General features: G+C 70.4%; 53 protein-coding genes and 1 pseudogene (1 of these 54 cut by a window edge). 20 read left to right on the forward strand and 34 right to left on the reverse strand.

Annotated features, from left to right (window positions below):
• The 3 genes from aroC to FKO37_RS36375 all read right to left on the reverse strand — a co-directional run.
• Positions 1-60: the 5' portion of a chorismate synthase gene (aroC, locus tag FKO37_RS36365; RefSeq protein WP_037818955.1), read on the reverse strand. Its footprint begins 1,128 nt before the window's first position; the window shows 60 of its 1,188 coding nt (coding positions 1-60); the start codon lies at positions 58-60; its stop codon lies beyond the left edge, outside the window.
• A gap of 49 nt (positions 61-109) precedes the next feature.
• Entirely contained in the window at positions 110-1,300 is a 1,191-nt protein-coding gene (locus FKO37_RS36370; protein WP_308196565.1) for a prepilin peptidase, read from the reverse strand.
• A 247-nt stretch (positions 1,301-1,547) separates the two neighbouring features.
• Positions 1,548-2,492 carry an AraC family transcriptional regulator gene (locus FKO37_RS36375; protein ID WP_238607449.1) on the reverse strand — a complete coding sequence of 315 codons (945 nt, stop codon included), beginning with the start codon at positions 2,490-2,492 and terminating at the stop codon, positions 1,548-1,550.
• 82 nt (positions 2,493-2,574) lie between these two features.
• Here FKO37_RS36375 and FKO37_RS36380 point away from each other — a divergent pair, with 82 nt between their 5' ends.
• Positions 2,575-2,991, forward strand: coding sequence for a pyridoxamine 5'-phosphate oxidase family protein (locus tag FKO37_RS36380; protein WP_238607450.1), 417 nt, complete (start codon positions 2,575-2,577; stop codon positions 2,989-2,991).
• On the opposite strand, the gene FKO37_RS36385 is transcribed toward FKO37_RS36380, so the two are convergent.
• Positions 2,954-3,358 (reverse strand): hypothetical protein, encoded by a 405-nt coding sequence (locus FKO37_RS36385; protein ID WP_238607451.1) that lies wholly within the window; start codon positions 3,356-3,358, stop codon positions 2,954-2,956. The genes FKO37_RS36380 and FKO37_RS36385 overlap by 38 nt on opposite strands.
• 101 nt (positions 3,359-3,459) lie before the next feature.
• On the opposite strand from FKO37_RS36385, the gene FKO37_RS36390 reads away from it, so the two are divergent.
• Complete coding sequence (locus tag FKO37_RS36390; RefSeq protein ID WP_238607452.1) at positions 3,460-3,879, forward strand: Rieske (2Fe-2S) protein; 420 nt, start codon at positions 3,460-3,462, stop codon at positions 3,877-3,879.
• Positions 3,880-3,927: 48 nt separating this feature from the next.
• On the opposite strand, the gene FKO37_RS36395 is transcribed toward FKO37_RS36390, so the two are convergent.
• Together FKO37_RS36395 and FKO37_RS36400 are read right to left on the reverse strand one after the other, a co-directional pair.
• Positions 3,928-4,383 (reverse strand): PTS glucose transporter subunit IIA, encoded by a 456-nt coding sequence (locus FKO37_RS36395; RefSeq protein ID WP_037818962.1) that lies wholly within the window; start codon positions 4,381-4,383, stop codon positions 3,928-3,930.
• A complete protein-coding gene (locus FKO37_RS36400) occupies positions 4,380-4,616 on the reverse strand; it encodes a glucose PTS transporter subunit EIIB (protein ID WP_037818963.1) in 237 nt (78 codons plus the stop codon). The genes FKO37_RS36395 and FKO37_RS36400 overlap by 4 nt, the downstream gene beginning before the upstream one ends.
• 245 nt (positions 4,617-4,861) lie before the next feature.
• Here FKO37_RS36400 and FKO37_RS36405 point away from each other — a divergent pair, with 245 nt between their 5' ends.
• The 5 genes from FKO37_RS36405 to FKO37_RS36425 all read left to right on the forward strand — a co-directional run bounded on the left by FKO37_RS36405 (position 4,862) and on the right by FKO37_RS36425 (position 9,626).
• The gene (locus FKO37_RS36405) at positions 4,862-5,659 is read left to right on the forward strand and encodes a GntR family transcriptional regulator (RefSeq protein WP_037818964.1); all 798 of its coding nucleotides are present in this window, start codon (positions 4,862-4,864) and stop codon (positions 5,657-5,659) included.
• Positions 5,656-6,894, forward strand: a complete 1,239-nt coding sequence (locus tag FKO37_RS36410) for a PTS transporter subunit EIIC (protein WP_238607453.1) — start codon at positions 5,656-5,658, stop codon at positions 6,892-6,894. Before FKO37_RS36405 ends, FKO37_RS36410 begins: the two co-directional genes overlap by 4 nt.
• Before the next feature lie 28 nt (positions 6,895-6,922).
• A complete protein-coding gene (locus FKO37_RS36415) occupies positions 6,923-7,192 on the forward strand; it encodes an HPr family phosphocarrier protein (protein WP_037818967.1) in 270 nt (89 codons plus the stop codon).
• Positions 7,193-7,317: 125 nt separating this feature from the next.
• Complete coding sequence (locus FKO37_RS36420) at positions 7,318-8,133, forward strand: serine hydrolase (RefSeq protein WP_238607454.1); 816 nt, start codon at positions 7,318-7,320, stop codon at positions 8,131-8,133.
• Complete coding sequence (locus FKO37_RS36425) at positions 8,130-9,626, forward strand: alpha/beta hydrolase (RefSeq protein ID WP_238607455.1); 1,497 nt, start codon at positions 8,130-8,132, stop codon at positions 9,624-9,626. The genes FKO37_RS36420 and FKO37_RS36425 overlap by 4 nt, the downstream gene beginning before the upstream one ends.
• Here the strand turns inward: FKO37_RS36425 and FKO37_RS36430 are convergent.
• The 8 genes and pseudogenes from FKO37_RS36430 to FKO37_RS36465 all read right to left on the reverse strand — a co-directional run bounded on the left by FKO37_RS36430 (position 9,623) and on the right by FKO37_RS36465 (position 18,323).
• Positions 9,623-10,567, reverse strand: coding sequence for a D-2-hydroxyacid dehydrogenase family protein (locus FKO37_RS36430; RefSeq protein ID WP_238607456.1), 945 nt, complete (start codon positions 10,565-10,567; stop codon positions 9,623-9,625). The two genes, FKO37_RS36425 and FKO37_RS36430, sit on opposite strands and share 4 nt — an antisense overlap.
• 25 nt (positions 10,568-10,592) lie before the next feature.
• A pseudogene (locus tag FKO37_RS36435) lies at positions 10,593-11,156 on the reverse strand (GrpB family protein); the annotation flags it as partial.
• Positions 11,157-11,200: 44 nt separating this feature from the next.
• The gene (locus FKO37_RS36440; RefSeq protein WP_308196566.1) at positions 11,201-12,067 is read right to left on the reverse strand and encodes a shikimate dehydrogenase; all 867 of its coding nucleotides are present in this window, start codon (positions 12,065-12,067) and stop codon (positions 11,201-11,203) included.
• Positions 12,051-14,399: an endolytic transglycosylase MltG gene (gene mltG, locus FKO37_RS36445; protein WP_304512211.1), complete on the reverse strand. Its 2,349-nt coding sequence runs from the start codon at positions 14,397-14,399 to the stop codon at positions 12,051-12,053. Before mltG ends, FKO37_RS36440 begins: the two co-directional genes overlap by 17 nt.
• Positions 14,396-14,896, reverse strand: a complete 501-nt coding sequence (ruvX, locus tag FKO37_RS36450) for a Holliday junction resolvase RuvX (RefSeq protein WP_037818975.1) — start codon at positions 14,894-14,896, stop codon at positions 14,396-14,398. The genes mltG and ruvX overlap by 4 nt, the downstream gene beginning before the upstream one ends.
• A complete protein-coding gene (alaS, locus tag FKO37_RS36455) occupies positions 14,886-17,549 on the reverse strand; it encodes an alanine--tRNA ligase (RefSeq protein ID WP_238607458.1) in 2,664 nt (887 codons plus the stop codon). Before alaS ends, ruvX begins: the two co-directional genes overlap by 11 nt.
• A gap of 79 nt (positions 17,550-17,628) precedes the next feature.
• On the reverse strand, positions 17,629-17,922 hold the full coding sequence (locus FKO37_RS36460) for a hypothetical protein (protein ID WP_037818978.1): 294 nt from the start codon (positions 17,920-17,922) through the stop codon (positions 17,629-17,631).
• The gene (locus tag FKO37_RS36465) at positions 17,919-18,323 is read right to left on the reverse strand and encodes a DUF948 domain-containing protein (RefSeq protein ID WP_037818980.1); all 405 of its coding nucleotides are present in this window, start codon (positions 18,321-18,323) and stop codon (positions 17,919-17,921) included. Before FKO37_RS36465 ends, FKO37_RS36460 begins: the two co-directional genes overlap by 4 nt.
• A 155-nt stretch (positions 18,324-18,478) precedes the next feature.
• Here FKO37_RS36465 and FKO37_RS36470 point away from each other — a divergent pair, with 155 nt between their 5' ends.
• On the forward strand, positions 18,479-19,384 hold the full coding sequence (locus tag FKO37_RS36470) for a hypothetical protein (RefSeq protein ID WP_238607459.1): 906 nt from the start codon (positions 18,479-18,481) through the stop codon (positions 19,382-19,384).
• Here the strand turns inward: FKO37_RS36470 and FKO37_RS36475 are convergent.
• Both FKO37_RS36475 and FKO37_RS36485 read right to left on the reverse strand, forming a co-directional pair.
• On the reverse strand, positions 19,374-20,225 hold the full coding sequence (locus FKO37_RS36475; RefSeq protein ID WP_238607460.1) for an NAD(P)-dependent oxidoreductase: 852 nt from the start codon (positions 20,223-20,225) through the stop codon (positions 19,374-19,376). The genes FKO37_RS36470 and FKO37_RS36475 overlap by 11 nt on opposite strands.
• Before the next feature lie 1,256 nt (positions 20,226-21,481).
• Complete coding sequence (locus tag FKO37_RS36485) at positions 21,482-22,864, reverse strand: replication-associated recombination protein A (protein ID WP_037818985.1); 1,383 nt, start codon at positions 22,862-22,864, stop codon at positions 21,482-21,484.
• A 78-nt stretch (positions 22,865-22,942) separates the two neighbouring features.
• Here FKO37_RS36485 and FKO37_RS36490 point away from each other — a divergent pair, with 78 nt between their 5' ends.
• Positions 22,943-23,698 (forward strand): metallophosphoesterase, encoded by a 756-nt coding sequence (locus tag FKO37_RS36490; RefSeq protein WP_037818986.1) that lies wholly within the window; start codon positions 22,943-22,945, stop codon positions 23,696-23,698.
• On the opposite strand, the gene FKO37_RS36495 is transcribed toward FKO37_RS36490, so the two are convergent.
• From FKO37_RS36495 to aspS, 4 genes are all read right to left on the reverse strand, one after another.
• A complete protein-coding gene (locus tag FKO37_RS36495) occupies positions 23,664-24,515 on the reverse strand; it encodes an SGNH/GDSL hydrolase family protein (protein WP_043838274.1) in 852 nt (283 codons plus the stop codon). The genes FKO37_RS36490 and FKO37_RS36495 overlap by 35 nt on opposite strands.
• A gap of 791 nt (positions 24,516-25,306) precedes the next feature.
• Complete coding sequence (locus tag FKO37_RS36500) at positions 25,307-26,494, reverse strand: phosphotransferase (RefSeq protein ID WP_238607462.1); 1,188 nt, start codon at positions 26,492-26,494, stop codon at positions 25,307-25,309.
• A gap of 69 nt (positions 26,495-26,563) precedes the next feature.
• Positions 26,564-27,505: a DUF389 domain-containing protein gene (locus FKO37_RS36505; RefSeq protein ID WP_037818991.1), complete on the reverse strand. Its 942-nt coding sequence runs from the start codon at positions 27,503-27,505 to the stop codon at positions 26,564-26,566.
• 52 nt (positions 27,506-27,557) lie between these two features.
• On the reverse strand, positions 27,558-29,354 hold the full coding sequence (gene aspS, locus FKO37_RS36510; RefSeq protein ID WP_238607463.1) for an aspartate--tRNA ligase: 1,797 nt from the start codon (positions 29,352-29,354) through the stop codon (positions 27,558-27,560).
• A 243-nt stretch (positions 29,355-29,597) separates the two neighbouring features.
• Here aspS and FKO37_RS36515 point away from each other — a divergent pair, with 243 nt between their 5' ends.
• Positions 29,598-29,771, forward strand: coding sequence for a hypothetical protein (locus FKO37_RS36515; RefSeq protein WP_238607464.1), 174 nt, complete (start codon positions 29,598-29,600; stop codon positions 29,769-29,771).
• 289 nt (positions 29,772-30,060) lie between these two features.
• Here the strand turns inward: FKO37_RS36515 and FKO37_RS36520 are convergent, their stop codons facing one another.
• The 8 genes from FKO37_RS36520 to FKO37_RS36555 all read right to left on the reverse strand — a co-directional run bounded on the left by FKO37_RS36520 (position 30,061) and on the right by FKO37_RS36555 (position 42,621).
• The gene (locus FKO37_RS36520; RefSeq protein ID WP_238607465.1) at positions 30,061-31,986 is read right to left on the reverse strand and encodes an intein-containing Rv2578c family radical SAM protein; all 1,926 of its coding nucleotides are present in this window, start codon (positions 31,984-31,986) and stop codon (positions 30,061-30,063) included.
• A gap of 76 nt (positions 31,987-32,062) precedes the next feature.
• Positions 32,063-33,493: a Si-specific NAD(P)(+) transhydrogenase gene (gene sthA / locus FKO37_RS36525; RefSeq protein WP_167754279.1), complete on the reverse strand. Its 1,431-nt coding sequence runs from the start codon at positions 33,491-33,493 to the stop codon at positions 32,063-32,065.
• 22 nt (positions 33,494-33,515) lie between these two features.
• Positions 33,516-34,829: a glutamine synthetase gene (locus tag FKO37_RS36530; RefSeq protein WP_238607466.1), complete on the reverse strand. Its 1,314-nt coding sequence runs from the start codon at positions 34,827-34,829 to the stop codon at positions 33,516-33,518.
• Entirely contained in the window at positions 34,826-36,619 is a 1,794-nt protein-coding gene (locus FKO37_RS36535) for an IucA/IucC family siderophore biosynthesis protein (protein ID WP_238607467.1), read from the reverse strand. The genes FKO37_RS36530 and FKO37_RS36535 overlap by 4 nt, the downstream gene beginning before the upstream one ends.
• Positions 36,616-37,908 carry a lysine N(6)-hydroxylase/L-ornithine N(5)-oxygenase family protein gene (locus tag FKO37_RS36540; RefSeq protein ID WP_238607468.1) on the reverse strand — a complete coding sequence of 431 codons (1,293 nt, stop codon included), beginning with the start codon at positions 37,906-37,908 and terminating at the stop codon, positions 36,616-36,618. The genes FKO37_RS36535 and FKO37_RS36540 overlap by 4 nt, the downstream gene beginning before the upstream one ends.
• Positions 37,905-39,389 (reverse strand): aminotransferase class I/II-fold pyridoxal phosphate-dependent enzyme, encoded by a 1,485-nt coding sequence (locus FKO37_RS36545; RefSeq protein WP_238607469.1) that lies wholly within the window; start codon positions 39,387-39,389, stop codon positions 37,905-37,907. Before FKO37_RS36545 ends, FKO37_RS36540 begins: the two co-directional genes overlap by 4 nt.
• Positions 39,390-39,642: 253 nt before the next feature.
• Complete coding sequence (locus FKO37_RS36550) at positions 39,643-41,745, reverse strand: S9 family peptidase (RefSeq protein ID WP_238607470.1); 2,103 nt, start codon at positions 41,743-41,745, stop codon at positions 39,643-39,645.
• Positions 41,746-41,766: 21 nt separating this feature from the next.
• Positions 41,767-42,621, reverse strand: a complete 855-nt coding sequence (locus FKO37_RS36555; protein ID WP_238607471.1) for a PPK2 family polyphosphate kinase — start codon at positions 42,619-42,621, stop codon at positions 41,767-41,769.
• A 174-nt stretch (positions 42,622-42,795) separates the two neighbouring features.
• On the opposite strand from FKO37_RS36555, the gene rocD reads away from it, so the two are divergent.
• Positions 42,796-44,034, forward strand: coding sequence for an ornithine--oxo-acid transaminase (rocD, locus tag FKO37_RS36560; protein WP_037819004.1), 1,239 nt, complete (start codon positions 42,796-42,798; stop codon positions 44,032-44,034).
• A 33-nt stretch (positions 44,035-44,067) separates the two neighbouring features.
• Here the strand turns inward: rocD and FKO37_RS36565 are convergent, their stop codons facing one another.
• The 3 genes from FKO37_RS36565 to FKO37_RS36575 form a co-directional block, all read right to left on the reverse strand.
• The gene (locus FKO37_RS36565) at positions 44,068-45,546 is read right to left on the reverse strand and encodes a hypothetical protein (protein WP_238607472.1); all 1,479 of its coding nucleotides are present in this window, start codon (positions 45,544-45,546) and stop codon (positions 44,068-44,070) included.
• A 62-nt stretch (positions 45,547-45,608) separates the two neighbouring features.
• Positions 45,609-45,959 (reverse strand): hypothetical protein, encoded by a 351-nt coding sequence (locus FKO37_RS36570; RefSeq protein WP_037819008.1) that lies wholly within the window; start codon positions 45,957-45,959, stop codon positions 45,609-45,611.
• A gap of 35 nt (positions 45,960-45,994) precedes the next feature.
• Positions 45,995-47,128, reverse strand: coding sequence for a serine hydrolase domain-containing protein (locus FKO37_RS36575; RefSeq protein WP_238607473.1), 1,134 nt, complete (start codon positions 47,126-47,128; stop codon positions 45,995-45,997).
• A 66-nt stretch (positions 47,129-47,194) separates the two neighbouring features.
• On the opposite strand from FKO37_RS36575, the gene FKO37_RS36580 reads away from it, so the two are divergent.
• Positions 47,195-47,776, forward strand: coding sequence for a phosphatase PAP2 family protein (locus FKO37_RS36580; RefSeq protein ID WP_238607474.1), 582 nt, complete (start codon positions 47,195-47,197; stop codon positions 47,774-47,776).
• Here the strand turns inward: FKO37_RS36580 and zapE are convergent.
• Entirely contained in the window at positions 47,718-48,761 is a 1,044-nt protein-coding gene (gene zapE / locus FKO37_RS36585; RefSeq protein WP_134666375.1) for a cell division protein ZapE, read from the reverse strand. The genes FKO37_RS36580 and zapE overlap by 59 nt on opposite strands.
• A 971-nt stretch (positions 48,762-49,732) precedes the next feature.
• Here zapE and FKO37_RS36590 point away from each other — a divergent pair.
• From FKO37_RS36590 to FKO37_RS36620, 7 genes are all read left to right on the forward strand, one after another.
• Positions 49,733-50,188 carry an Asp23/Gls24 family envelope stress response protein gene (locus FKO37_RS36590; protein WP_037819023.1) on the forward strand — a complete coding sequence of 152 codons (456 nt, stop codon included), beginning with the start codon at positions 49,733-49,735 and terminating at the stop codon, positions 50,186-50,188.
• Between the two features lie 175 nt (positions 50,189-50,363).
• Complete coding sequence (locus tag FKO37_RS36595; RefSeq protein WP_009075692.1) at positions 50,364-50,540, forward strand: hypothetical protein; 177 nt, start codon at positions 50,364-50,366, stop codon at positions 50,538-50,540.
• A complete protein-coding gene (locus tag FKO37_RS36600) occupies positions 50,537-50,923 on the forward strand; it encodes an Asp23/Gls24 family envelope stress response protein (protein ID WP_037819025.1) in 387 nt (128 codons plus the stop codon). The genes FKO37_RS36595 and FKO37_RS36600 overlap by 4 nt, the downstream gene beginning before the upstream one ends.
• A complete protein-coding gene (locus tag FKO37_RS36605) occupies positions 50,923-51,456 on the forward strand; it encodes a DUF6286 domain-containing protein (RefSeq protein WP_238607475.1) in 534 nt (177 codons plus the stop codon). The genes FKO37_RS36600 and FKO37_RS36605 overlap by 1 nt, the downstream gene beginning before the upstream one ends.
• Positions 51,456-52,055: a hypothetical protein gene (locus FKO37_RS36610; protein ID WP_037819027.1), complete on the forward strand. Its 600-nt coding sequence runs from the start codon at positions 51,456-51,458 to the stop codon at positions 52,053-52,055. Before FKO37_RS36605 ends, FKO37_RS36610 begins: the two co-directional genes overlap by 1 nt.
• A gap of 26 nt (positions 52,056-52,081) precedes the next feature.
• Entirely contained in the window at positions 52,082-53,155 is a 1,074-nt protein-coding gene (locus FKO37_RS36615) for an ATP-dependent DNA ligase (protein WP_238607476.1), read from the forward strand.
• 162 nt (positions 53,156-53,317) lie between these two features.
• Complete coding sequence (locus tag FKO37_RS36620) at positions 53,318-54,817, forward strand: alpha/beta hydrolase (RefSeq protein ID WP_051173058.1); 1,500 nt, start codon at positions 53,318-53,320, stop codon at positions 54,815-54,817.
• 450 nt (positions 54,818-55,267) lie between these two features.
• On the opposite strand, the gene FKO37_RS36625 is transcribed toward FKO37_RS36620, so the two are convergent.
• Together FKO37_RS36625 and FKO37_RS36630 are read right to left on the reverse strand one after the other, a co-directional pair.
• Complete coding sequence (locus FKO37_RS36625) at positions 55,268-55,855, reverse strand: TetR/AcrR family transcriptional regulator (protein WP_134666385.1); 588 nt, start codon at positions 55,853-55,855, stop codon at positions 55,268-55,270.
• Between the two features lie 65 nt (positions 55,856-55,920).
• A complete protein-coding gene (locus FKO37_RS36630) occupies positions 55,921-56,160 on the reverse strand; it encodes a DUF2630 family protein (RefSeq protein WP_037819206.1) in 240 nt (79 codons plus the stop codon).
• A gap of 87 nt (positions 56,161-56,247) precedes the next feature.
• On the opposite strand from FKO37_RS36630, the gene trxA reads away from it, so the two are divergent.
• Positions 56,248-56,619, forward strand: coding sequence for a thioredoxin (trxA, locus tag FKO37_RS36635; protein ID WP_134666387.1), 372 nt, complete (start codon positions 56,248-56,250; stop codon positions 56,617-56,619).
• Positions 56,620-56,667: the final 48 nt, after the last annotated feature.

Consider the following 56,667-nt stretch of genomic DNA (forward strand, 5'->3'; position numbering starts at 1 on the left):
TTCGAGCACAGCGGCGAGGGCGGGTCCGTGCGATTCTCCAGCGGTGATCCAGCGCAGCACCGGCCAATCCTGTCACGGCGCGTCCGGCGGCCTGGCAGAGCCCCTGGCCTCAGGCGATGCCCGTTCCAGCGGCTGGGAAGACCGCGCACGCCCAGGTGGCCAGAACCAAGCCCGGGCCGTAGGGGACGCGGAGGGGGCCGGCGCGGATCCGGGAGGGGGCGGGGTCGGGCGGCGGTGCGGATTGGGCGGGACTCGGCGGGAGGGCAGTGCCGGTTGACGTGGGGGCTGGAGCAGGCGGCGCGGTAGTGGGAGCGGGCGGCGCGGAAGCGAGGCCGGTCGGCGATGCGGACGAGGCGGGCCTCGGCGGGACGGCGACGCCGGTTGACGTGGGGGCTGGAGCAGACGGCGCGGTAGCGGGGCCGGTCGACGATGCGGACGAGGCAGGCCTCGGCGGGAGGGCGGCGCCGGTTGGCGTCGCGGCCGGACCAGACGGCGCAGCGGGAGCGAGCGGCACGGGAGCGACGTCGGTCGGCAAGGGGGCAACGGCCGTCGGCGACGGAGCTGAGTCGGCTGACGCGAGGGGGACGTCGGTCGCCGACGGTGGGTGAGCGACGCGGCGGGTGGGGCTAGTCGCTGACGGCGCGGAAGCGACCTGGGTTAGGGCGGGTTCCTGGAGTCCTCCTGTGGTCGCGGTCGAACTGATGGCGGACAAGGGCGGAGCGAAAGCTGGCGGTCGAGCAGACCCGCGCAGTTGACGGATCCGGCGCGTCAGCCACATCGGCACGAAAGCCGCCAGGCTCACCAGCGCTGCCAGGACCGCCGCCACCGCGGGGGCCATTCCGCCGACTGCGCCTAGGACAGCGCCGAAGGACCCGGCCAGTTTCACGTCCCCTGGGCCGAGGCCGCCCGCCGACAGTCGGTGGACGATCAGGTGTGTTCCGCCGAACAGCAGGCAGCCCAGGAGGGCGCCAGCGGCCAAGCGCCAGCCTCCGCCGCTCAGGGCGGCGAGGGTGAGGGTCAGGGCGACGGCGGGGTATGCGGGCAGCGTCAGGACGTCCGGGAGACGGCGGTGCCGGGCGTCAGCCAGCGCTAGGGGTACGCCGAGCACCGAGACCAGCCACGCCACGGGGAGCCACCAAGCCGGGAGTGCGCCCGCGTCGGCGCGGGACGCGGCCACGGCGGCTGCCGCCACGGCGGTGGTCATGCCCAGCACCGCGGAGACCGGGGCACCGGCTTTCTTCGTCATCACCAGCAGCACGGGGACCACCGCCCCGGCTGCGAGCACTGCTGTCAAAACCATGCGACCAGCCTGTCGCCAACGCCTGGACCAGGGCAAACAAACCACTGCGCGAGGGGACCCCTCGTGCGCGACACGCCGGAAGGTTCACTCGACAGAGGCAGAATCGACTGGGGGGAAGAAGCCAGAGCCTCGGCGAGGAAAGCGGTGGAAAAAAGCATCAGCCGGAGGGGAGAAGCCACAGCCCCGCCGGGATCAGCCCATGGGCAAAAGCATCAGCCGGGGGGACGAAACAACAGCCCCACCGAGATCAGCCGCGGGAAGAGACCAACTCCCCGGCCAGGAAAGCCCGCCGGTATCCCGACGGATTGACGCCCCGCAAGCGTTTGAAGGCCGCGCTGAAGCCGAACGCGTCCGAGTAGCCCACCGCGCAGGCCACCTCCGCGATCGGCATTGACGGCTGTTCCGTCAGGAGGTCCGCGGCCAGGGTCATCCGCCATCGGGTCAGGTACGTTATCGGCGGCTCCCCCACCAGGTCCGCGAAGCGTTTGGCCAGGGTGGACCGCGAAACTCCGGCGCGGGCGGCCAGTGTGACGACCGTCCACGGGGCTGCCGGGTCCGCATGCAGCAGGCGCAGCGCAGCGCCCACCACCGGGTCTCGCTGGGCCGCCCACCACGGTGGCGGGGTGCCGCCTGGGCGGTCGAACCAGTCGCGCAGCAGGCAGACCAGCATCCAGTCCAGGAGCCGGTCCAGGACGACTTGCTGACCGGGTGCGTCGACGGCCAGTTCGGCGGCCAGGTGGTCCAGCACCGGGTCTTCCGCGTCCGAGGAAGGCGGCCGGACCACTACCGGCAATGCGTCCAGCAGCGCGGCCATGCGGCTGCGGCTGTGTCCGGGGTACGCGCCGACGATCAGATTGGTTTCGCCGTAGAACGGGTCGTTCCAGCCCAGGTGGTGCTGGGTGCCGCCCTGGTCGGGGGTGGCGCAGAACTCGCCGCATTCGACGGGGGCGGCGGGGGTGTCCAGGCGGTCCACGAAGGAGAACGGGCCGCGGACGAGGATGGTCTCGCGGGCGCGCAGCAGCTCGGGCGGATGGTCTTCCGGCACGATCCAGCCCTCGCCGCTCAACAGCGTGCACAGGGTCAGCGGAGGGCCGTCCACGAAGCGCAGCGACCACGGCGCGGACAGGGCCGTGCAGCCGAACAACGAACCGTGCGCCCGGACCCCGCGGATCAAATCGCTGAAGGCATCCACCTGCCCGAGGTTAGACGAATGGACAGGCAATCCGGCGTATCGCCTATGGGATCGTCCGAGAAAGCCCGGTTAAATCCCAGCCATGAGCACGCTGACCGACCATGATCTCGAGTTCCTCCGCCGTCCCCTGCACGGCTTCCTGACCGTCGCCGCCGGACCGCGGCCGCCGCAGCCCCGGCCGGTGTGGTTCGAGGCCGCCGACGACGGGACGATCCAGCTGTTCACCGCGCCGGACTCGGCGAAGATCCGCCAGCTGCGCGAGGATCCGCGCGCATCGATCGTCGTCGCGGCTCCGGTCGGGGAACCGGAGCGCTGGGTGTCCGTCGCCGGGCGCGTCACGATCGAGGCCGACGGCGGGCACGACCTCGCCCGCAGGCTCGCCGCCCGGTACTGGGACCTCAGCACCGACGAGGGCACGGCCGGGCTCAAGATCCTCGAAGAGCTGCCGCAGGTCCGGATCGTCATTCACCCGGAGAAAGTGCACCGCTACGCGTTCTGACCCGTCCGCGGACCTCCCGCACCAGCAGCACCAGACCGCAGACCACGCACACCGCTTCGGTGATCACGCCCCAGTACTCGTACTGGCTGTTGAACTGGTCGCGCACGCCGTAGAAGCCGACCGTCACCGACAGCAGGTACGCCAGCAGTGTCACGCCGCCGAAGCCCAGCGTGAAGAACGCTGGCAGCCAATGCCGCCAGGCGAGCAGCGCGATCGCGATCACCACGCCAGCGACGCCGTTCACCAGGAAAAGCGGCCCCACCACCGGGATGTCCGCGTAGCCGCTGCCCCAATACAGATAGAAGTGGATCGCCGCCGAGCCCGCCAGGCCAGCCGCGCCGAGTGCGCGCGTCCAGGTCGTCAGCATGGGCGTCTCCTTCCGTGCGGAAAGCCGGATACGGACTACACGCACGGAAGGCCGCGGCGGTTCACGGGCAACTCGGACCGCCGCGGTTCGTTGCACTGGGCATGACTGCCGAACTGCACTCCCGCCGCGCCGCCCTCGCCTGCGGGGCGACCGTCGCGGGCACCGTCACCCTCGCCGCGTGCGGGGCCGGGGGCCAAGAGCCCAAGTCGGCCCCGCCGAAGCCGGGCGGGAAGGTGATCGCACTGGCGGAAGTGCCGGTGGGACAAGCGAAATACGCGAAGCTGATGAACGGCGACAACGTGGTCGTCGCGCAGCCGACGGCGGGGAAGGTCGTCTGTTTCAGCGCCGTCTGCACGCATCAAGGCTGCGAAGTGAACCCGCCGCAGAACGGCCAGGTGCGCTGCCCTTGCCACGGTTCGGTATTCGACGCGTTGACCGGCGCGGTGAAGCAGGGACCGGCGAGCATGCCACTGGCCGCAGTGCCGGTGAAGATCCAGAACGGGGACATCGTCTCCGCATGACCGGAATCGCCCTTTGTGGACGCTCACCGTCCACAAAGGGCGTTCGGCTCAATCGTTCCAGGTGAAAAGCTCGTCCCCGGCGGCGACCGTGCGGCCGCCCTCGAGGCCGGCGAGGACGTCGGCGGACGCGTCGAGCCCGACGACCGGGACGATCGGCGAGTAGCCCTTGGCGGCGACCGCCTCCGGGTCCCAGCCCACGATCGGCTGGCCCGCCCGCACCTTCTCGCCCTTGACGACGTGCAGGGTGAACCCCTCGCCCTTTTCCTTGACCGTGTCGATGCCGAGGTGCACGAGCACCGCGCGGCCGTCCTCAGTGGCCACGACGTACGCGTGCGGGTGCAGCGTCACCACGGTCCCGTCGACCGGGGCGACCGCGTCGGCGCGGCCGCCGGACGGCTTCACCGCGATGCCGGGGCCGACCATCGCCTCGGCGAACACCGGGTCCGGCACCTCGGTGATCGCGACGACCTCGCCGGCGACCGGGCTCAGGATCGGCAGGCTCACATCAAGTCCTCGATGTCGCTGGCGATGGTGTCCGCCTCCGGGCCGACGATGACCTGGACCGCCGAGCCCATCTTCACGACGCCCATCGCGCCGGCCGACTTCAGCGCGGCTTCGTCCACCAGGGACATGTCCTCGATCTCGCACCGCAGCCGCGTGATGCAGCCCTCGATCTCGACGAGATTGTCCGCGCCGCCGAGCGCCGCGAGAATCTTTTCCGGCCTGTCATCCGCCATCGCGGCCTCCTCGTATCCCGTTGGTTTTCCACCTGGAACAGGTGCGCTCCGCCACCATTACTACGCCGTTTGCCACGTTGCCGAGCGAGCCCGGCCACGAACGGATAACGGTGGTTGACACCTGCTCGCGCTGCGGAGCATCCTGCCCCATCAGATCATTGGTCTAGACCGGAACGTACCAATCTTCCGGCGCGGACGCGAGCACCGGCCCCGGTGCGCGAGAAGCGAGGGAGGGTGACACCGAGATGAGTGCGGCCGCGCACATTCCGCCGTCCGACCCCGCCGACCGCGTCGTCAACGGGCCGACCCCGAAGCACGCCCAGCTGCGGGAGATCCTGCGCCGCCTGGTGGAGCGCGAGCTCCCGCCGGGCTCGCCGATCCCGTCCGAGCGAGAGCTCGCGCAGCACTACGGCGTTTCGAGGCTCACCGTCCGCTCGGCGATCGGGAAGCTCGTCGAGGAAGGACTGCTGGCCCGGGTCAGGGGCAAGGGCACCTTCACCGCCGCCCGGCGGATGGAACTGCAGGTGTACCTGATGTCGTTCACCGACGACATGCGCCGGCGCGGGCTCACCCCGACCACCGAAGTGATCTCGACCTCGACCGAGGTCCCGCCGGTGACTTCGGCGCACGCGCTCGGCCTCGCCGAGGGCGTGGCGGCGCACCGGCTCGTGCGGCTGCGGCGCGCCGACGGCGTCCCGCTGGCCGTGGAGCGCGGCTGGTACCACGCGGGCCGGACTCCCGGCCTGCTCGACCTCGACCTGACCCGTTCGCTGTACGCCCAGCTGGCCGACGCGTTCTCGCTCCGGCCGGACCAGGCGTACCAGACGGTGTGGGCCGAATCCGCGGACCGCGAAACGGCGCGCCTGCTCGGCATGCGCACCGGCAGTCCGCTCCTGGTGTTCCGCCGGGTTTCCAGCTCCGGCGGCGAACCGGTCGAGGACATGACGTCCTGGTACCGGGGCGACCACTACCAGGTGACCATGCAGCTGGACCGGAACTCCCCGGGTTCCGGCGACCAACCCCACAATGGAGGTATCCGATGAGCGCCACCACCGCGGCTGGGGCCAGCGGGAAGAAGAAGGGCGGCGGCCTTGCCGGGCTGCAGCGCTTCGGCCGCAGCCTCATGCTGCCGATCGCCACGCTGCCCGCGGCCGGTCTGCTGAACCGGCTCGGCCAGGACGACGTCCTCGGCAAGGACGGCCTGAACTGGGGCAAGGCCGCCGACGTGATCGGCGCGGCGGGCGGCGGCATCTTCGACTGGCTGCCGCTGATCTTCGCGATCGGCATCGCGGTCGGCTTCGCCCGCAAGGGCGACGGGTCGACCGCCGTCGCGGCCGTCATCGGCTGGGTCGTGTTCAACAAGGTGATCCAGGCGATCGCCCCGATCAAGAGCCAGCAGGGCTACAAGCCCGGCTGGGACCTCGCGCCGATCCACTGGCCCTACAGCGTGCTGACCGGCATCGTGTCCGGCATCGTGGCGGCCCTGCTGTGGCAGCGCTACCACCGGATCAAGCTGCCGTCCTGGCTGGCCTTCTTCGGCGGCCGCCGGTTCGTGCCGATCATCACCGCGCTGGCGATGATCGTGCTCGGCGTGATCTTCGGCCTGCTCTTCAAGTACGTCGACCAGGGCATCACCTCGGCGGGCGAGGCCGTCGTCGGCTCGCCGGTCCTCGGCGGCGGCATCTACGGCCTGCTCAACCGCCTGCTCATCCCGATCGGCCTGCACCAGCTGCTGAACGTGCCGGTGTGGTTCATCTTCGGCGGCGGCGACCTCACCAACTTCTTCCACCACGTGCAGGGCTCCGGCGCGTTCATGACCGGGTTCTTCCCGATCATGATGTTCGCCCTCCCGGCGGCGGCGTTCGCGATCGTGCACACCGCGCGTCCCGGCCAGCGCAAGCTCGTCGGCAGCATCATGATCTCGGCCGCGCTCACCGCCTTCATCACCGGCGTCACCGAGCCGATCGAGTTCGCGTTCATGTTCGTCGCGTGGCCGCTGTACATCTTCCACGCGGTGATGACCGGCGTCTCGCTCGCGGTCTGCAACGCGCTGGGCATCCACCTCGGCTTCTCGTTCTCCGGCGGCGCGATCGACTTCGCGCTGAACTCGTCGCTGGACACCGCGCACAAGGCGTGGCTGCTGATCCCGATCGGGCTCGTGTTCGCCGTGATCTACTACGTCGTGTTCCGCGTCGTGATCACCAAGTTCAACCTGCGCACGCCGGGCCGCGAGGACGACTCGATCGAGGGCGACCTCGAGCGCACGGCCGCGAAGTAACACCCGAGAAAAGCAAGAGAGGTACACCATGCCGGAGAAACGCGTCACCGTGGCCAGCAAGGTGGGGCTGCACGCCCGGCCGGCCGCACTGGTCGCCAAGGCGGCCGCGGCCCAGCCCGTCGCGGTCCAGATCGCCAAGGACGGCGGCGACCCGGTGGCCGCCGGCAGCGTCCTCAACCTGATGACCCTCGCCGCCGCGTACGGCGACGAGGTCGTCATCAGCGCCGAGGGAGACGGTGCCGAGGCGGCGGTCGAGGCCGTCGCCGAGCTGGTCGCCACCGATCTCGACGCTCAGTAGCGATACCGCTCCACGGGGAAAACACGAACCGTGCGGGGCTCCCGGACTTCCGGAGCCCCGCACGGTTCGTTCGCGTCAGGGCACTGCGGAACAGCCCGGCGGCGGGTCCTATTACGCTGGCGGGCATGGAGAGTCTGCGCCTGATCGACGAGTGGCCAGTGGACAACGCCGCGGCCGGGGCGGTCTCCGCTTCCGGCGAGGTGCGCGGACGCCACGGCGACCCGGCCCGCCCGTTCCGGCTCGCGTCGGTCACCAAACTGCTCACCGCCTACGCCGCGCACATCGCGATCGAAGAGGGCGTCGTCGAACTCGACACGCCTGCCGGGCCGGAAGGCTCCACCATCGCGCATCTGCTCGCGCACACCTCCGGGCTCGCCTTCGACGCGCACAAGGCGATGGCCGAGCCGGGCACGCGCAGGCTGTACTCCAACGCCGGGTTCGAGGAACTCGCCGACGCGCTGGCCGAGCACTCCGGCATCGCCTTCGCCGAGTACCAGCGGGAAGCGCTTTTCGAACCGCTGGGCATGACGTCGACCCGGCTGGACGGCTCCCCCGCCGCCGGCGCTGTGTCCACATTGGACGATCTGCTCCGGTTCGCCGCGGAACTGCAGGCACCCAAGCTGCTCGCGCCGGAAACCCTCAGCGCGGCCACGGAAATCGCGTTCCCCGGCCTGAACGGCGTGCTGCCCGGCTTCGGGCACCAGAAGCCGAACGACTGGGGCCTCGGCTTCGAGTTGCGCGACCACAAGAGCCCGCATTGGACCGGCGCGAACAGCTCGCCGCGCACGTTCGGTCACTTCGGGCAGTCCGGCACCTTCCTGTGGGTGGACCCGGAAGCGGGACACGCCTGCGTCGCGCTCGCCGACCGTTCGTTCGGGCCGTGGGCGGCGCAAGTGTGGCCGCCGTTCACTGACGCCGTGCTGGCGGAACTCTCCGCGTGAGACTCCGGTGGGCGCTGGCCGCTCTGCTGCTCGTCGCGGGTTGTTCCGCGCCGGCCGCGCAAACCCAAGCGCCCCAAGCATTGCCCGCCCCGGACGCGCCGCTTCCGTTGGGCACCAACGGTGCCGCGGCACCGAAACTCGACTGGGCACCGTGTCACGGCGGTTTCCAGTGCGCGTCGGCACCGGTTCCGTTGAGCTACCGCGAACCAGGCGGCGCGAAGCTGAATCTCTCGGTGATCCGCATGCCCGCCACCGATCCCGCGCATCGCGTCGGGTCGCTGATGATCAATTTCGGCGGGCCGGGCACTGACGGCGTCGGCGAGCTGATGCGGTTCGGCCCGCGATATCCCGAAGAGCTGCGGGCCAAGTTCGACCTGGTGAGCTTCGATCCGCGCGGAATCGGCGGCAGCGCCCCGGTGCAGTGCCCGGGGACGCCGCCCGCGGCCGGTTCGCCGCTGCGGGACAGCGCGGCGTTCTGGACCGCCAGCGCGGCCGTCGGCAAGGCGTGCGCAGCGGGCACCGGTGCGGAGCTGTCGCACCTGTCGACGGCGAATGTCGCGCGGGACATGGATTTGCTGAGGCAGGCACTGGGCGAGCAGCAGCTGAACTTCTACGGCTATTCCTACGGCACGTATCTCGGCGGCACCTACGCGAACCTGTTCCCCGGCAAGCTGCGCGCGATGGTCCTCGACGGAACGCTCGACCTCGTCGCCAACTCCACCGGACAGCCGGGTCAGCAGCACAAACCGGTCGACGTGCGCGCCGACGTCGCGACTGCCCAGCAACAGGAACTCGAAGCGTTCTTCGCTGCCTGCAACGCGGCAGGCCCGGGCAAATGCGCGTTCGCCGGAGGTGACCTGAAGCAGAAATTCGCCGCGGTGTTCGCCCGTCTGACGCACGGTCCGGTCGGCGGCATGACGGTGGCGTCGCTGATGGAAACAATCGACCGGGCGCTGTATCAGTCGTCCCGGTGGCCGCGGCTGGCGAAGACGCTCGCCGCGCTCGTGCCGTCGTCGCCAGTCTCTCCCGTGCCCGTGCTGGATCCGCGCGTGCCGACGCATTCGCCCGGGTTCCTGGCGGTGCAGTGCCTGGACAGCGAACTGCCGCAGGACACCGCCAAGTACGCCCAACTCGCTGCGGACGAGGCGAAACGGCAGCCGTATTTCGGTGTCGCGCCAGTGTTTTCGATGGCGCAGTGCGTCGGCTGGCCCGCCCGGGACGAAGACCGGTATCTCGGACCGTGGAACCGGCCGCGGCAGCATCCGATCCTGATCCTCGCCAACCGGAACGACCCGGTCACCCCGCTCGCCAACGCCCAGGCCACCGCACGGGAACTCGGCGACGGTCACGTGGTCGTGGTCGACGGTGCCGGACACACCACGCTCGACGTGCCCAGCACAGCCGCTTCCGCAGCGATGGCACGGTATTTCACTGATCTGACCGTGCCTCCGGACGGGACGGTCTACCCGCCGGAGGTCCGGCCGTTCCCCTAGCCGTTCAGCACGTTGATCGGCTCGCCCGCTTGGAACGCGGCGATGTCCTCGACCGCACCGCCGTAGAAGATCTCGTACGTTTCCCGGCTCACGTAACCGATGTGCGGCGTCAGGATCGCGTTGTCCAACGTCCGCAGCGGGTGATCCGCGGGCAGCGGCTCCACGTCGTAGACGTCCAGGGCGGCCGCCGCGATCTCCTTGCCGCGCAACGCCTCCACCAGTGCCGATTCGTCGACAATCGGCCCCCGCGAGGTGTTCACCAGGAGCGCGGTCGGCTTCATCGCGGCAAGTTCGGCAGCACCGACCAAACCGCGAGTGCGCTCGGACAGGACCAAGTGGACTGACAGCACATCGGACTGCGCGAACAGGTCCTCTTTGGACACTGCCGTGACGCCGTGCTCGGCCGCCCGCTCCGGAGTGAGGTTCTGGCTCCACGCAATCGGTTTCATCCCGAACGCCTGGCCGATCCGCGCGACCTCGGCTCCCAGCCTGCCGAGCCCGAGCAGCCCGAGCGTCTTGTCCCGCAACGCCATCCCGAGACCGACCTGCCAGCCGCCCTCGCGCATCGAACGGAACTCGAGCGGCAGATTGCGCGCACCGGCCAGGATGAGCGCCCACGCGTGTTCGACCGTCGGCGCGGCGAGCGCCCCGGTCGCGGACACCACGACACCGCGGCGCTTCGCCGCGTCCAGATCGATCGCCGCGTTCCGCCGGCCGGTGCTCACCAGCAGTTTCAGCTCCGGCAGCCGGTCGAACACCGCGGCCGGGAACGGCGTGCGCTCGCGCATCGCGACCACGACGTCGAACCCGGCCAGCCGCGCGACGACCTCGTCCGGCCCGGCGAACGGCTCGGTGAACACCTCGATCTCCGCCCCGAGCGGCTCCCAGTCCGCACACTGGAGAGCCACGTTCTGGTAGTCGTCGAGGATCGCGATCTTCATGCCGCCCACCGTAACCCGCGGGTCAGGCGTTGCGCGCCCGCTCGATGATCTCGTCGATCACATCGTTCTTCGCGTCGGCGTAGTTCTGCACGTACTCCCAGACCTGCGCGGCGAGTTCCCGCTTCTTCGCCAGGTACAGCGCCAGTTCCTCCGGATGGCTGCGCAGCCGGTCGCGGAACAGCCGGTAGCGCTCGGTCTGGCCGTTGCCGGGCGAATGGACGTGCAGGTTGATGTTCGTGTCCGGACCCTTGAACAGGCGGTGTTTCTCCCAGTCCGGCTCGCGGATCACCAGCCGGTAGCCCGCCGCTTCGAGGTCGGGGACGTACGCGTCCTCGTCGTCCGAATCCGGCACTTCGAGCAGAATGTCGACGATCGGTTTGGCGGCGAGCCCCGGCACCGAGGTGGAGCCGACGTGTTCGAGCACGAGCACGCGATTCCCGAGCGCCGCGCGGATCCGCTGTTCCTCGCGTTCGTAGAGCCGCGGCCATTCCGGGTCGTACTCGGCGAGCGTGACGGTGGTGCCGAGTTTAGGTGCCTCGCCAACCCACGCCGCTTGGATTTCTTTCTCGCCGAACTGTTGCCTGGTCACCGTGATTCCCCCTGTTGCTGGCTGAAAAGCAGCCCGCCAGGATATCAGGAGATCGGCAGCGGCAGGATGTTTCCGCTCGCCTCGCGCAGCGCCGCCCGCATTTCCGCACGCGGCGCCGGTTGCCCGGTGAAGTGCTCCGCTTGCCCGAATGCCTGGTGCAGCAACATGTCGAGCCCGGTCGCGATCCGTCCGCCGCGCTGTTCGACCGCCTCGGCCAGCGGCGTCGGCCACGGGTGGTAGATCACGTCGAGCACGCTGCCGATCCGGGACAGCTCCGCGAGATGCGGCACGACCGCGTCCGGCGGCACCGTGTTGACCAGCACTGCCGTGCGGTCCGCCAGCTCCGCGAAGTCCGTATCGGACCACCGCAGCACGTCGACAGCGAGGCCCGCGCGCTTGGCCGCGTCCACGGTTTCCGAAGCCCGCGCCGGTTCCCGCACCACCAAACGCACCGTCGCGACGCCGAGCGCGGCCAATCCGACCACCGCGGCCGCAGCCGTCCCGCCCGCTCCGAGCACCACCGCCTGATCGCTCGCGGACGGCGAGTAGCCGCCGGCGTAGCGCAGGGCTCCGGTCACTCCGTCGACGTCGGTGCAGTCGGCGAGCCAGCCGTCCGGACGCCGCACGAGCGTGTTCGCCGCACCGACCGCGGCCGCGCGCGGAGTGACCTCGGCGGCGTGGTCGAGCGCGGCCCGCTTGCCCGGCATGGTGACCGAAAGGCCGACCCACTCGGGACCGAGCCCGTCGACGAAGCCAGGCAGCTCGTCGGCGTCGGTCTCGACCCGGTCGTAGGTCCAGCCGTCCAGCCCCAGCGCCGCGAACGCCGCGCGGTGCAGCACCGGCGACAGCGAATGCGCCACCGGCTTGCCCAGCACCGCCGCGCGACGCGGCCGGTCACTTGATGACGCCACGCTGCTCCGCCAGGGTCCTGTTCGCGTTGTGCTGGTCGTTCGTGACCGCGAAGCAGGAATGCCCGTCCTTCTCGCACTTCACGAAGTACACCCAGTCGCCGGGGGTCGGGCTGACCGCGGCCTTGATCGCGTCCATGCTGGGCACCGCGATCGGCGTCGGCGGGAGACCGTAGTTGGCGTAGGTGTTGTACGGTCCCGCTTTCGCCCGGTCCTCGGGTTTGGTGAGCAGCGTCGGGCGGTCCAGCACGTAGTTGACCGTGGAGTCCAGCTGCAGCCGGATGCGCTGCGTGAGCCGGTTGTAGATCACGCGCGAAATCTTGCCGAAGTCCGGCTTGATCGCCTCGCGTTCGATGAGCGACGCGATGATCAGCGTCTCGTACGGCGATTTCCCCGGCCCGGTGTTCTGCGCGGTGAGCCCGGCCGCCTGGATCGAATCGGCCGACTGCTTCACCAGGTCGGTGATCAGCTCGGTCGCGCTCCAGCCGGGTTTGACGTCGTACACGCCGGGAGCGATCAGGCCTTCGAGCCGTTTGTCCTTGCTCAGCGCCTTGCCCGCGTCGGCCAGCGCCCACTCCGGCGCGCCGAGCGCCTTGAGGTCGGCGTCGGCGACGGTCTTGCGCAGCTGGTCGACCGGAATGCAGGTGCTCTTGCCGTTCAAAGTCGCGCACGAGGCCTTCGACATCAGGCTGAACACGCCCGGCGTGACCTTGCCGTCGGGCTGGGTGATGTCGTCGAACTGGGTGTAGGGCCGGATTTCCAGCCGCCCGACGCGCGCGGCAGGCGAGGTGATGAGGTCGACCGCGTTCTCGCCGGACATGTGCTGGCGCAGCAGGTAGTAGCCCTGCTGGATCTTGCTCAGCGCGGTGTTTTCCGCGCCCGCCTTCACGAACGCCCGGGAACTCGCGACCACGCCCGCGTCGGTGAGCTTCGCGCCGATCGCGGACGTCGTGTCGCCCTGTTCGACCTGCACGAGCGCGTCGCCTTCGCCGGAACCGTCGAAGTCCGCGTAGCCGAAGATCTTCTGGTACCCGAAATACGCGCCGCCGCTGAGCAGGACGAGCACGAGCACCGCGGCGATCCAGCCGATCGCGCGCTTGCGCTTCTTGCGGGGCTTCTTCGCGGGCGGCTCGTCGACCGGCGGCTCGGCCCCGTCTTCGGGGTAGCCGTCCTCGTCGTAGCCGTCGTAGTCCTCGTCGTAGTCCTCGTACTCGCCGTATTCGTCGTACTCGTCCTCGAAGAGGCCGTCGATCGGCTGCTCGTCCGGGTGCTCCGGTTCGTGCGCCGCGGCGGGCACGGCCGGGATCACTTCGGTGGGCTGCTCGACCGGCTGCCGGCGCGGCGGCTGGCTGCGCGGATCGCGCGGCATCGACGCGTCCGCGAAACGCGGGTCGCGCGGCATGGAAGCCTCGGCGAACCGGGGATCCGGCGGCATCGACGCATCGGCGAACCGGGGATCGCGCGGCATCGAGGCCTCGGCGAACCGCGGGTCCGGCGGCATCGACGCATCGGCGAACCGGGGATCCGGCGGCATGGAGCCGTCCGGCGGCGGAGCGGGAGCGCGCCGGACCGGAGGGGGCGGCGGCATCTCCGGCGCCCGGCGACGGCCAGGCGCGGCAGCTTCCGCGGGCAGCTCGACATCGTCCCGGCGACGACGGCCGGACGGCGGCTCGACATCAACGGGCGGCGGAATGTCCTCGCGCCGACGGCGACGGCCAGCCGGAGGATCGACCGGCGGCGGCGCGTCCTCAAGCCGGCGACGGCCTGCCGGAGCGTCGACCGGCGGAACGTCCTCGCGGCGACGGCGTCGACCGGCGGGCGGCTCGGCCTCCGCGGGCGGCAGGTCGTTCCCGGCCACCGGTACCTCGTCCGGAGTTATGCGGCGCGGCCGGGCGCGGGGAAGGTCGTCGGCCGCGTGCGGCGGCAAGTCCCAGTTCTCCGTCGACCGCTTCGGCCGGTCCTGCGGCGCGACCGGACGGCGCCGCCGGGTCGGCGGAGCGTCGGCGGCCGGGCCACGGGGCGGTTCGGCCGGAGGCATTGCGTCCGGCGCGACGCGACGGGGCGGTTCGCCGGCGGGGCGAGGGGTTCCCTCGGGTGCGCGCCGGCGTCCTTCCGCAGGACGCTGAGGCACGTCGCCACGCGGACGTCGTCGTTCGCCAGGCGGCATGCCTTCCGGCATCGCGCGGCGAGGAGGTGCTTCGTCTTCGGGCTCGCGTCGCCTGCGCCGTCCGCCGGGAGCGCCGGTACCCGCCGCGGGGTCCGGCACGTCCGGGTTGTCGGGGTTGCGCAGCCGACGGCGGCCACCCGGATTGCCGGGGCCGCGGGGGTCGGTCATGAGTCGCCTTTCCGGGCGCGGTGCGCGGCGGCGGCGTCGAGCCAGGCTTGCAGGATCTCGACTGCCGCTGCCTGGTCCACCACGGCGCGCTGCTTGCGTCCCTTGACCCCCCGCTGGGACAGCATTCGCGACGCGGTGACCGTCGTCAACCGCTCGTCTGCCAGCCGCACGGGCACGTCCCCCACGCGCCCGGCGAGCTTGTCCGCATACGCGAGCGCGATGTCCGCGGCCGCGCCCTGCCGGTTCGCCAGCGTCCTCGGCAAGCCCACGATCACCTCGACCACCTCGTGTTCGGTGACGAGATCGGCAAGCCGGTCCAGATCGCTGTCGTCCTTCGCATCACGGGAGAGGGTAACGAGCGGGCTCGCGAGCACGGGGGCGGGATCGCTGAGCGCGACCCCCACCCGGACAGACCCGACATCGACCGCGAGCCGCCTGCCCCGCCCCGGATCGGACTCGCCGGGCCGATCCGGGCCTCTCCGGGGGTTAGCGGCCAAGGTCCGCGACCGCCGCGCGCAGCGCCGTCACGGCCTGCTCCGCGCCCGCCGGGTTGCTGCCGCCGCCCTGGGCCATGTCCGGCTTGCCGCCGCCGCGCCCGCCGATCGCCCCGGCGAACGACGGCACGAGCTTGCCCGCCGCGATTCCCTTGTCGCGCGCCGCCGAGGTCGTGGCGACCACGAAGGCCACCTTCTCCCCCGAGGGCGCGAACAGCGCGACGACCCCGGCGCGGTCGCCGAGACGCCCGCGGATGTCCGAGGCGAGCGCGCGCAGGCCGTTGCCGTCGACGTCCGGCACGACCTCGGCGACCACCGAGACTCCGGAGACGTCCTGCGCCTTGTCCGCCAGCGCGCCGGCCGAGCCGAGCACCTGCTGCGTGCGCAGCTGCTCGATCTCCTTCTCGGCGTTCTTCAGCCGGGACAGCACGTCCTCGATCCGGCCGGGCAGCTCGTCCGACGGCACCTTGAACGTGTTCGCCAGCTGCGACACGAGCAGCTGCTCCTTGCGGACGTGCTTGAGCGCGTCCGGGCCGACCAGCGCCTCGACGCGGTGCACGCCGGAGCCGACCGACGCGTCCGACACCAGCTTGACCAGGCCCAGCTGGCCGATCCGGCCGACGTGCGTGCCGCCGCACAGCTCGCGGGAGTACTCGCCCATGTCGACGACGCGGACGTCGTTGCCGTACTTCTCGCCGAACAGCGCGACCGCGCCCAGCTCGAGCGCCTTGTCCTTGGTGGTGGTGTAGCTCTGCACCTCGACGTCGGTCTGCAGGTAGTCGTTCACTTCCTGCTCGACCTCGGTGAGGATGTCGGCCGACACCGCGCCCGGCGTGGTGAAGTCGAACCGCATCCGGCCCGGCGCGTTGAGCGAACCGGCCTGCGCCGCGCGCTTGCCGTACGCGCCGCGGACGGCCGCGTGCACGAGGTGCGTCGCCGAGTGCGAGCGCTCGATCGAGAGCCTGCGGTTCGCGTCGACCGACCCGGTGAGCCGGGTGTCGATCCCGACCTCGCCCTGGGTGACCTCGACGCGGTGCACGAACAGGCCCGGCACGATCTTCTGCACGTCGAGCACCTTCAGCTCGACGCCGTCGCCGACCAGCACGCCGGTGTCGGCGATCTGCCCGCCGCTCTCGGCGTAGAACGGGGTGCGGTCGAGCACCAGCTCCGCCTTGCGGCCCGCGGCGACACTGCGCACCGGCAGGCCGTCCTCGAGCAGGCCGACGACCTTCGCGTCCGCCTGCAGTTCGGTGTAGCCGAGGAACTCGGTTTCGCCGTGCTGCTCCAGCACCTTGCGGTACTCGGACAGGTCGCCGTGGCCGCTCTTGCGCGACGCCGCGTCCGCCTTGGCGCGCTTGCGCTGCTCCTCCATGAGCGTGCGGAACCCGGCCTCGTCGACGGTCAGGCCCTGCTCGGACGCCATCTCCAGCGTCAGGTCGATCGGGAAGCCGTAGGTGTCGTGCAGCTGGAACGCCTTGTCGCCGGCGAGCACGTCGCCGCCGCCCTTCTTCGTCTCGGCCGCGGCCAGGTCGAAGATGCGCGAACCGCTGGTGAGGGTGGCGAGGAACGCCTCCTCCTCGACGCGCACGACCTCGGAGATCCGGTCGAACCCGCTGAGCAGCTCGGGGTAGGTCGGGCCCATGGTCTGGCTGACGACCTTCGCGAACTCCTGCAGCACCGGCTCCTGCACGCCCAGCAGGCGCGTGGAGCGCACGATGCGGCGCAGCAGGCGGCGCAGCACGTAGCCGCGGCCGTCGTTGCCGGGGGTGACGCCGTCGCCGATCAGCAGCACGCCGGTGCGCGCGTGGTCGGCGATGACGCGGAAGCGCACGTCGTCGGCGTGGTTGGCGCCGTAGCGGCGGCCGGAGAACTCCTCGGCGCGGCCGATCACCGGGCGCACCAGGTCGGTCTCGTACACGTTCTCGACGCCCTGCAGGATCGTCGCGACGCGCTCGACGCCCATGCCGGTGTCGATGTTCTTCTTCGGCAGCTCGCCGATCGGCGGGTGGCCCAGCTTCGGGCTCTGGTCGCCGCGGACGTCCTGCATGAAGACGAGGTTCCAGATCTCGATGTAGCGGTCCTCGTCGGCGACCGGGCCGCCCTCGCGGCCGTACGCCGGGCCGCGGTCGTAGTAGATCTCCGAGCACGGGCCGCCGGGACCGGGCACGCCCATGTCCCAGTAGTTGTCCTTGCCGTCGCGGACCTGGATCCGCTCGCTGGGCAGGCCGGTGAGCTTGCGCCACAGCCCGGCCGCCTCGCTGTCCTTCTCGTAGACGGTCGCCCAGATCCGGTCCGGGTCGAGGCCGAAGCCGCCGTCGTCCTGGGACTTGGTGATCAGCTCCCAGGCGTTCTCGATCGCGCCTTCCTTGAAGTAGTCGCCGAACGAGAAGTTGCCCGCCATCTGGAAGAACGTGTTGTGCCGGGTGGTCTTGCCGACCTCGTCGATGTCCGGCGTGCGCACGCACTTCTGCACCGAGGTCGCGCGCGGGTAGGGCGGCGGGGCCTCGCCGAGGAAGTACGGCTTGAACTGGACCATGCCCGCGTTGACGAACAGCAGGTTCGGGTCGTCGAGGATCAGCGGGGCGCTCGGCACGCGCGTGTGGCCCCTGCTCTCGAAGTGGCGCAGGAAACGGTCGGTGATCTCGTGTGTGTCCACGGGTACGTCCTTGTGCTGGAACCCGGCTTCGGCCGGGGAAAGGAAACGGGGGTCGGAGGCGGCGGAAGGCGCGCGGAGATCAGCCCTCCGCCCGGCGAGCTCGCCGGGCGGGGCGACGTGCGGCGTGCCTGCCCGAAGGCGGCGCGACGGCGGTCCGCTCCTCGACCATGTCGTGCAGCTCCTGTTCCCGTTCGTTCATCCCGGCGCGCACCTCGGCGCCGAAAGAACCGACGGCGCCCGCGAGTTCCCGCACGGCGTCGCCCAAGTTCGATGCTAACCCGGCAGGCGTGGCCTGACGAGCGGTTTCGCTCGCCTTGCGGCTCAGCGCGACTCCCGCGACGACCCCGACCCCGAGCCAGAACAGCCGCTTCACTTCTTCCCCCGGCGGGCCGGGCGCTGCGCCTTCGAGGCCTTGGCTTCCTGCTTCTTGCGGCGCGCGCGGATGGCTTTGCTGATGCCGTAGGAAAGCGCGGCGGTCTTCACCAGCGGGCCGCCGAGCGTCGCGGTGAAGACCGACGAGAGCGCCGAGACGTTGCCGCTGACCGCCTGCGCGTTCGAGGTGATCCCGTCGACCCGCTCGAGCTGCGTGTTGACGTGCGTGATCGTCTCGTTGGCCCCGATCAGGATCGGGTCGCTGTTCTCGTGCGCCTTGCGGATCGCGATCGTCGCCTCGTCCAGCGTGCGGCCGAGCTTGAGCAGCGGGATCGCCAGCAGCAAGACCAGCAGTACGAAAGCTCCTGCGGCGATCAGCGCGGCGATCTGCCCTGCCGACACGGGCCCTCCTCGGGTGGTGCGGGGTCTTAGGTGGTGTGAGGTTACCGCCTGCGGCGCTTCTCGGCGGGGACCCCCCGCCGCAGTGGTCACCCAGCGCAGTCGCCGTCGCGGAAAACAGTTCGCGCCGGGAGGGTCCGAGCTGGTCTGCTCGTTCCATGGACTCCTCGAACGGACGCGGGCCGCTCCCCCGCGTGCTGGCCGGGCCGGGCGGCCCCGCCGCCGACGTGCTCGCCGGCCTTCCCGGCGCGGACCTCACCACGCTGCAACTGGAAGTGGCTCGCCGCCGGGCCGCGAAACTGCGCGGGCCGGACGTCCTGCGCCGCTACCGCGAGGACCGCTTCACCACCCCCGCGCCCTTGCCGTTCGAGGTTCTGCGGCAGGTCGAAGACTCCCTGCTTTCCGCCGCGCCGCCGGAATTCGATCGAGTGACCCTCTCCCCGGTTACCCCGCTCGGCACGCATTCCACAGTGGCCGGACTGGCCCAGCACCGCGTCGTCCCCACTGGACGCGGCACAGAAGTCGCCGCGGACCCGACGAACGGCCTCGCGCTCGAAGCAGCAGTCCGCCGCACCGGTTCCGCACCGGTGCGCCTCACCACCGTGCAACGCGTCGTCCGAGCCCAGCTTCCGGCCCCCGGTCTCTTCGCGCACTTCTCCCTGTTCGCCGCCATCACCGCCGGTCGCGACCGAGGCAGCCTGTCCTTCGAACGCGAACACCTGATTGAGCACGCGCAGCTGCTCACTACAGCCGTGCGCGCCGCCGGTGCCCGCGCGGCAGGCTTCGAAGTGACCACTTTGGACACCCGCTTCGCCGATTTCGCCGCCTCGGTGCGGGAATCCTTGCCCGACGTGGCTGTTTCCAACACACCGGACCGCGCAATGGGCCGCGATTACTACTTCGGCCTCTGCTTCACCGTCACCGCAGACTTCGGCTCCGGCCTTGTCCCCGTCGGCGATGGCGGCTTCACCCCGTGGACCGCACGGTTGCTCGGCAACGCGAAGGAACGCCTGCTCGTCTCCGGCATCGGCGTCGACCGTGTCGCGTCATTGCTCAACGCTTGACGATCCCCTCGTACACCGCCGCCATGTCGTCCTCGCCATGCCCCGCCTCGACCGCAGACTCCAGATGCGCCAACGCAGCCGCCGCCCCGCCGACGTCGACCGCATGCCCCGCAGCCTCGACGACAAGCCGCGCGTCCTTCGCCGCGAGCGACGCCGGAAAACTGGTCGGATACTCGCCGGACAGCATCATGGGTCCCTTCGCTCGCGCGTAAGGCACGTCGAACCCCGTGCCGCTCATGACGTCGAAGAATAACTGCGGATCCACCCCGAGCACCTTCGCGAGAGCGAGACTCTCCCCGGTACCGTTGGTGAGCGCGAGAATCCACGCGTTCATCACCAGCTTGAGCCGCGTCGCCGTACCAGGTTCGGTGCCGAGCCAGCGAGTCGTGGAACCAATCGCGTCGAACACCTCCGCCGCACCGTCGTGCACGTTGTCCGGCCCAGCCGCGAGCACCTGCAGCTTCCCCTGCTCGGCGGGTCCTTTCGTCCCCATCACCGGACAATCGACAAACGGCACCCCCGCCGCGACGGATGCCTCAGCAAGCCGATCAGCCCACTCGACCCCGACAGTGCTGGTCTGCAACCAAATAGTCCCCGGTTCGAGGGAGAGCCCGCGAAACACCTCAGCAACCGCAGGCCCGTCGGAGAGCATGGTGACCAGGAAATCGGCCCCCTTGACCGCCTCGCCAGGCGACCCGACAACGGTGACCCCGTCCGCGACAAGCGGCTCAGCCTTGGCCCGAGTCCGGTTCCAAGCCCGCACGGTCACCCCAGCACGAGCAAGATTGGCGGCCATCGGACGGCCCATGATCCCGGTACCGAGAAATGCGACTGTGGTCATCCGGCCATCGTGCCGCCAGACCCAAACCTCGGCAGGATGACCGCCCCGCCGCTGTCCTGAGGGCCACCCTGAGGAACTCTGATTCCGTCAGGGCCCCCTCACGACCAGCCACCGACGGTGAGGGGCCCCTTCACGGACCTAGATTCCCTCAAGGAGCCCTTCACGGACCACCCTCGCCGCAGCCCCCGCCAGCGATGCGCCCCAATGCGGCATTGGGTGCATCTCACGCACCGAACGCCACATTGGGTGCGTCCCACGCACCCAATGCCACATTGGGGCGCAAGCCCCGCCCGAAAACCCGCAGCCCATGCACTCAACCGTCGAGGCACCCAGCAACACCCCCGCAGCCGATGCACCCGCTATCGAGCCACCCAGCCCCACCGCAGCCGATGCACCCGCTATCGAGGCACCCAGCCCCACCCCGCAGCCGATGCACCCAACGAGCGAGGCACCCAGCCCTCCCCCAACCCCGATACGAAGCTCCCCTGCGGTTCGGGGGTGCTTGTCAAGGCATCTTTCCCGCCTTGACAAGCACCCCCGAACCGTCAGCACAATCAACCTTCGGGGTGCCCCACGCAACCAAGGCAGGCAATGTCGCCGCCAGGCGACGAGCCGATCACCAACCCACCCCAACCCGCTCAGCAACCAACTCCGCAAACCCAGGAAACTCCCCCGGCACCAAGTCCCGAACCACCCCACCCCGAGCCCGAACGGCCCCAGCCCGCCGAACCCGAACAGTCACACACCCCGCCGCCCCGTCCTGCCAATGCCGAACCCCGGCAGGAACAGTCAGCACATCCCCCGGCTCACACAACACCGCATGCACCTCACGCCCAGCATGCAGATACCAAACCGCAGCCCCCCGAACGAAAAACCGATCCTCAACCCCACCCCAGCTGCGCTCCACCAGCGAGGTCTCCCCGCCAACCACATCCACCGACCCACCCCCCAGCGAGTCGATCAACTCCCGATACCGACCCACCAAGTCCCCATCGGAGCCGTCGGAGCCGTCAGAACCGTCCTCAACCAGGGGCCACCGAGCGAACCCAGCCCCCACCCGCCCCAACTCAGCGACAATCGCCCCAGTGTCCTCAGTCCGCAGCAGCACATGCCCAGGCTGGTCATCAGGCCAGACGGTCAACAACGTCATCGCCGCCCCCTCTCCTTGAAGAGGAGCAACCGACGAGACCCCCGAATGTTCCCCGGCCAGCGGAAGAAAGTGGCGACCTTCACTCACCGACCGCTGACCGGCACACTCACCCCTGCCGCTCGCCGCGGATCGTCCGCCGCAACCGAGGCACCCGCTCAGCCAGCGTCCGCTCCCCGCCACGCTGCGTAGGCTCGTAGTAATCCCGCCCCACCAGCTCGTCCGGCGGATACTGCTGGGCCAGCACCCCCTCCGGCACGTTGTGCGGATACCGGTACCCCTGAGCGTTGCCGAGTTGCTTCGCCCCCGCGTAGTGCCCGTCCCGCAGATGCGGCGGCACCGTCCCGATAGCCCCCGACCGAACGTCGCTCAACGCCGTATCAATGGCCGTGACCACCGCGTTCGACTTAGGCGCCGTAGCCAGATGGATCGTCGCCTGCGCCAACGCGAGCCGCCCCTCCGGCATCCCGATGAACTGCACCGCGTGCGCCGCCGCGACCGCCGCCTGCAACGCCGTCGGATCCGCCAGCCCGACGTCCTCGCTCGCGTGCACCACCAACCGCCGCGCGAGGAACCGGGGATCCTCCCCCGCCTCGATCATCCGCGCCAGGTAGTGCAACGCCGCGTCGACGTCCGACCCGCGGATCGACTTGATGAACGCACTGATCACGTCGTAGTGCTGATCACCGTCGCGGTCGTACCGCACCGCCGCCTTGTCCACAGTGGACTCGACAACGGCAAGGTCGATCGTCTTGTTCTCGGTAGCGGACGCGGCATCCGCGGCTGCCTCCAGCGCCGTGAGCGCACGGCGCGCGTCACCGCCGGCCAGCCGCACGAGGTGCGCCCGCGCATCATCCGTCAACGTGAGCTCGCCGCCAAGCCCGCGCTCGTCGGTCAGCGCTCGCTCCAGCACCGCGACGATGTCGTCGTCGGTGAGCGGCCGCAACTGCAGCACCAAGGACCGCGACAACAGCGGCGACACCACCGAGAACGACGGGTTCTCCGTGGTCGCCGCCACCAGCAGCACCGTGCGGTCCTCGACCGCGCCGAGCAGCGCGTCCTGCTGGGTCTTGGAGAACCGGTGCACCTCGTCGATGAACAGGACGGTGTTCTCGGTGTTGTACTGCCTGCGCCGCCGCGCCTCCTCGATGACGCCGCGCACCTCCTTGACGCCCGCCGACAGCGCGGACATCGCGACGAACCGGCGTCCGGTGGCGATCGACACCAGGTTCGCCAGCGTGGTCTTGCCGGTGCCGGGCGGGCCGTAGAGCAGCACGGACGCCGGAGCGGCCCCCTCGACCAGCCGGCGCAGCGGGGCCCCTTCGCGCAGCAGGTGCTGCTGCCCGACCACCTCGTCGAGCGTGCGCGGCCGCATCCGGACCGCGAGCGGCGACGTCGCCGGGTCGGCCTGCGGTTCGGCCTGGTTCGCTCCGGAGGGTTCCGGCGGCGGCCCCACGTCGGGGTTCACCGTGAAGAGTTCGTCCTGTGCCACGCCGACGACGGTATCCGACCACCCCGACAATCCCGCTCGCCCGGCCCCGCAGCGCCGCCGGAGGGGCAGACTGGGGCGATGGTCTCCTCGGTCGCGGTGCTGTCCGATATCCACGGCGTGCTGCCCGCGCTCGACGCGGTCCTCGCCGAACCCGACGTCCACGCCGCCGACCTGGTGGTCCTGTGCGGCGATCTCGCGGCCGGACCGCTGCCCCGGCAGACGCTCGACCGGCTGCTTTCGCTCCGCGACCGCGCGGTGTGGGTGCGCGGCAACGCCGATCGCGAACTCGTCACGCTCGCGGGCGGCGGCCCCACCAAGATCCCGGACCCGATCGGCCCGTGGGCGGCGACGCAGCTGCGGCCGGATCAGGTGGCGCTGCTCGACGGGTTGCCGTTGACGGTGACGCTCGAAATCGACGGGCTCGGCGAAGTGCTGTTCTGCCACGCCACTCCGCGCGACGACGAAGAAGTCGCGCTCGTGGACAGCCCGTTGTCGCGCTGGGCGGAGGTCTTGGACGGCGTCACGGCGGAGACGGTGGTCTGCGGGCACACCCACATGCCGTTCCTGCGATTGGCCGACCGCTGCCGGATCGTGAACCCCGGCAGCGTCGGAATGCCTTATGGCACAACGGGTGCACACTGGGCACGGCTCGGCCCTGGCGTCGAGTTGCGGCGTACTGCTTACGATGCGGAGGCCGTGTGCCGGGAGTTGGCGGAGACGTCGGAGTATCCCGGAATCGAGGACTGGAACGACTATTTCGTGCGGAATCCGGCGTCGGACGCGGAGGCGTTGCGGGTATTCAGCCCACGCGCTCGCGGAACGAGCGCCACATGATGACCGCGGCGTAAGGCAGGAACTCCCGGCCGCGCCGCCAGAGCCACGGCACGCCTTTGGCTACGAGCCAGCCGAAGTGCGCGGCTGCGCTTGGCTCGACTCCGCCGGAGCAGGTGAGGCTCACTGGTTGCGGCACCTCGAAACCGGCTGCTGCGGCTAGGTTTGCGAAGCCTTCGGCGAGCATGCGGTGGCCGAGTTCGGAGGGGTGCAGGCGGTCGACGCTCCAGACGGTGAGGTCGTAGGCGCCGGGGAGGGTGTCCAGGTTCAGGCAGGCGATGCCTTCTGTTTCCACTACTCGGTCGATTGCCTCGTTCAGTTCCGTTACGCGGGCGCTGAGGGCTCGCTTCAGGGACGGCGGGAGGCGGAAGACCTTGCTGTGGTCGTGGAAACGCACCGGGAGGACGGTGGTTCCGATCGCGGCCAGTTCGCGGACGATCGCGGTGAGGTCCGCTGCGATGGCGTCCGCGTTGAAGTCCGGGCGGAGGGTGTCGTTCATGCCTACTACGACCAGGGCGATGTCTGGGCGGTGGGCGATGGTTTGCGGGAGTTGGTCGGTGCGCACGCAGGACATGCGGGCGCCGGTGAACGACGGGTTCAGGTAGCCGTCTTCGGTGATGCCCAGGGCTTCCGCGACCAAGGGGCCCACGCCTCGCCAGCCGCCACGGTTGGGGAGGGGGTCGCCTAGGCCTACGGCGGTGGAGTCGCCTAGGACTGCTAGGCGGGTGGCTCGTCGGGGCTGGGTCTTGGGGCTGGGGGCTGGGGTTGGTTTTGCGGGTGGGGTGACTCCGACGCTGATCACGGTCACGACCAAGACCATCCGGTATTGAGGCTCACCGCTGGTGATGGGGAGGTAACGCGGTATGGACGGAGGTGGGAACTTCCGGTACTCGGGGGCTGGTTGGGGGTCTGTGCGGCGGCTCGTCGCCTGGCGGCGACATTGCCGTGGTGGTTGCGTGGGGCACCCCGAAGCTTGATTGTGCTGACGGTTCGGGGGTGCTTGTCAAGGCGGGAAAGATGCCTTGACAAGCACCCCCGAACCGCAGGGAGGCTTCGTATCGGGGTGCGCGGGAGGGGCTGGGTGCCTCGATGCTTGAGTGCATCGGCTGCGGGTAAGGGCTGGGTGCGCTGACCGTTGGGTGCACCGGCTGCGGGAGCGGCTGGGTGGCTTGATCGTTCCGTACGTCGGCTGCGGGAGCGGCTCGTGCATCGCTGCGGGGAGCGGCTGGCGCATCGATCGTTTAGTGCATCGGCTGCGGGGAGCAGTGGCGCCTCGGCGGTGGGCGCATCGGCTGCGGTTGGGCGGTGGAAGTGCGCAGTTTGGGGAGCTGGAGGCGGGGGTCGCGGGGGGTGCGGGTAGCGCCCCAATGTGGCATTGGGTGCGTGGGACGCACCCAATGTGGCGTTCGGTGCGTCTGACGCAACAAATGCCGCATTGGGGCGCATCGCGGCGGGTGCGGGCTGGCGGGTGGGCCGTGAAGGACTCCTTGAGGGAATCCAAGTCCGTGAAGGGGCCCCTCACGACCGGAGGCGGGTCGTGAGGGGAACCCTGACGGAATCAGAGTCAATGAGGGTGGCCCTCACGGAAAGCGGCGAAGGGGGCGCGCGGGGTCAGCGGAAGGCTGGGTAGAAGGCCAGGTCGGCGTGCGGGCCCAGGCGGGCGGCCAGGGCTGCGGCGACTCTGGTGGAGTGTTCGGCGACTTCGGTCAGGCGCGAGTAGCCCGCGTGCCTTGCCAGTTCACGCCACCAGGTGACCAGGGCTGCCTCGCGGCTTACTGGGGTTGCGTGCCTGCTCAGGTTCAGGTGCGGGAGCAGTTCGCGGGTGATTTGCCAGACTTGCAGCATTTCGCTGATGGTGAGTTGCTTCGCCAGCTCGACGTCGTCGGCGAAGGACGGCCATACGTCGACGATTTCGGCTCGCCAGGCGGCGATCATCGCTTCGCTCATGCCTGCGGGGAGCGCCATCGCGCGCGGGTCCGACACGAACGGCAGCCGCAGGCAGGAGGCGTCGACCAGGGCGGTTCGGACCCGGCCGCGTTCGAAGTCCAGGAAGCGGACTCCGGAGCCGGTGACCAGGTTGTTTTCCGGGGCCAGTTCGACGGGGCTGAACGCGCGGAAGGCGGCCGACCGGGCTTGGGCGACGGCTTCGGCGATGCGTTCGCGCACTGCTTCCGGGACGGGCACGTCCAGCAGTTCGGACAGGAGTTCTTCGACGTCGTCGGCCAGGCCTGCCAAGCCGTCGTTGTCGGTGCGCACTGGGCCGCCCAGGCGGCGCAGCAGCGCGTTGAAATCGGCTTCGCGGCTGGCGGTGCTCGCGTGCAGGCGGCCCAGCGAACGGGCCCACGAGAGCAGTGCTCGCTCGGCTGCGCGGGAGTCTCGGGCGGCCAATTTGTCTCGCAGGGTGGGTGCGCGGCCCAGATCCTCGATCACCAGCACGCGGTCGCCGCCGTCGTGGGCCAGGAGTTCCGGGCACATCCGCTCGTCCGGCGCCAGTGCCGTGAACAGCTGGTAGCTCACGGCTTCCTGGGCGAACGGGTCGACCCGGCCGGGTTCCGGCGGGTCCGGGTAGTGCTTGACCACCAGGGTGCGCGGCAGAGCGAAGGAGGAAGACACGACCCGTGCCCGGACGACGGTCGCCGGGCCGCTTCCGGAGAGGTGTTCGGGCGAGACCAGCGTGATCGCGCTCCCGAACCGGCGCGTGAGCACCGCCTCGCCCGCCGCGACGGCCGCGGCGACTGCGAGTTCCCCGGCTTCCGCCCGGACTCCAGCGTCGCCGGCGGAGGAGGTGTCGACTGTCATTGTCACCGACCCTACTCGTGACTGAGCAACCATGACCACAACGTTCCGGGCGCCGGGACGCGCCCGGAATCACCCACGGGAAAGCGGACGCAGCAACGCGTCGGAACGTTGCTTGCGTCGGCGAACTATCAGCACAATGGCCGCAGCAAGAACGATTCCGAAGAGGTTGACCAGCAGCTGCAGCACCGAAAAACCGGTCCGGTCCCAGCGTCCGGCGACCGCCGCGACCATGGCGTAACCGGCCGCGGGGACCGTCGTCACCGAAATGAACACGCCGACGAGCGCGGCCGATTTCGCCGACGTCATCGCGAGCATTCCGGCCGCCCCGGCGAGCAATGCCACCACGAACGACGCGGGTCCGACCTGATACACGAAATCGACCTGATGGTTATTGACTATCGCGTGCGGATCGAAAAGACCGGCCGAGCTGCCGAGCAGCACTCCGAGCAGCGTGATCGCCATCGACACCGGGAAACCGACGGCCAGCGCGACCCCGGCCCGGCGCACCAGGTCCCAGCGGCGCAGCACCATGCCGACCGCGATCGCGGCGAGCGGGCCGAACTCCGGGCCGACCACCATCGCGCCGACGATCGTCACCGACGAGTCGGTCAGCACGCCGACCGCGGCGAGCAGGCACGCGATGGCGAGGAACGCCTGGAACGTCGCGTTCCACCGCGACTCCTCGCCGGTGCGGCCGAGCAGCTCCTGCCACACGACCGCGTCCGCGCCTTCGCCGGGAGCGGCTTCCTCGGCCGCGTCGGCGGCATCGGACAGCGCTGTGTCCAGCGATTCCATGGTGATGCCGCCGCTGCGGTCCAGACCGAGCGCGCACAAGGCGTCGACGATGTCGTCGGCCGCCTCCCGCGCGACGTCCGCCTCGATGAGGTCGCCCTCGGGCGAGACGGACGCGCCGCGGTGCACGATCAGGTGCGCCGCGCCCGGGTGGGTGCGCAGCAGCTCCAGCGTCTCGTCAGTGCGCTCCGGCGGGCAGATCGCCCTGAGGTGCAGCACTAGCTCACCCCGCCCCGCCAGCCGCCCTCGACGGACCCGCTGTGCGCGGCCACTACTTCTCCTGTGCGGCAGCCGGTTTGTTCTGCGGGACCGCCGGTTTCGCGTCGATCCCGGCTTCCTTGCGCTGCTGGGCGGTGATGGGCGCCGGCGCGGCGGTGAGCGGGTCGTAGCCGCCGCCGGTCTTCGGGAACGCGATCACGTCGCGCAGCGAGTCGGCCTTGGCCAGCAGCATCACGATGCGGTCCCAGCCGAACGCGATGCCGCCGTGCGGGGGCGCGCCGAACTGGAACGCCTCGAGCAGGAAGCCGAACTTCTCCTGCGCTTCCTCCTCGCCGAGGCCCATCAGCGCGAACACGCGCTTCTGGACGTCCTCGCGGTGGATACGGATCGAGCCGCCGCCGATCTCGTTGCCGTTGCAGACGAGGTCGTAGGCGTAGGCGAGCGCGCTGCCCGGGTCCTGCTCGAACTTGTCGATCCACTCCGGGGTCGGCGAGGTGAACGCGTGGTGCACGGCGGTCCACTTGCCGGAGCCGACCGCGACGTCGTCGCCGATGTCCTCGACCGGCGCGAACAGCGGCGCGTCCACGACCCACACGAACGACCAGGCGTCCTCGTCGATCAGGCCGAGCCGGCGGCCGATCTCGTCGCGCGCGGCGCCGAGCAGCGGCTGAGCGGCGGAAACCTTGCCCGCGGCGAAGAAAATGCAGTCGCCGGGCTTCGCGCCCGCGGCTTCCGCGACGTTCGCGCGCTCGGTCTCGGACAGGTTCTTGGCGACCGGGCCGCCGAGCGTGCCGTCTTCGTTGACCAGGACGTACGCCAGGCCCTTCGCGCCGCGCTGCTTCGCCCACTCCTGCCAGGCGTCGAGCTGGCGACGCGGCTGCGAAGCGCCGCCCGCCATGACGACCGCGCCGACGTACGGGGCCTGGAACACGCGGAACGGCGTGTCCGAGAAGAAGTCGGTGAGCTCGGTGATCTCGAGGTCGAACCGCAGGTCCGGCTTGTCGGAGCCGTACTTCGCCATCGACTCGCGGTAGGTGATCCGCGGGATCGGGGTGGCGATCTCGTGGCCGATCAGCTTCCAGAGCGACTTCACGATCGCTTCGCCGACCGCGATGACGTCGTCCTGCTCGACGAAGCTCATCTCGATGTCGAGCTGGGTGAACTCGGGCTGGCGGTCGGCGCGGAAGTCCTCGTCGCGGTAGCAGCGGGCGATCTGGAAGTAGCGTTCCATGCCGCCGACCATGAGCAGCTGCTTGAACAGCTGCGGCGACTGCGGGAGCGCGTACCAGGAGCCGGGCTTGAGCCGCGCGGGCACGAGGAAGTCGCGGGCGCCTTCCGGGGTGGAGCGGGTCATCGTCGGCGTCTCGATCTCGACGAAGTCCTGCGCGTGCAGCACCTCGCGCGCCGTGCGGCTGACCTCGCTGCGCAGCCGGATCGCGGCCGCCGGACCGCTGCGGCGCAGGTCGAGGTAGCGGTACTTGAGCCGGACCTCCTCGCCGACGTCGACCCGGTCGTCGATCGGGAACGGCAGCGGAGCGGCCTCGGACAGCACTTCCAGCTCGGTGGCGAGCACCTCGATCTCGCCGGTGGCGATGTCCGGGTTCGCGTTGCCCTCGGGCCGCTTCGACACCTCGCCGACGACCTTCACGCAGAACTCCGACCGCAGCGCGTGCGCGCGCTCGGCCATCTCGCCCTCGCGGAACACGACCTGCGCGACGCCGCTGGCGTCCCGGAGATCGATGAAGATGACTCCGCCGTGATCGCGCCGCCGCGCCACCCAGCCGGTGAGGGTGACGGTCTGACCGGCCTGCCCGGCACGCAGAGTGCCGGCTTGATGAGTGCGGAGCACTGCGACTGCTCTCCCTAGGTCCACGAGATTCGGGTGCGGCGGGTGCACGGGGTTGAGCCGAACACGCATTTCGCCGGATACAGAGGCTAACGAACTCGGTGTCCGGGGGTGCGGGCAGGTTTGGGTCGGGGCGGCGGGGGCGGGGTTCGGGTCGGTGGACGGCTGGCACGGCCGGGGCGAGGTTCCCCTGGGCGATGCGGATGGCTTGGGGCGACGGGGGCAGCGCGGGTCGGGAGTGTCCGCTTGACGGAGACGGCTCCGGCTCGTCGGGGCAGCCCTGCTGGCGCGAGCCGGGCGGGCAACGCGGGCGCGAGACTCTCCGAGGCCAGCAAGCCTTCGGCTTGGACCGTGCCGCTCGGCCAGGCGGCAGCGCTGCTGGCGCGAGCCGAGCAGGCAGGACCGGGCGAGACTCCCTGAGGCCGGCAAGCCTTCGGCTGGGACGGCTCCGGTTCGCCGGGGGCGGGTCTCGAGCGCTGCTAGGTCAAACCTCGCTGACCAGGCAATGCGAGAGGCGAGAAACCCCGGAGTCAGCGCCCGCGACGCCGTGGACAGCTCGGATTCGCAGGAACGGGAGCGCCGACGCAGGGGTGACGCGGACTGGTCGGGACCGTAGCGCTGGAGTTCAGGCGGGTGCGGGTGAGCGGACTCGCCGCAGTCTGCACCCCGGCGAGGCTGGACCAGGACGTTCCCGCGAGCGCCGGGCAGGTCACAGAAGGCGCAACTGCTCCGCCTCCCCCACCCGTTGTTCAGGCACCTCCGCGTCCGGCGAGTCCCGTTCCGTCCGAGTTTCCGAATGCGCCCTGGGGGCTCGCGGGTCCAGACCGTGCCGCCGAAGCAATGGGGCTACCACTGTGCCCAAGCGTTCCCGATACCCGCGGTCGACGTAGCTTCCTCGGGCGTAGAGGCGGCGGTATCGCGGTGCCAGCTCGGGGTACTCCCGCTTCAGCCACGCGGCGAACCACTCCCGCGCGCCCGGCCGGAGGTGCAGGGGCAGGACTGTCACCCTGGTCGCCCCGGCTTCGGCCAGTTGGGCGAAAAGCAGGTCGAGGGCCTCGGGCGAATCTGTGAGGTACGGCAGCACCGGCGCGACCATCACCGAGCACGGCAGACCCGCCGCGGCGGCTTTGCGGATCAGGTCCAGTCGGGCTCGCGGGGTCGGGGTGCCAGGTTCCAGGCGGCGTTGCAGGTCGCCGTCCAGCAGGGCCAGTGACACGGCAAGGTGGACTGGGACGTCCTTGCCCACCGATTCCAGCAGGGGCAGGTCGCGGCTCAGCATGGTGCCCTTGGTGAGGATCGACAGCGGGGTTCCGGAGTCGGCCAGTGCGCGGATGATTCCGGGCATCAGCCGGTAGCGGCCTTCGACGCGCTGGTACGGGTCGGTGTTCGTGCCCATCGCGACCGGTTCTCGTTGCCAGCTCGGCCGTTTCAGTTGCGCGGCCAGCACTTCCGGCGCGTTGACCTTGACCACGACCTGCGTGTCGAAGTCCCGGCCGGCGTCGAAATCCAGGTACGTGTGGGTGTTCCGGGCGAAGCAGTTGTGCGACACCATCCCGTCGGCGATGAAATCGCCGGTGCCCGTCGTGATGTCGAACAGCGGCAGCTCCAGCCCCGTCGGCGCGACGGTCGCGACGGTGCGCCGGACTCCCCCGATCACGGTGCCGTCCAAGGAGCGTTTCCACTCGACGGCCGGGTCGACCAGGTGCAGGAACCGCAGCACCTCGCCGGTGCCGCCGGTGAGGCGTGCTTGCCTGCGGCCGGGGTGCTGGCGGTGGCCGACGGTGTCGTAGCTGAACGAGAACCGGTCCAGTGCGGCGAACAGCATGTCCACCACTTCGTTCTCGTCGTGCGCGATGGAGAGCGTGCCGCGCCGGTAGCCGCCCGCCAGGTCGAAGAGTCCGGCCAGGAAACCGCGCGCCCAGTGCGCGTCCGGTTCGCGCGGGATGCGCATGAAGCCCACTGACGAACCGAAATCCGGCAGATACGCCAGGGCTCGCGCGGCAGCGTCCGATTCCGCGGCGAAACCGCCCGAGCGCAGCATTCCGCACAGGTACCCGGCGCGGTACCCGAGCGTGTCGTCCGGCGTGCGCGTGAACCGGCCGCCGCCGACCAGTTCGGTACCCGGTTCCAGGTGCGGCCGCTGCGCGGTGCCGAGTTTGCTGCCGGTGACGTATTTCCAGCCGCGCGAGCTGAGGAACCGGTGGTCCGGTCCGGCGACGATCCGGGTGCCGTCGTCGAGCGTGACGCGGTACGCCGGGCGCACCGTGGTCCAGTGCGCGAGCACCTCGGTGGGCACGAGCCTGCGCGCGACGCCGTGTCCGCGCGTGCCCATGATCCGGTCGCCCACGCGCAGCTCGGCGATCGGCTTCGCGCGCCCGTCGGCCATCAGCACCGGCGTGTCGCCTTCGAGGCAGTACGTGCACGCGTGCGAACACCCGCGATACGGATTGACCGACCACCGGAACGGCACCGCGGACGATTCGGGCACCCGGTTCAGCACGGACCGGGCGCGCACCTCGTGAAAGGTGACGCCGCCGAACTCCGGCGCGCGCACCGAGCGCACCACATCCCCGAAGGCACCGAGACCGGGGAGTGCCGGCTCCTCCTTCCCCGCTCGCAACTGTTCCCAACGCACCCCTACAGTCGAACACATGTTCTAAAGCACTGTCAAACATATGTTCGAACACCCCTCGAACGAGCGAGGTGCGGGTTCAGCCGCCGAACCGCTCCAGCGCGCGGATCTTGTTCGTCGCGTCGAGGGCAGCGACCTTGTACGCCTCGGACAGCGTCGGGTAGTTGAAGACCGCGTCCACCAGGTAATCCACTGTCCCGCCGCAGCCCATCACCGCCTGGCCGATGTGGACGAGATCCGTCGCGCCGGTGCCGAAGACGTGCACTCCCAACAACTTCCGGTCCGCCGTCGACACGAGCAGCTTCAACATCCCGTAGCTGTCCCCGGAAATCTGGCCGCGCGCCAGCTCCCGATACCGCGCGATGCCGACCTCGTACGGCACCGAAGACGACGTCAGCTGGGCCTCGGTCGCGCCGACGTACGAGATCTCCGGGATCGTGTAGATCCCGATCGGCTGCAACGCGCCGATGTCGTTCGCCGGTTCGCCGAACGCGTGGTACGCGGCGAGCCGGCCCTGGTCCATTGACGTCGCCGCGAGCGCCGGGAACCCGATCACGTCGCCGACCGCGTACACGTGCTCGACCGACGTCCGGTAGTGCTCGTCGACCTCCAAGCGCCCGCGCCGGTCCGCGGTCAGGCCGGCGTTCTCCAGCGCCAGCGCGCCGGTCATGCCCTGCCGCCCGGCCGAGTACATCACCGCGTCCGCCGGGATCCGCTTGCCGCTGACCAGCGTCGTCACGGTGGCGTCGTCGGAGACCGCGACGTTCGCGACCTTCTCCCCGAACCGGAACGTGACGCCGAGGTCGCGCAGCTGGAACTTCAGCGATTCCACGATCTCCGGATCGCAGAAGTCGAGCATCTGATCGCGCTGCTCGACGACCGTCACCCGCGAACCGAGCGCGGCGAACATCGACGCGTACTCGATCCCGATCACCCCCGCGCCCACCACGACCAGCGAGGACGGGATCGCCTCCATCGCCAGGATCTCGTCGGAGTCGAGCACGCGCGCGGCGTCGAAGTCGACGTGGTCCGGGCGCGCGGGACGGGTGCCGGTCGCGATCACGACGTAGTGGCCGGTGATGGTGCGCCGGTCGCCGCGGTGTTTGCCGTCGACCAGGACGGTGTGCGGGTCGGCGAACGAGCCGATGCCGCCGATCAGGTCGACGTGGTTGCGCAGCAGCTGCGCGCGGACCACCTGCACCTCGCGCCCGATGACGTGCTGCGTGCGCGCCATCAGGTCCGCGATGGTGATGTCCTGTTTCACCCGGTAGCTCGCGCCGTACAGCTCGCGCTGGTTCATCCCGGTCAGGTACAGCACGGCTTCGCGCAGCGTCTTGGACGGGATGGTGCCCGTGTTGACGCACACGCCGCCGACCATGTCGTGGCGGTCGACGACGGCGACTTTCTTCCCCAGTTTCGCCGCCGCGATGGCGGCTTTCTGCCCTCCCGGGCCCGAGCCGATGACGATGAGGTCGTACTCGTATTCGCTCACGGACCCGAGCCTGCGCATCCGCGCCGGTCGGCGCAAGTCCTCACGAGCGCAAGGCACCCCGGCGGCGGTGCAGATCCGTGACCGATCCGAGCGCGGCGTCGAGCTCCTCACGCAGCAACGCGGCCTGTTGCGCGGCGACGTCCTCCCCCAGCAACTCCGCGAACCGTCCCCTCTCCAGCAGCGCCAGTGCCTCCCACGGCGACGACGCCAGCTGTCCGCTCAACGCACCCGCGTCAGGCGGCGACAGCTGTTCGGCCAGGCCAGCGGTGCCCGCGGCGATCAATGCGGCGACGACGAGGTGCGGCTGGGCGTCCGCGCCTGCGAAGCGGAACTCCAACCGCGGTGCGGAGGACGTCCCGCACAACCGGACCGAAGACGTCCGGTCGTCCGGTCCCCACCGCAGTTCACGCGGCGAAAACGGAGCGGTACGCAGCCGGACGTAGCTGTTCCACGTCGGCGCCCACACCGCGGACAACGATCGTGCGTCCCGCAGCACTCCGGCCAGAAAAGCCCCCAGCGCGAACGGAAACCCGACCGGTCCGTCCGAAGTAGACAGTGACAGATGGACGTGGCACGAATTCCCCTGACCGGGTTCCGGCGCGGCGAGGTAGTCGGCTTGCGCACCGTGCTGGGTGGCCACCCGCCGGGTCACCGTCTGCAGCAGCAACGCGTCGTCGCAGGCCGCGAGCGCGTCGCGATGCCGCAGGACGACCTCGTACTGCCCCGGATGACACTCCGCCCGCGCCGATTCCACGCCGAGACCGGCCGTCGCCGACCGCAGATCCGCCAGCAGCGGGGCGAGCCCTTCCGTGCCGCCGAGGGCGTAGTCCACGCCATGCCCGGTGAGCGGATCCCCTGCCAGGTCACGGAAAACCACCTCGTGTTCGATTCCGATCGACGGAACCAGCCCGTGCTCCTCCAAACGCGCCAACTGCGTCCGCAACACCGTCCGCGGCGCGAGCCCAGCCGGTTCGCCGGACGGAAACTCCGCGTCCCCGACCACCGCCCACGTCTGGTCGCCGAGCGGAAACGCCGTCGCCGCGTCGAGCTGAACGCGCAGGTCGCCGAACCCGCCGAGATACGGCTTCAGCGCACCGGTCTCCGGCAGCGGCTCACGCTCCGGAGTCCAGGCGAAGACGTAGCTGCACACGCCGTATCCGCTGTCCACCACTTCGGCGGCGAACGGCGCAGCCAGCTCGACGGCCGCGAACCGCGCGTGCGGATCGGGCACCAAGAGCACCAGCCGAGCACTGTCCTCGGCGAGCACTCGACGGAGCACCTCACCCGCCGCCGTGCCCGCCTCGGCGCGCACGGCCAGCGACCTCGGCCCGACCGGACGGTCGAACGGACTCACCAGGCACCGTCCGGATCGGGCGCGTGCAAGGGGTTCGGCACGCGACCCCAGCGGACGTCGAACTCGTCGTCGCGTTCCACCTTGTCGAAGCCCTGTCCAGCGAGATGTTCGCGGTTGAGCGTGACCCGCTCGACGTCCGGCGCGAACAACCGGCAGGCGTCGAATCGCTCGGCCACCTCGGGGTTTTCGTCGCGGTAGCGGCCGACGACCTCGCGCACCAGCGCCCAGAAGTCACCGCGCGCCAACCCGAGATCGTCCAGCAGGACTTCCGCCCAGAACCGCAGCTGCCCGGAGAAAACCGAGCTGAACAGCGACTGCGCGAGCAGGTGCGCGGGCCAGCGCAGCATGTCGGCGGCGGCGTCCGGCGGCAGATCCGCGTAGCAGGGCAGTTCCTCGTCCAGCAGGTCGACGCCCTGGGCGAAATCCTTGATCGCGATGCGCAGCGGGCGGCCGTCCGCGTCCACCACGAGCACGAGATTCTGGCCGTGCGGGCAGAACCCGACGCCGTACTGGAGCAGCCAGTGCAGCAACGGCGTGAGCAGCAGATCGAACAGCCTGGACAGCCACGCCTCCGCACCGTCGCCGGACTGCGTGATCAGCCTGGTCAACACGGTCTCGCCAGCGGCATCGCGGTACGGCAGCGCGGCGAACGAGATCGCCTGCTCCCCCTCGGCGAGCCGGGCGACGAGCGGCTCGCGCCACAGCGCACCGAGCGTTTCGTGGAACCGGTACGGCAGTTCCTCCAGCGAGCCGAACAGCGGATGCTGGACCGACACGCTCGCCACCTCGCCGAGCAACTCGAAACGGTATTTCTCGGACAGCAACGGATCGGCCGCGTCGATCCCGCGCAGCCATTCGGTGACCGACGGCCCGGCAAGCGTCGCCGCGGAGTTCAGACCGCGATAGACGAGCGTGTTGCGCACGGAGACTGCGGTTTTGACGTCGTGGCGGTCTGGCCGGGAGCGGTTGGCGAGGGTCCGGACTGTCTGATGTGGACGGTAGACGTCGCGGCTCTCCCCCAGCTCGGCCATCCGGCCGGTCGCCAGCTCGGCGGCGTAGAGCGTGCCGATGATTTCGTCGGCCTGCCAAGGATGCACCGGCACCCAGACGTAGTCGGCGGGAGCGCCGAGCTGGGCCGTGCGGGCGGTGAACTCGGCGCGGGTCTGGTCGTCCAGCTCCTCGCGCAGCAGGGTTTCCGCGTCGAGCCCGGCCACGCTGCGGAACTGCGCGAGATCCCGGTGCACGGCGTACCAGCGCAACCGGATGTCGGCACCGGATTCGGGCGCGTAACGGGCACGGTCGGGGGCGGAAAACCCGACGCGGCCCTTGTTGAGCACCAACCGGGGGTGGCCGGTGAGGTGCCCGTCGGCGAGGTTGTAGTCCATCGTGGACAGTTCGGCGGCTGTCGGTGCGCGGCGCAACCGGGTTGCCTCGTTGGCGACCGTCGAGGTCAGCTCGGCGAGGACGTCCGCCAACCGCAGACCAGTGAGACCGAGCCGTTCGCGCGCGTCGACGATCAACGTGCGCGGGTCGTCCACCGGAGTCTCCACACCGTTGGCGCTCCGGATTGCGCTGCCGGGCAACACTGTCCACGACTCGAACGCGCCTCGGCGGGCTTCGAAACGGTACGAAACGGCGTCGGGCAGGTCGAGCTGCCAGCTGCGGTGTCCGGCCCGCGTCGGTTCGCCGGGCTCCGGCACCAGCATCGCTTCGTAGGACAGCTCGCCGAGCATTTTGTGCGTGACGAGCGAGCCAGCGGCCCGCCAAGCAGCGTCATCGGTCAGGGTCACAGGTCCTCCGTCTGGTCGAGGCCGAACGTGGTGAACGCCGTCCGCTCGGGCAGGTCGTACACCGGTTTTCCGCATACCGCGTTGAGAATCGCCGCCGCCCGCCACGCGCCGAGGCCGAGATCCGGCGCGCCGGGACCGTGCGTGTGCCGTTCCGCGTTCTGCACGAACAACGGCCCCAGCACGTCGAGTTCGACCCGATAGTCAGCACCGATCACGAGCCGCCCCTGCGCATCGCGGCGGACCGCTTCGCCGAGCCCCTGCAGCAACGGCCCGATCGGCGTTTCCGCGTACCCGGTGGCAGCCACCACCGCGGACGTCCGGTGCGTCGCGGTCGTTCCTTGCTGGACATGGCGCAGCCCCAGCTTGATCCCGTCGCCGACGGTCGCGGACACCACCTCGACGCCCGGCGTCAGCACCGCGCCCGGCCAGCCGCCGCCGATGCTCCGGCGGTACAGCTCGTCGTGGATCTCCGCCATCGTCTCGGCGTCGATCCCTTGGTACAGCTGCCATTGCGTGGGGAGAAGCTGGTCCCGGACCGCTTCGGGAAGGCCGTGGAAGTACGCCATGTAGTCGGGAGTGAACTGCTCCAGGCCGAGCTTCGAGTACTCCATCGGCGCGAACGCCGGTGTCCGCGCGAGCCACCGAAGACCGTCCACAGTGGATCGTGCACGCAGCAGATCGAGAAACACCTCCGCACCCGACTGCCCGGAGCCGACCACCATCACCGAATCCGCAGCGATCAGCTCAGGCCGATACGTGAGGTAGTCCGCGGAATGCAGCGCGAGCACGTCAGGCGCGGAAACCAAGGGCTGCAACGGTTCCGGCACGCTCGGCTGCGTCCCGACGCCGAGCACGACCGCCGCCGCCAGCACCGGTTCCGCACCCTCGACGGTCAGCTCGAACGCCTCTTCGCGGTCGATCCAGCGCAAGCCGGTGACCTCGTGCCCGAACCGGCACGACGGCAGCCGGGACGCGGCCCAGCGGCCGTAGTCGTCGTACTCGGCGCGCGGCAGATGGAACCGCTCGGCGAAGTAGAACGGCAGCAATCGGCCGCGTTCGCGCAGGTAGTTGAGGAACGAATGGCGGTTGGTCGGGTCGACGAGCGTCACCAGGTCGGCAAGGAACGGCACCTGCAGCGTCGCACCGTCCAGCAGCAGCCCTGGGTGCCAGCGGAACTCGGGACGTGCGTCGAACAGCACGACTTCCAGCTGGTCGAGCGGATCCGCCAACGCGGCCAAAGAGAGGTTGAACGGCCCGATCCCGACCCCGGCGACGTCGTAACGCCTCACGACGCGACCGGGCTTTCCCGCGTGACGCTCGTGCGCAGGTCCGCCGCGACCGTGGCCACCGCGTCGAGCAGCGCGCGGTAGTCGGCGGGTTGGGTGTGCGGATGCAGGAGGGTGAGCTTGAGCCACAGCTGCGCCTCGCCGTCCGGTCCGGTCGGCAACGAGCCGCGACCGATCACCGCCGTACCGTCCTCGAGAAGCGTGCGGCGCACCTGCGCGACCAGCTCGTCTCCGGCCGCTCCGTCCGCCGCCACCGGGCGGAAGACCACTGTGGACAGTTCCGGCGGGCCCCACGACCGCAGCGCCGGGTGGTCCTCGACCATCGCGTGCACGCCCGAAGCGTTGGCACAGCAGCGTTCCACGAGTGCCCCGATCCCGGCCGTGCCGAGCGCGCGCAGCGTGACCGCCATCCGGAACGCGTCCGGCCGCCGGGACGTGCGCAGCGAACGGCCGAGCAGATCGGGCAGTCCAGCTTCGGTGTCGTCGTCGGCGTTGAGGTACTCGGCGCGGACGGTGAGCGCCTGCAGATCGGCCTCCCCGCGCGCGGCGAAGACGCCAGCGGCCACCGGTTGCCAGCCGAATTTGTGCAGGTCAAGCGCGACTGAATCGGCCAGCTCCAGACCGGCGAGGCGCGAGCGAAGGGTTTCGCTGCAGAGCGCGAGACCGCCGTACGCCGCGTCGACGTGCAGCCGCGCTCCGGTCCGGCGGCAGATTTCGGCGATCTCCGGCAACGGGTCGATCCGGCCGGTGTTGGTGGTGCCGGCGGTCGCGACGACCACCGCCTGCGCGCCGAGCGGCCCCAACGCCTCGGCCAGCGCGGACGGGACCATCCGGTCGTCGACGCACGGCACCACGACCGGCGCGGGCAGTCCGAGCAGCCATGCCGCGCGGGCGACGCTGTGGTGCGAATTAGCTCCGCAAACCGGGCGCGTGACGGCGGATTCCCGGGCGAGCAGGAGGCCGAGAAGGTTGGATTCGGTGCCGCCGGAGGTGATGACGGCGTCCGGGCGTGCGGCGTCCGGGTAGCAGAGCCGAGCGATCCCGGTGGCGAACTCGCGCTCGATCTCGCTCGCGACCGGTGCCTGGTCCCAGGAGTCCATCGACGGGTTCAGCGCGGAGGCGACGACGTCCGCGGCGACGGAAACGGCCAGCGGCGGGCAGTGCAGATGCGCGGCGCACGCCGGGTCGCCCGGGTCGGCGGATCCGGCGGCGAGCAGGGCGGAAAGCTCTTCCAGGGCTTGTTCGGCGCCCACCCCGTGCCGAGGGAGCCCGTCGGCGGACTGGGTGCGGGCGAGGGTCGCCGCCACCGCGGCCGGGCCGCCTGCCGGAACCGGACCGCCGCGTTCGGCCGTGCCCGCCGCCATTCCGCGCAGTGCCGCCGGAAGCAGCTGGGCCAGCCGGTCCGCACCGCCGGGGCCGCCCGCGAGCCACTCCGCCGAAGCCACGCCGGACGAGGCCGTCGGCGCTGAGGGCGCATCCGCCATGGAACCGCCTTTCTTAGGGTAACCTTGCCTTACCCTGCGCAACAATACGGATACCCACCGGCACGCTGCGAGCGGGGCCCGCGCGGCAGCAAAACGGCCGGTGCCCCCTTGGGGAGCACCGGCCGTTTCAGGGCAGGAGTCAGCGCGACGGAGCCAGCCCGCGCACCTGCACCGCGAGCACGGGCGTGGTCAGCCCGTTGTCCACAGCGGACTGCATCGGCGAGTCCACGGCATCGTCCGGGATCGGCGAACCTCAGCCCTTCTTCCCGAGGGCGGCCAGTTCCCGGTGAATCCACTCGACCTGGGTGCGCATGAGGTTCTCCGCGACCTCCTCGGCCTGCGGCGTCATGTGCGTCGCGCCCGCGAGCGGCAGGAAGCCGTGCGCGCAGCCCTTCGCCAGCAACGCCGAGGAAAGCCGCAGCGCGTGCGCCGGGAAGACGTTGTCGTCGGCGAGGCCGTGCACGATCAGCAACGCCCGTTCGAGCGAACCGGCACTCGCGATGAGCGAGTTGTGCTCGTAGCTTTCCGGTTCGTCGTCCGGCTTGCCGAGGTAGCGCTCGGTGTAGTGGGTGTCGTAGAGCGACCAGTCGGTGACCGGCGCGCCCGCGACCGCCGCGTGGAACACGTCCGGCCGCCGCAGCACGGCGAGCGCGGAGAGGTAGCCGCCGTAGGACCAGCCGCGGATCGCGACCCGCTCGAGGTCCAGTTCGGGATACGCCGCGGCGGCCGCGTGCAGGGCGTCGACCTGGTCGGCCAGGGTGATGTCGGCGAGCTTGCCCGCGATCTCCTTCTCCCACGCCGGTCCGCGGCCGGGCGACCCGCGACCGTCCACGACCAGCACGGCGAAACCCTGGTCGGCAAGCCACTGCGGGGTGAGGAAAGCGTTGCGGCTCTGGAGAACCCGCTGCGCGTGCGGGCCGCCGTACGGGTCGAGAAGGACCGGCAGCTTGCCCTCGTCGGGCTCGTATCCGCGCGGCAGCACCAAAGCCGCGCGCAGCTGTCGTTCGCCGAGAGTGAGCCAGGTCAGGTTCGGGACGATCTCCGGGTCCACAGTGGACGATTCGATCGACCCCGCCTCGGCGCCGTCCCGCAGCACGGTCACCTTCGGGCCGCTGTGGTCGAGACTCCACGAGGAAAGCACCGTGAGAGCCGCGCTTCCCGAACCGACGTGTACACCGTCCGTCGTGGACAGTCGCCGCACCTTGCCGTCTTCGGTGCGATACAGGTGGATCTGCGTCGGGTCGCTTTCCGAGGCGGTGAACAGGATTTCCTCGCCGACGTGCAGCACCATCCGCAGCTGCATGCCGGGCGGCGTGACCGGTTCGCCGTCCACCAGGAGCCGGTGATCGCCGTCCGCCGCGCTTTCCACCACCAGCTTGCCGTCCGCGGTCCACGCGGGCACGCCCTGGAAGATCTCGACCCAGTGCTCGTCGGTCTCGGTGTGCACCTCGGCGACCGAACCGTCGGATGGGTCCAGCGCGAGCACCGTCAGCCGCTTCTGGTCCCGCGGCTGCACGGCCAGCAGCGGCCGCCCGCCCGCCGACCAGTGCACGGTGACCAGGTACTCCCAGTCGCCTGGCGCCACGTCGACGCGGCTGCCGTCCAGGCTCAGCACGGCCAGCGACACCTCGGCGTTCGGCGAGCCCGCCGCCGGGTACGCCACGACGTTCGCCGGCTGCTGAGGGTTCGCCGGGTCGCCGATCGTCCAGCGCGGCACCGGGCCGCGGTCCGCGCGCTCCACGATGACGCTGCGCCCGTCCGGCGCCCACCAGTAGCCGCGCGTGCGGTCCATTTCCTCGCCCGCGATGAACTCCGCGAGCCCCCAGGTGACGTCCTCGTCGTCCTCGCCCACGAGCACGCGGTCTTCGCCGGTCGCCAGTTCGATCACGTGCAGCCGCCGCTCGCGCACGTACGCGACGTGCGTGCCGGTCGGGTTCGGCCGCGGGTCGATCACGGACCCATCGACCAGAATGCGCGTCTCGCCGGTCGCGAGGTCGAGCGTGTACAGCTTGCCCGACAGCGTGAACGTGACGACGGTGAACGCGTCGTCCACGCCGAAGGCCACCACGCCGCCGCCGGTCTCCCGGGCCCGTTCGCGGCGCGCCCGCTCCTCCGGAGGCAGGTCCTCGTCGCCGGACACCAGTTCGGCCGCGTCGATCAGCTTCGTCTCCTCGCCGGTCGCGAGGTCGAACGACCACAGGCTGTGCCGCGGGTCGGTACCGGTGGCGCTGCGCAGGAACAGCACCCGCGAACCGTCCGGGGCGACCCGGAACTGCTTGGGCGCGCCGAGAGTGAACCGCTGGGTGCGGGCCTGCTGGCGGAGGAACGGAACGTCGTCGAGTGCAGAATCGGTCACGACCAGCACTCTTTCAGATGATCAGCCGGACACGCCAACACCCTGCAGGGCAGCTCGCTGCTCTTCGACGTCATAGGCCGGCTCCGGGAACTGCGGGTCCATGTCCGTCAGCGTCTCGACCAGCAGCTCGGCGACCGCCCAATTCCGGTACCACTTGCGGTCGGCTGGCACGACGTACCACGGAGCGTGCGCGGTCGACGTGCGCTTCAACACGTCGGCGTACGCCTTCTGGTACGCGGGCCACTGCCGTCGCGCCTCGATGTCCGACGGGTCGAACTTCCACCGCTTCTCGGGCCGGTCCAGCCGCGCGGTGAGCCGGCGAAGCTGCTCCTCCGGCGAGATGTGCAGGAACACCTTCACCACGGCGGTGCCGCTGTCGGTCAGCTCCTTCTCGAACGCGTTGATCTGCGTGTAGCGCTTCCGTCGCTCGGCCGCGGGAAGCTGGCCGAGCACGCGCGGCACGAGCACGTCCTCGTAATGCGAGCGGTCGAACACGCCGAGGTGGCCCGGCGACGGGAGCTTCTTGCGGATGCGCCACAGGAAGTCGTGCTTGAGCTCGGCGGCCGTCGGCTTCTTGAACCCGGCGTACTGCACGCCCATCGGGTTCACCAGGCCGAGCACGTGCCCGACGGTGCCGCCCTTGCCGGAAGTGTCCATGCCCTGCAACACGAGCAGCACGCTGCGGGCGCCGCCGCCGATGCCCTCCGCGTACAGCGCCTCCTGCAACCCGGCCAGCTGTTCCCCGGCGGACTCGAGTTTCTTGCCGCCCTTCGCCTTCTTTTCCGGCCCCACCGGCGACGAAGCCGGGTCCGGCAGCTCGCCGCCCGCCCGGAGCGCGTCGCGGACCCGGTTTCCGTTCTGCTGCTTCTTCGCCATCCCGGGACGATAACCGCGGGCACTGACAATCCCGGGGACCTCTCCGCCGGTGTCATCCGGTCGAGCGAGCGGCGCAGCGAATCGCCGGCAAGACCCCTCGATTGCGCAACGAACGACGGGGGAAAGCAACGTTTCCCGGCTGAACTCCCCGCGAACGGCCTCTAGCCTGAACGCATGACAGCGTCCGTCCAGCCTGCCGGCACCGCGCGTCCCTCCTCCTCCGACGGCTTCATCGCGCTCGACGAGCAATGGAGCACGCACAACTACCATCCGCTGCCGGTCGTGATCGCCGAAGCCGAGGGCGCTTCGGTGACCGACGTGGCCGGCAAGTCCTATCTGGACTTCCTGTCCGGCTACTCCGCGCTCAACTTCGGCCACCGCAACCCCGAGCTGATCGCCGCCGCGACCGAGCAGCTGGGCCGCGTCACGCTCACCTCCCGCGCCTTCCACCACGACCAGCTGGGCCTGTTCTGCCGCGAGCTCGCCGAGCTGACCGGGACCGAGATGGTGCTGCCGATGAACTCCGGGGCCGAGGCCGTGGAGTCCGCGGTGAAGGTGGCGCGCAAGTGGGCGTACCAGGTCAAGGGCGTTCCGGCGGGCACGGCGGAAATCGTGGTCGCGGCGTCGAACTTCCACGGCCGCACCACCACCATCGTCTCGTTCTCCGACGACGAAACCGCGCGCGCCGACTACGGCCCCTTCACGCCGGGCTTCGTCCAGGTGCCGTACGGCGACGCCGAAGCGTTGAAGGCAGCCATCACGCCGCGCACCGCAGCCGTGCTGATGGAGCCGATCCAGGGCGAGGCAGGCGTCGTCGTGCCGCCCGAAGGGTTCTTCGCCGCGGTGCGACGGCTGTGCGACGAGAACAACGTGCTGATGATCGCCGACGAGATCCAGTCCGGTCTCGCCCGCACCGGCACTGTGCTGGCGCTGGAGCACGAAGGCGTCCGCGCTGACCTGTACACGTTGGGCAAGGCCCTCGGCGGCGGCATCGTCCCGGTGTCGGCGGTGGTCGGCAGCCGCGACGTGCTGGGCGTGCTGAAGCCCGGCGAACACGGCTCGACCTTCGGCGGCAACCCGCTGGCTTGCGCGGTCGGCCGCGCCGTCGTGCGGATGCTGCAGACCGGCGAGTACCAGAAGCGGTCCACCGAACTCGGCGCGCACCTGCACGAACGGCTGGCGAAGCTGGTCGGCGACGGCGTCTCGGAGGTGCGCGGACGCGGTCTGTGGGCAGGCGTCGACATCGCGCCGGGCGGTCCGACCGGACGAGCGGCGTCCGAGGCGTTGGCCGGGTTGGGCGTGCTGTGCAAGGAAACGCACGACCGCACGCTGCGCGTCGCGCCGCCGCTGGTGATCACCGAAGCCGAACTGGACCGCGGCATCGACGCGATCGCCCAGGTCGTGCGCGGCTGACCTGCTCGGTGACCGCCGTTTTCCGGGCGGCGGTCACCGAGTGGGCATCACCGCGACCGTCGACCCGTCCGGCGAAGCGGTCACCTCGATGCCGCGGCCGTACTCGTCCTCGACGGACGTGGTCAGGCTCCACGTTCCCTCGTTTTCCCTGAGCGCCACCGAAATCTTGTCGCGAGGGAAGCCAGGCATGCGCTCGTCCACCTTCGCGAGAATCGCGGGCAGCGCTTTCGGCGACAGCTCCGACAACGCGAACAGCGGTGCGCCCGGATCCGGCTGGATCGGCGAGGGCCGGTGTTCGACGAGACGGCCGCGATACCAGTCGTAGTCGTCCGAAGTGCCCGGGCCTGGGCCAGGCACCTGGAACTCGACGTGGTCGGTCCGGATGATCGCCTCGTACGCTTCCTGACGGCCGCTCAGCTTGGTCAGCAACTCGGCGACCTGCCGGAAACCGTTCTCCGTGAACGCGTCCGCGGTGAGCGCCGGTACGCCCTTCGCGTCCGCGACCAACTGGCGATCGCTGTCGTTGGCTGAGCGGACCGTCATGGTGATCCCGACGTCCTCGCGGCCGATGCTCACGCGCGCGTCCGCCGGGTCTCCGCCGAAACTCGCGACGAGGCCGGGTATCGCGGCGAAATCGACCTCGTTCGCGGCGAATTGCTTGTCCGGCTGGCCAGTGCTGATCGAGTCGCGTTTGACCGTGCCGCCGCGATAGCTGAGGTATGCGCCGGGAACGGTGGCGCGCAGCTGGTCCGATTCCACTGTCAGGTCTTCGAAACGCTCGCTCTCGGCGGACAGCTTCGCCACGCCAGTGCGCAAATCTTCCGCGGTGAATAGGTTCGGTGGGGAGAGAAGCTGGCCGAGGACGTCGTCACGGATCGGCACCAGCAGCACCACCGCGATGACCACCGCGCTCACCACCGTCATCGCTAGGCGTCCGACGACATTCCCTTGCCGCGCTTCGGGTTCCGGCGTGCGCTCCTCTCCGACGACCCCGACCTGCCACGGCCGCTCAGTCCATTCCCGCGGCGGGTCGGCATCCACCACGACCACCCCGGCGTACCGCGGACTCTGCTTGACCACGACGACCGTGCCCGGCTGATACGCCGCGGACCGCACCGGATGGATCAACTCCCGAGCCGTCGCCCGGTACGCGGCCTCGTTCGGCGGCGCGACGACCAGCTTCAACTCGGTCACATAGGCGTCGTTGACCTGCGTTCCAGTCGTCTTCAGACGTTCGATCTTGGCGAGCGCACGATCGCCGTGCTTCTGGACGAACCGCCTGCTCTGCGGGGACGCGGTCCCGTGCAGCGACCGGGCGATGCTGCCGAGGATCAGCACCATGATCGTGAGGCTGACGCCGACCGACCCGGCCGCGATGTACCAGCCGTAACCGAGGACGAACCCGCCGACCACGCCCGCGATCGCGAGCCCGAGCGGCACCGCGTACCCCAGCCGCAGGAAGCGGATCAGCCGGATCACCGGCGACCGCCGCGGTTCGGGTGAATTGAGCACAATGGGTGTTTACTGCACTCCGCGTGAAGACACCAGAGGTGATGCTCACACAGAGTGTCCGCTCAGGTCGAGGTCACCTCGACGCCGCTCAACGCGTTGTTGTCCTGCTGCTGCCCGTCGCCGCCCGGCACGGTCGGGATGTCGCCGGTGCTGAGACCGGACAGGTAAAGCCCGGCCTCGGCACCGGCTTCCGCGGACTGCCGTTTGCGGCGGGCAGTTTCGATCCTCGTCACCACGACCTGGCGAGCGCCGCCGGGCAGCTGCACCACCGCGTTCGCGCCGACCTGGACCGTGCCGTCGGTGACCGTGCCGGTGACCACGATGCCCCGCGTCGGGATCTGGTAGATCTCGGAGATCCGGAAGCGGAACGGGCCGGACGGGGTTTCGGCCGGACGGCGCGAGAACAGCGACATGGGACAAGCATCGCATCACGGCGGTTACCCGGTGCTCACCGGCTGGCCGCCGCGTGGACTGCCGCAGCCAGCCGGTCGTGTTCCGGATAGGACCAGGTCGCGGAGAACTGCCGCCGCGTGTACCCGAACGCGATGCCGCTGCGCGGATCCACAAAGGACTCGGCCCCGGCAGATCCGTTGTGCCCGAACGCATTCGCGCTGAGGAACGGATACCGCAACCCCTTCGCCTGAAACCCGAGCGCGTACTGGCCCGCATCCCCGGTCACCAGGTCGCGGCCGGCGGAATGAAGCATCGCGAACTCGCCGAGCGTGCCGGGTTCGAGCAGCGGCGGCCGTCCGTCCAAACCGGACACCGCAGCCGCGTACAGCCCAGCCAGCCCCCGCGCGCTGCCGACCCCACCAGCGGAAACCTGCCCGAGCGCCCGCACCTGCCGCGTGTTGACGAACGCCACCTGATCAAGCGGCGGCGTCGAATCGAGCCCGTAGCCGATGCCGCCCAAGCTGTACGGACTCGGGACGTACGCCTGGAACGCCGCGAGTTCCTCGGCGCTGGCCTCCCCCGCCAGCACCTCGCGGTACCGGTGATCCTCCTGTTCGGGCAGTCCGAGGTACAGGTCCAAGCCGTACGGCTCCCTGATCCGCGTCTCGAAGTGCTCCTGCACCGACCGCCCGGTGACCCGCCGGACCACCTCCGCGACGATCGAGAACCCGGCGAATCCGCTGTAGCCGTAAGCAGACCCCGGCCGCCAGAACGGCCGCTGCCCGGCCAGCCGTCGCGCGATCACCCGATCGTCCGCGAGCTCCTCGGCGGACAGCCCGCCCTCCGCCCCGATCACGCCGGAACGATGGGTCAGCACGTCGCGCACCGTGATCCCGCCCTTGCCCGCAGCGGCGAACTCCGGCCAGTGGCGCGCGACCGGCTCGTCCATGTCCAGCACGCCGTCCTGGACGAGCAACGCCACCACCAGCGTGGTCGCCCCCTTGGTCGAGGAATAGACGCCGGTCAGCGTCTCGCCCGTGACGTCGCCCGCCCAGAGATCAACCACCAGCCGCCCGTGCACGCGAACCGCCAACTGCACGCCCGCACTCGCCTCAGCCGCGGTGACGAACTCCTCGCGGACCGCCTCGAAGCCGTCCGCGACAGTCCCGTGGATTTCGGTGTCCCCCATCAGCCCTCCAATCAGTGTCGAAAGAAGGACCCGCGCGCCGCGGTGAATGTGACTAGGCTCCGGTCTGTGACCGCCAGGCGGACTCTCGCCCTCTTCGCCGCGCTCTGCGCGCTCGCCACGCTTGCGTTGGGACTGCTAGTCGCGCCCTACGCGCCGGGCACAGTGGACCAATGGACCGAGAGGTACGCCTCGACGCTGAGCCCGGCCCTGCTCAACACACTCGTGCTGCCCACCGAGCCGTACGTGCTCATCCCGGCCGTCGTCGTCATCGCCGGCATCTGCCTCTACCAACGCAATCGCCTGGACGCACTACTCGCCGTGGCAGGCCCACTCGTCGCCATCGCGCTCAATAGTTGGGTGCTGAAACCCGCCTTCGACCGCTGGAAAGGCGGCACGCTCGCCTACCCCAGCGGCCACACCGTCAGCCTGCTAGCCGTGCTGACCGTCATAGTGCTGCTGGTGCGGTTCAAGGCTGTCGCCGTTGCGGTCGGCGCAGTACTGGTCTGCTGCGCAGCCATCGGCATGATCGGCCTCGGCTACCACTACCTGACCGACATCGTCGGCGGCGTCTGCTTCGCCCCCGCAGTGGTCACCGCGCTGCGGGCGGCGCTGTCACCGCGTCGCGCGCGAGAGCCGTCAACCGGCTGATCGCACGCAGGTACTTCTTGCGGTAGCCGCCGTTCAGCATCTCCTCGCCGAACAGTTCGGGCAGCGGCACGCCGGACACGACGACCGGAATCGCCCGGTCGTACAGCCGGTCCGCCAACGCGACCAGCCGAAGCCCGACCATCTGGTCCGGCACCGGCGTCACGTGCTTGAGGTGGACCCGCCGCACCCCGTCGAGCAGCTTCCCGTAGCGCGAGGGGTGCAGGCGCTCGAGATGCGTCATCAACGCGCTGAATTCGTCCACAGTGGACCCTTCGTGCGCGGCCGCGGAAGCGTCAATCTCCTCGTCGCTGACCGGCGGAGGCGCATCCGGCAGCCCGCGGTGCCGGTAGTCGGGCCCGTCGACGCGGACGACGCCGAACCGCCGCGACAACGCCTGGATCTCGCGCAGGAAGTCCTCCGCCGCGAACCGCCCCTCGCCGAGCTTGTCCGGCAGGGTGTTGGAGGTCGCCGCGACGTAGACGCCCGCGTCGGTGAGTTCCTGCAGCAGCCGGCTGACCAGCGTGGTGTCGCCGGGATCGTCGAGCTCGAACTCGTCGATCGCCAGCAGCCGGTGTTCGGACAGCCGCGCGACCGCGTTGGCGAACCCCAGCGCGCCGACGAGGTGCGTCAGCTCGACGAACGTCCCGTACGCCTTGGGCCCAGGAGTCTCGTGCCACGTCGACGCGAGGAGGTGGGTTTTGCCGACGCCGAAGCCGCCGTCGAGGTAAAGCCCCATCGGCCCGTCCGGAATCGCCGCCCCGCCGCCGAAGAGCGACCGCAGGCGGGATTTTTTGGCCTTCGCCGCCCCGATCCGCGAAGCGAACGCGGAACACGCTTCGACCGCGGCCGCCTGGCTGGGCTCGTCCGGGTTGGGCAGGTAAGTGGAAAACCGAGCCTCGCCAAACCGCGGCGGCGGCACGAGGGACGCGATCAGCTCGTCGGCCCCAAGCTCGGGAAACCGGTCGGTCAGCGCAGCTGCGGGCATGGTGGAAGAGCCTATCCGGACGGCCCCGGCCCCTTGGGCGCGCCTCGGCCGGGCGGGGAAGGGCAAATCCGCCGGTCGGAGCCGCCTTCGGGCGCAGAGGGGGCCGGTGAGGCGGGATGCGTGTGGTGACTGTCACCGGGGTGCCGCGCTGGTCAGGCGCTTTGGTGCCGGGTCTGGTCTGCACTGCGGGGGGGGGGTGGGTGGCGAAATGGCTCGGCCCGGGACTGCGGCACCGGAGCAGCCGCTTGACCAGACGAGCGCGAGCGGCGAGGTCACTGGTACCTCAGCAGCGACCGAGCGACGCGAATCTTCCCGGCGCAGTGGCATGGCACCGCAGCAGTGGACCAAGCCGCTGCAAACGGCGGCTGCCGCCCAGCACCACGGTGCCGATCCGAGCCGCGCGATTAGACCGGCCGCATGGCCAGATTGCCCAGCACCGCGGCACTGGCCCGAGGCGCGTGACCAAGCCCGGCGCAAACGGCGAAGTGGCCGGGCACCGGGCCAAGCGGCATGGCCAGATCGGTGCAGTGGCCACTCGCCGCAGTACTGAACCAAGCCGCGCGACCAGGCCGCTGGAAACTGCGAGGTCGCCCGCCACCGCGGCAGTGGGATCAAGGTGCGCCACCGCCCGGCGCGAATAGCGAGGCGGCGGCCGTTCCGCTGTGCTGGAGCGGGCTGCGTCGTGGTCCGGTAGGAGCGGCGGGATCGTGGCGGGCGAGGTCGGTCATCGGCGTGCGGACCAGCGGCGCTTCCGCCGAGGCAGCCATCGCGCGAGGGTCAGTAGGTGGGCTGCCAGTCGGATGCGGTGCGTCGCGGGGCGGGCCGGACTGACTGGAGACTCACCCATTCGAGGGATGCCGCGTGAGTTTTCGCCCGGTCGGGAGGTCCTTTCGGAGGGCACGTCTCCGGCGCCGCGGGCCGCTCGCGGTGACACTGGACGCGCCATGTCCGCATACAGGGAGCGAGGAACCATGCCGAGCACGAACCGGCCCGATGTGCCTACTGCTGTCCCGTCTTCCGCGCTGGCGGCGGCTGACCAGACGGACACCGCGGGGCGCACCACGATCTCGTCGCTGGTCGTGCAGAAGATCGCGGTGCTGTCGACGCGCGAGGTCGCCGGGGTGCACGCGCTCGGCGGCGGGGTGTCGCGGGCGATCGGGGCCATCCGGGACCGGATCCCGGGGTCGGGCGCGACCTCCACCGCGGGGGTCTCGGTCGAGGTCGGCGAGAAGCAGGCCGCGATCGACCTCGACGTCGTCGTCGAGTACGGCGCGCGCATCGCGGAGGTCGCCCGCGACGTGCGGCGCAACGTCATCACCTCCGTCGAGCAGATCACGGGGCTCGAGGTGATCGAGGTCAACATCGCGGTCAATGACGTCCACCTGCCGGGTGAAGAGGACGAACCCGAGTCGAGCCGGGTCGAATGACCTCGTGATCGACCGGTGCGTCGGCTGCGGCACCCGCCCAGGTCCGGTCCCAGGGGCACCGGTCGGGCGGCGGTCCTAAAGCACCGCGTGAGCCACAGCCGCGAAAGCGCCCGCCAAACCGAACACCGGCAGCACCAGCAATCACCGCAGCACAGACATCCCAGGAGGGCGCACGTTGAACGCTACGCAGACCGGGATCCTCGCCGGGCTGATTCTCGGCCTGGCCGCCACACAGGGATTCACCGCTTTCCTGGTGACCTTCGCGGTCGGCATCATCGGGCTCGTGGTCGGCCGGGTCCTCGACGGCGAACTCGACCTCGGCGACCTGTTCGGGAAGGGCCGAGACAAGTGACCCAGGCGGTCGAGGCAGGGCCGTCCCGCAACGACCTTCCGGAGCCCGCCGAGCGCGGTTCGCTGACCATCGCGCACGCCGTGGTGCGCAAGGTCGCGCAGCACGCCGCCGATCAGGTTCCCGGGACGATGCGCACCGAGCGCCGCGTCGCGGGGGTCAGCACCGGGACCACCGGTGCCTCCGCGAAGGTCGGCGGCTCGGACAACGACGTCGAGCTGTCCCTCGATCTCGCGTTGCGTTATCCGGCACCGGTGCGCGAGGTGACCGGGCAGGTGCGCGAGAAGGTCGTCGAAGAGGTCGAACGCATCACCTCCTATCACGTGCGTTCGGTCGCGGTGACGGTCACCGCGTTGCTGCCGGACGTGCCGCCGAGGGTGCGATGATGCGCATCCTCGTCCGTCTTCTCTCCACGCTGCTCGGCCTGGCCGTCGCAGCCGGCGGCGCGTTGCTGGCGCTCGAAGTCGGGTGGGCCTGGTGGCAGCCTGACAAGGAACCGCTGCTCGTGCCGTGGCCGCGGTGGAAAGCCGCGATCGCCGAGCTGGACTGGACCAGCACGCCAGTGCGGCTCACCGCGGGAATCGTCTTGCTCGCCGGGCTCGTGCTCCTGTTGCTGGCCCTCGGCGCGGGCGACCGAGCGGTGCGGATGACCGATCCCGCTGATGGCATCACCGTCAACACCTCGCCGCGAGCTCTCGCGCGCTTGGTCGGGCTGGCGGTGCGCGCGGAGGACAACGTGCGCGGCGCGTCCGTGACGGCCAGCTCCCGTCGGGTGCGCGTGCGCGCGACAAGCCGGCTGGAGAACGAGGAACAGCTGCGGCCGCGGCTGTTGGAAACCGTCGCGGGGGTGCTGGACGACCTCCCGCTGCAGCGTCGTCCGAAGGTGTCCGTGGTCGTCGACTCTCCGAAGGACCGGTGATGAGCGCTTCCGCGGCGCGTCGCGCGCAAGGACGTTCGTACGGTGCCGAGCGCACGCTGACCTCCTTGGTCGGCGTGCTCGGTGTGCTGGCTGGTGCCGGAGCGCTGGTGGTCGGCATGGGGTGGCTCGGGCAGTTCCGCGGGCACCGGCCGGTACTCGACCCGATCGCGGTCGGCTGGCTCGGCGACCACGCGCTGTACGCGCGAATCGGTGCGGTGGTGCTCGGGGTGCTGCTGCTCGTGTTCGGGCTGTGGTGGTTTTTCCGTTCGCTGCGCCCGGAACGCCGTCCGGACCTCAAGCTCGACGAGACGATCGGCGCTGAACTCACCGTCACGGCCGGAGCGCTGGCGAACGCCGTGCAAACCGACGCGGAGAGCGTTGACGGGGTCACCCGGGCTCGCGTCCGTTCGGTGGGCACCGTGGCCGATCCGGCGTTGCGGATCACGCTCTGGCTGGCCGAGGGCGCGGAAGTCCGGCGGGTGTGGGAAGACCTCGACGCGTACGTGCTGACGAGGGCCAGGGAATCGCTCGGCGTCGAGACCCTGCCGACCGCGGTGCGGCTCGAACTCGACACGACCGGCTCGGCACGCGTGCGCTGATCCCGCGTTTCGCCCAGAATGCCCGCATGGCGCTCCCTGTGCAGGCACCGATCAAGCCCATGCTGGCGAAGCCGGCGAAAGCCATTCCCGATTCCCGGGGGCTGCTGTTCGAACCGAAGTGGGACGGGTTCCGCTGCCTGGTTTTCCGGGACGGCGACGAGATCACCCTGCAGTCGCGCGCGGAGAAGCCGCTGAACCGGTATTTCCCGGAAGTCCTCGCCGCGCTGCGGGAATCCTTGCCGGAGCGGGTCGTGCTCGACGGCGAACTGGTGGTGGCCCGCGACGGCAAGCTCGATTTCGACGCGCTGACCGAGCGCATCCACCCGGCGGACAGTCGCGTCCAGCTGCTCGCCGAGCAGTCGCCGGCGCAGTTCGTGGCTTTCGACGTGCTCGCGCTGGGCGACGAGTCGTTTGTGGACGAGCCGACCTCGGCGCGCCGCGAACGGCTCGAGTCCCTTTCGGGCATCGCGCTGACGCCGGCGACGACCGATCCGGAGACTGCTCGGCGCTGGTTCGAGCTGTTCGAAGGGGCTGGATTGGACGGCGTGATCGGCAAGCCGCTGGACGAGCCGTATTCGCCGGGCAAGCGGGTTTTGTTCAAGTACAAGCATTCCCGCACCGCGGACTGCGTGCTGGCGGGCCTGCGCTGGCACGTGGACGGCGAGCCGGGCGAAGCGGTCGGCTCGTTTTTGCTGGGCCTGTACGACGAGAACGGGCTGCTGCACCACGTCGGCGTGGTCGGTTCGTTCCCGGTCGCGCGCCGCCGCGAGCTGGCGCAGGAGCTGGCCCCGTTGATCACGGACGGCGAAGGGCATCCGTGGCTGGGCGACGCGGTCCGCGAGGGCCAGCGGATCCCGGGCGGCATCACGCGCTGGCGGTCGAAGGAACAGCCGTGGGTGCCGCTGCGGCTGGAGCGCGTGGTGGAGGTCTCGTACGAGCACACGGAGGGCGGCTATCCGTCGCGCTTCCGCCACACCGCCCAGTTCGCGCGCTGGCGGCCGGACCGGGAGCCGTCGTCGTGCGGCTACTCGCAGCTGGACGAGCCTGCCCGGTACGACCTGTCGGCAGTGTTCCGGGGCGAGGTCGTGCGGACCCGCTGACCGGACACGCCGCAGGACCCGCTCACTGGCTTCCCACACCACGCGTGCCAAGCTCGTCCGAGAGTTCCGCCGAGCAGACGTGAGGACCAGCCCGTGCACCGCCGTTCCCCCAGCCGTTCCCGTACGCGCGCCCGGCTGGTGGCGGCGACGCTGGGAGTGCTCATGCTGGCCGGGTGCACCAGCGGTCCCTCCGTGCGCCCCGCGGTGATCGACAACGACGGACGCGCCACCACCGCGCCGCCCCCGAGCACTGCCGCTGTGCCGTTGCCGCCGCTGGCCGAGCCCAAGAAGTCCGCCCTGCGATGGGCCAACTGCGACGCGGACACCCGGCAGCGGATGGCCGCTCCGGCACTGCCCGATTCGCTGCACGTCAGCTGCGCGCGCATGACGTCCCCGCTCGACGCGCCCGAGGACTCGCAGCACCTGCTCGCCCGCATCTTCGTGCTCAAGGCGGGCGACGGACCGATCCCGCTCGTGGTGGTCAACGACGTCGGCGGCGAGCCGGGCTCGCTGTTCGCCGCGCGCCTGGCGACCCGGCTTCCGCCGGAGTTCCTCAAGAAGTTCTCGCTGATCGGCGTGGACCGGCGCGGCACCGGGCTGTCCGGCGGCGTGCAGTGCGTGCCGCTGGAAGTGCGTTCGGACCTGCTGGGCGCGGACCCGGCGCAGGGCGGCCTCGGCGAGGTGCTCGACGCGGCTCGCCGCGCCGGTCAGCAGTGCGCGCTCGACCTCGACACCGCGCAGACCGCGCTGGACAGCTGGCGTACCGCCGGGGACCTCGACCAGCTGCGCAAACAACTCGGCCTCGACCGGCTGAACGCGCTCGGCCGCGGTGACGGCTCGAAGGTGCTTTCGGAGTACGCGGTGCGCTACCCGGCGCAGGTCGGCCGCATGGTGCTGGACGGCATCCCGGACCCGGGCGCCGACCGGGCGGCGGTGCTCGACGCGGTGGCCGCCGGCGCACAGTCGACGTTCGACGCCTTCTCCGCCGACTGCGCCGCCCGCAACTGCCCGATGGGCGATGCGAAGGTCGCGCTGAAGACCGTGACCGACCGGCTCCGTACGTCCCCTGTGGACACTGACGACGGCGTGACGATGAGCCCCGGCGTGGCGACTTACGCGGTGTACCAAGGACTCGCCGACCGGTCGAACTGGCCCGCTCTCGCCGACGCGCTGAACGCCGCGAAGAACGGCGACGTCACCGCGCTGGCCGGCTTCGCGAATCCGATCGTCGCGGACGTCCGCGGCCGCACGTCGCGCATCGGCGGCACCATCGCGACCCGATGCAACGACTCGACCACGCGGCTGCCCGCCGATCAACTGGACCGCGCCGCCGCCACCATGCGCGCCAAATACCCGCAGTTCGGCGCTGCGGTCGCCCAGGAGCTCGCCTGGTGCGGCGCTTGGCCGGTCCGCCGCGAGGCACTGCCTCCTGCCGGTGCACCAGGCGCCCCGCCCATGCTGGTGGCCGCTACCGCCACCGACCCGGTCACGCCGCAGATCGGCACGACCCGGGCCGCGGATCAGATGCCCAGCGCCGTGACTGTCACGTGGCAGGGTGTCGCGCACGGCGCGGTCGGCCAGTCCTCCTGCGTCACCGCAGCCGCGCAGGCCTTCCTGATCGACGGCAAGATTCCGGACAACGGCACTCTCTGTCCGGCCTAGGGACCGGCCTGGCTGGCGACCTGCGAGACGGAGTACGCGCAGTCGGCCTGCTGTTTGGTGATCAGCCGCAGGTGCGGCCGCTTGGTAATCGCGGCGTCGCCGAGCAACAGGTTGGGCGCGGAGCCGCTCGCGCCGCGTCGTGTGCGCAGCGCGTCTGTCGAACGGCTCCCTCTCGCCGAGATAGCGCCGCCAGCCGCGCACCAGCCCGCTGATCCGGCTGAGCAATCCCCGCTGAGGTCTGAGGTGGCGGAACCGGGGCTGTCCCGCCGAAGTCGTCTCGAACACCCATCCAGTATCTCGAACACCTGTTCGACAGCGCATCGCTCGACCCGGTGGGATCCGCTCACCCACATGAGACCGAGATTTTCACCGGGAGTGCCGAAAACGCCGACAGCGCACCGAATTCCGCCACTCGCGACCAGAAAGGCAGCAAACGCGCGGGAGACGGTCCTAACGGGACACAGCAGGACTGGCAGCCGCCCAGGCCGCCTCGATCATCCGGAAAACCTCGCCCACCGCGGCCTCCGGATCAGCCGCCTCTCGAGCCACCGAGTAGGCGTCGACCACGAACCGCGCGATCGCCCGGCACGCCGTCGGAGTCCGCTCGAGACCGGGGTCAGCCGCCATCGCCGCGGCCAGCGACTCCGCGTGCCGCAGCCGCATCGACTCCTCGTACTCCCGCAGCGCGGGCGACCCGTCGATCATCCGCCAGACCGGCGCGACGCTGTCCGCGGTGCAATGCCGCACCAGCGCCTGGATCTCGTCCCGCAGCGCCGGGATCAGCGCCTCCGCCGACGACCGCCGTTCGACCGCGCCGCGCAGGCTTTCCTCGAAGTTCGAGTCCTGCTCGAAGACCAGCGCTTCCTTCGAGGCGAAATGCGAAAAGACCGTGGTCACGGCGACGTCGGCCTCGGTCGCGATGTCCCGGATCCCCACCTCGTCGTACCCGCGCTCGAGGAACAGCCGGAGCGCGGTGTCGGCGATCTTCTGGCGGGTCGCAGCCTTCTTGCGCTCGCGCCGCCCGGACGGCTCACTCATCCGCGGATGCTATCAGTCACAAAATCCGACCGGTTGCCAAAAGCTAACCGTTAGCTTTTGAAAGCCTACTGCCGGTATCCCTCGACCTCGCCCACCGACCGGACCGAAGCCTCGTCCGGATCGTCGTCGAACTCGACCCTGGCCCGGCGCTGCCGCAGCAGGTCCCAGCACTGGTCGAGCTCCTCTTCGGCCCGGCGGAGCCGCTCCCGGTCGTCCGAGGACAGCCCGACCCCGATCGCCCGGTCGCGCAGTTCCTTCTCCTGCGCGATCAGCTCGTCGATCCGTCCCAAGATCCCGTCAGCCACATCAACCTCCAAGGAAGCGTCGGACACCCACCAGGACGCTACCGCGCCCCGGGGAATTCCCCACCCGATTCGTTCGTTGGACCACGCATGAGCACAGTGGAACTGACCGCGGACAACTTCGACCAGACCGTGACCGACAACGAGTTCGTGCTGATCGACTTCTGGGCAAGCTGGTGCGGCCCGTGCCGCCAGTTCGCGCCGGTGTTCGAGAAGGCGTCGGAAAAGCACAGCGACATCACCTTCACGAAGGTGGACACCGAAGCCGAGCAGCAGCTCGCCGCGGCGTTCAACATCCGCTCGATCCCGACGCTCGCCGTGATCCGCGACAAGACCCTCATCTACGCCCAGCCCGGCGCCCTTCCGGAAGCCGCGCTGGAGGACCTCATCCGCCAGGCCCGCGAGGTCGACATGGACGAGGTGCGCAAGGCCGCCGCCGCGCAAGAAGCCGAGCAGGCCTGAGCCCGCTGCCACAGGCGCAACCCGGGGAAACACGAAGGCCCGGCACCC

Origin of the sequence: Amycolatopsis sp. Poz14 (assembly GCF_006704225.1) — a bacterium.
GTDB classification, from domain to species: domain Bacteria; phylum Actinomycetota; class Actinomycetes; order Mycobacteriales; family Pseudonocardiaceae; genus Amycolatopsis; species Amycolatopsis nivea.

Excerpts from the sequence above, each read along its gene's own strand:
- FKO37_RS36370 (WP_308196565.1), bottom strand. The coding sequence starts at position 1,300 with ATGGTTTTGACAGCAGTGCTCGCAGCCGGGGCGGTGGTCCCCGTGCTG.
- FKO37_RS36380 (WP_238607450.1), top strand. The coding sequence starts at position 2,575 with ATGAGCACGCTGACCGACCATGATCTCGAGTTCCTCCGCCGTCCCCTG.
- FKO37_RS36385 (WP_238607451.1), bottom strand. The coding sequence starts at position 3,358 with ATGCTGACGACCTGGACGCGCGCACTCGGCGCGGCTGGCCTGGCGGGC.
- FKO37_RS36390 (WP_238607452.1), top strand. The coding sequence starts at position 3,460 with ATGACTGCCGAACTGCACTCCCGCCGCGCCGCCCTCGCCTGCGGGGCG.
- FKO37_RS36400 (WP_037818963.1), bottom strand. The coding sequence starts at position 4,616 with ATGGCGGATGACAGGCCGGAAAAGATTCTCGCGGCGCTCGGCGGCGCG.
- FKO37_RS36405 (WP_037818964.1), top strand. The coding sequence starts at position 4,862 with ATGAGTGCGGCCGCGCACATTCCGCCGTCCGACCCCGCCGACCGCGTC.
- FKO37_RS36410 (WP_238607453.1), top strand. The coding sequence starts at position 5,656 with ATGAGCGCCACCACCGCGGCTGGGGCCAGCGGGAAGAAGAAGGGCGGC.
- FKO37_RS36415 (WP_037818967.1), top strand. The coding sequence starts at position 6,923 with ATGCCGGAGAAACGCGTCACCGTGGCCAGCAAGGTGGGGCTGCACGCC.
- FKO37_RS36420 (WP_238607454.1), top strand. The coding sequence starts at position 7,318 with ATGGAGAGTCTGCGCCTGATCGACGAGTGGCCAGTGGACAACGCCGCG.
- FKO37_RS36430 (WP_238607456.1), bottom strand. The coding sequence starts at position 10,567 with ATGAAGATCGCGATCCTCGACGACTACCAGAACGTGGCTCTCCAGTGT.
- mltG (WP_304512211.1), bottom strand. The coding sequence starts at position 14,399 with ATGACCGACCCCCGCGGCCCCGGCAATCCGGGTGGCCGCCGTCGGCTG.
- FKO37_RS36470 (WP_238607459.1), top strand. The coding sequence starts at position 18,479 with ATGGACTCCTCGAACGGACGCGGGCCGCTCCCCCGCGTGCTGGCCGGG.
- FKO37_RS36475 (WP_238607460.1), bottom strand. The coding sequence starts at position 20,225 with ATGACCACAGTCGCATTTCTCGGTACCGGGATCATGGGCCGTCCGATG.
- FKO37_RS36490 (WP_037818986.1), top strand. The coding sequence starts at position 22,943 with ATGGTCTCCTCGGTCGCGGTGCTGTCCGATATCCACGGCGTGCTGCCC.
- FKO37_RS36495 (WP_043838274.1), bottom strand. The coding sequence starts at position 24,515 with ATGGTCTTGGTCGTGACCGTGATCAGCGTCGGAGTCACCCCACCCGCA.
- FKO37_RS36500 (WP_238607462.1), bottom strand. The coding sequence starts at position 26,494 with ATGACAGTCGACACCTCCTCCGCCGGCGACGCTGGAGTCCGGGCGGAA.
- sthA (WP_167754279.1), bottom strand. The coding sequence starts at position 33,493 with ATGCGCAGGCTCGGGTCCGTGAGCGAATACGAGTACGACCTCATCGTC.
- FKO37_RS36545 (WP_238607469.1), bottom strand. The coding sequence starts at position 39,389 with ATGGCGGATGCGCCCTCAGCGCCGACGGCCTCGTCCGGCGTGGCTTCG.
- FKO37_RS36555 (WP_238607471.1), bottom strand. The coding sequence starts at position 42,621 with ATGGCGAAGAAGCAGCAGAACGGAAACCGGGTCCGCGACGCGCTCCGG.
- rocD (WP_037819004.1), top strand. The coding sequence starts at position 42,796 with ATGACAGCGTCCGTCCAGCCTGCCGGCACCGCGCGTCCCTCCTCCTCC.
- FKO37_RS36570 (WP_037819008.1), bottom strand. The coding sequence starts at position 45,959 with ATGTCGCTGTTCTCGCGCCGTCCGGCCGAAACCCCGTCCGGCCCGTTC.
- FKO37_RS36575 (WP_238607473.1), bottom strand. The coding sequence starts at position 47,128 with ATGGGGGACACCGAAATCCACGGGACTGTCGCGGACGGCTTCGAGGCG.
- zapE (WP_134666375.1), bottom strand. The coding sequence starts at position 48,761 with ATGCCCGCAGCTGCGCTGACCGACCGGTTTCCCGAGCTTGGGGCCGAC.
- FKO37_RS36590 (WP_037819023.1), top strand. The coding sequence starts at position 49,733 with ATGCCGAGCACGAACCGGCCCGATGTGCCTACTGCTGTCCCGTCTTCC.
- FKO37_RS36605 (WP_238607475.1), top strand. The coding sequence starts at position 50,923 with ATGCGCATCCTCGTCCGTCTTCTCTCCACGCTGCTCGGCCTGGCCGTC.
- FKO37_RS36610 (WP_037819027.1), top strand. The coding sequence starts at position 51,456 with ATGAGCGCTTCCGCGGCGCGTCGCGCGCAAGGACGTTCGTACGGTGCC.
- FKO37_RS36615 (WP_238607476.1), top strand. The coding sequence starts at position 52,082 with ATGGCGCTCCCTGTGCAGGCACCGATCAAGCCCATGCTGGCGAAGCCG.
- FKO37_RS36620 (WP_051173058.1), top strand. The coding sequence starts at position 53,318 with ATGCTGGCCGGGTGCACCAGCGGTCCCTCCGTGCGCCCCGCGGTGATC.
- FKO37_RS36625 (WP_134666385.1), bottom strand. The coding sequence starts at position 55,855 with ATGAGTGAGCCGTCCGGGCGGCGCGAGCGCAAGAAGGCTGCGACCCGC.
- trxA (WP_134666387.1), top strand. The coding sequence starts at position 56,248 with ATGAGCACAGTGGAACTGACCGCGGACAACTTCGACCAGACCGTGACC.